This is a genomic window from Bacillus sp. FJAT-27445, from assembly GCF_001510665.1.
GTDB lineage: Bacteria > Bacillota > Bacilli > Bacillales > Cytobacillaceae > Bacillus_D.
The window spans coordinates 521,039-578,709 of sequence record NZ_LMTI01000003.1 but is presented as its reverse complement, the minus strand read 5'-3'; the positions used below and the strand labels follow the sequence as shown (position 1 = coordinate 578,709).

Genomic DNA, 57,671 nt, shown 5'->3' with positions numbered 1-57,671 from the left:
GTGGAAGCGCCGCTTGGAACGAGCGCGCGGCCAAATGCCCCGGATTCAGTGAAAACTTCTACCTCGATTGTTGGGTTGCCGCGGGAATCGAGTACTTCGCGCGCGTATACATCAGTAATAAATGGCATGCAGTTTCTCTCCTTCTAATTGGTATTGTTGGTGTTTAAGTGGCACGAAGGCCAAATGCATTTCTTGATAAAACTTGGCTTTATCTTTTCAACAGCGTCTTGCCTGTCATTTCCTTCGGCTGTTCGACACCGAGCAGGTCAAGGATGGTTGGGGCAAGGTCGCCGAGGATGCCGTCTTCCCTTAATTCTACCCCAGTCTTTGTCACAATGACAGGAACAGGGTTGGTTGTGTGGGCGGTCATCGGGTTGCCCTTAATCGTGACAACCTCATCAGCGTTGCCGTGGTCAGCTGTAATGATGGCCGTCGCGCCTTTTTGTACCAGCAGGTCAACGATTTTGCCCAAGCATTCATCGACCGTTTCAACAGCCTTAATGGTTGGTTCAAGCATTCCGGAATGGCCGACCATATCCGGATTTGCAAAGTTGAGCAGAATGCAGTCGAATTTGTCCGCTTCAATTTCTTTTAAAAGTGCGTCTGTTACTTCATAAGCGCTCATTTCCGGTTTAAGGTCATAGGTCGCGACCTTTGGAGAGTTGATCAAGATCCGCTCCTCCCCGGGGAATTTCGCCTCACGCCCACCGCTCATAAAGAAAGTTACGTGCGGATACTTCTCTGTCTCGGCAATCCTAAGCTGCTTCAAGCCGTTTTGCGCGAGCACTTCGCCAAGCGTATTGTCAAGGTTGCTCGGCTTAAAAGCCACATACCCGTCAACCGTTTCGCTGAAGTGGGTCAGGCAGACAAAATGCAAATGGTTTGGATGTCCGGGTCCGCGATCGAAATCCCGGAAATCCTCATTTGTAAATGTGTTCGAAATTTGGATGGCGCGGTCAGGGCGGAAATTATAGAAAATGACCGCGTCATTGTCCTTGATCGTTCCTACTGGCTGACCATCTTCATCAGTCAAAACAGAAGGCAGGACAAACTCGTCAAAAATCCCGTGCTGGTACGAGTCTTCAATAACCTGCATCGGTTCGTGATAGGAAGGGCCGTCACCATATACCATTGCCCGGTACGACTTTTCAACGCGATCCCACCGCTTATCGCGGTCCATTGAATAATACCGTCCAGATATGGTTGCGAATTGGCCGACACCAATCTCCTTAATTTTATCAAGGGCTTCCTGGATGTATGTCCCGGCCGACTGAGGGCTGACGTCTCGGCCGTCAAGGAAGGCATGGATATACACCTTCTCCACGCCTTTATCAGCCGCGAGTTTTAATAGTGAAAACATGTGATTGATATGGCTATGGACGCCGCCGTCGGAAAGGAGCCCGAACAAATGAAGCGCAGTACCATGTTTTTTCACATGCTCCATCGCTCCTATGAATGTTTCATTCTCTTGGAATTCACCTTCACGGATGGCGATATTCACCCTGGTCAGGCTCTGGTACACAATCCGGCCTGCTCCGATATTCAGGTGGCCGACTTCGGAATTGCCCATCTGCCCATCTGGGAGACCTACCGCTTCCCCGCATGCCCGCAGCTGTGCATGGGGAAATTCGTTCCAGTAGCGTTCAAAATTCGGTTTTTTGGCCTGAGCCACCGCATTTCCATATCGTTCACCCCGAAGGCCGAAGCCATCTAGGATGATTAGAGCTACAGGGGCTTTCTTCATTTTTTACCAGCCTCCAAAAGCTGAACGAACGATTGGGGCTCAAGGCTCGCACCACCGACAAGCGCGCCATCGATATCCGGCTGGGCCATGTATTCACCAATGTTTTCCGGCTTTACGCTGCCGCCGTACTGAATTCGGACCGCTTCAGCCGCATCCTGCGAAAACTGGTCTGCGACAACCTTGCGGATATGGGCGCACACTTCGTTCGCATCTTCTGCTGTTGATGATTTTCCTGTGCCAATTGCCCAGATTGGTTCATATGCAATGACTGTTTGCTTTACTTGTTCTTCTGTCAGGCCTTCAAGCGCCTTTCGGATTTGTCCGCCGACAAACTCATTCGTCTCCCCGTTCTCGCGCTGCTCAAGTGTTTCCCCGCAGCAAACGATTGGAACAAGGCCATGCTGGAATGCAGCCAAGGTTTTCTTGTTTACCGCCTCATCCGTTTCGCTGAACATTTCCCTACGCTCAGAATGCCCCAGGATTACATAGGTAACACCCAGGTCAGCTAGAGCCGCGGGGCTGATTTCTCCTGTAAAAGCTCCTTTGTCCTCAAAGTGCATGTTCTGCGCACCAATTTTAACAGGGTAGCCATCCGTTTCAGCAACCAACGCCTGCAAAAACAGCGCCGGGGCGCAAATGGCGGATTCAATTTCACCGCTGTCGGGTACGAGTCCTTTTACTTCTTCGACAAAGCCCTTCGCTTCAGATAACGTCTTGTGCATTTTCCAGTTTCCCGCAATAATCGGTTTCCGCATTCTGGCACGTCCTTTCTTTGCTCACGGGCATTCGCCCGCCTTGAAATCTATTGGCTTAATGGAGCTATGGTTGACTTCCGCTCCAAGCAGCCTATTGATCATTTACCAATGAGGTCTGCCGTTGCCTTTTTTAAAAGAGGTTTATTCCTTATCATTTAGAGCTGAAACACCTGGCAGGTCTTTGCCTTCCATAAACTCGAGGGAAGCGCCGCCGCCAGTTGAGATGTGGCTCATTTTATCCGCCAAGGCGAATTTTTCAACCGCTGCGGCAGAGTCGCCGCCGCCGATGACCGAATATGTACCCTCGGAGTCTGCAAGTGCCTTGGCAACTGCTTTTGTTCCATTTGCGAATTTATCGAATTCGAACACACCCATTGGGCCGTTCCAGATGACAAGCTTGGAGCTCTGGATGACGTCACGATAAAGCTCAGCCGTTTTCGGGCCGATATCGAGCGCCTCCCAATCAGCAGGAATTTCATCAATACCCACTACCTTAGAATTCGCATCCGGTGAAAAATCATCCGCGATGACGACATCGATTGGCATATGGAACGAAACGCCTTTTTCCTTCGCCTTTTCCATGAACGTTTTTGCCAGGTCAATTTTATCTTCTTCAAGGAGTGACTTGCCAACCTCATGGCCTTGAGCTTTCACGAATGTATAGGCAAGCCCGCCGCCAATGATTAGATGATCGACCTTTTCAAGAAGGTTTTCAATAACACCGATTTTGTCCTTGACCTTTGCGCCGCCGATGATCGCCGTGAATGGACGTTCAGGATTTGATAGCGCCTTGCCAAGCACCTCCAGCTCCTTTTCCATTAAAAAGCCTGCGACAGCCGGAAGATAGTGGGCAATCCCTTCAGTTGAAGCATGGGCTCTATGGGCTGCTCCAAACGCGTCATTGACATAAATGTCGGAAAGGGCGGCGAATTCCTTCGCAAGCTCCGGATCGTTCTTCTCCTCGCCAGGGTAAAAACGAACGTTTTCAAGAAGGAGTACATCGCCTTCGTTCATACCGCCAATTTGTGACTTGACTGCATCACCAAACGCTTCCTCCGCTTTCAGCACATCTTTGCCAAGCAGCTCGCCGAGGCGGTCCCCAACCGGTGCAAGGCGCATTTCCTCCACTACCTTGCCTTTCGGGCGCCCAAAATGGCTCGCGAGAATAACCTTTGCTCCCTGGTCCATTAAATACTGGATAGTCGGGAGAGCTGCGCGGATTCTTGTTTCATCGGTAATCTTTCCGTCCTGCATCGGGACGTTGAAATCGACTCGGCAGAAAACGCGTTTTCCTTTCACATCCACATCTTTCAACGACTTCTTGTTCATGGAATCCCTCCTGGAACATCGAATTTTTAGTGGTAATACTTTAGTTATTTCGCAATTAAAAAAGGAGGGGGAATCCTCCCCGCTCCCCGTCAAAAGCCATTATCATTATAGTTGTTTTTTAAAAGGATATCCAATTATATCCTGTGTCCCGGCGAATTATATTCCTTTTTCAGCGATGTATTCGCACAAGTCAACAACTCGGTTTGAATAAGCGTACTCATTGTCGTACCAGGAAAGGACTTTCACCATATTGCCTTCAAGGACCATTGTGGACAAGCCATCAACAATGGATGATTCAGTGCTGCCATTGTAGTCTGAAGAGACAAGCGGAAGTTCTGTGTACTTAAGAACACCCTTCAGCGGGCCTTCAGCCGCTTCTTTCAATGCCTGGTTCACTTCGTCAGCTGTTACGTTTTTCTCAAGCTCAGCTACTAGGTCAACAACGGATACGTTAGGAGTTGGAACACGCATAGCCATTCCGTTCAGCTTGCCTTTCAGCTCAGGAAGAACAAGGGCAACCGCTTTTGCAGCACCTGTTGTTGTAGGGATGATGTTTTCAGCTGCTGCACGCGCGCGGCGGTAATCTTTATGTGGCAAATCAAGGATTTGCTGGTCATTTGTATATGAGTGGACAGTTGTCATCATACCGCGCTTGATGCCGAAGCTGTCGTTAAGTACTTTTGCGAAAGGAGCAAGGCAGTTTGTTGTACAAGATGCATTAGAGATAACATGGTGGTTCGCTGCATCGTACTTTTCATGGTTAACGCCCATTACGATTGTGATATCTTCATCGGAGGCTGGAGCAGAAATAATTACTTTCTTGGCGCCTGCTTCAAGGTGTTTCGCAGCGTCAGCACGCTTTGTGAAACGGCCTGTCGATTCAACAACTACTTCAACGCCAAGGTCTCCCCATCCAAGAAGTGCCGGATCGCGCTCTGCAAGGACCTTAACTGTTTTGCCGCCAACAACAAGGTTGGAGCCATCTACTGTTACATCCTCGGATAGTGTTCCATGGATAGTGTCATATTTCAAAAGGTGCGCCAGCATGTTTGCATCCGTAAGGTCGTTTACAGCAACAATTTCAATGTTTGGGTTATCAAGGGCAGCACGAAAAACGTTGCGTCCAATACGTCCAAAACCATTAATACCAACTTTTAATGCCATGATTAGTTCCTCCTTTGATTCGGTAAAGCTTTTATTTTTTATATCAAAGGGTATAAACCCTTTTAATAACATTGGTTTTAATTCTTATGTTCTGTGTGATGATTTCCCTTTAGTAATAGTTTAGCAGCCCCTTCATCGGTTACGAGAATTGTTTGGGGCGGGGCCACTTTCAAATAGGATTGAATGGCTTTTGCCTTCGAACTGCCCCCAGCTACAGCAAGGACATTCGGTATGCCGGCCAGGTCGCCCATTTGCAATCCAATCGTCATTACCTTATGGACGATTTCACCCTGTTCGTTAAAATAGTAGCCAAATGCCTCGGAAACTGCGTGGCTGCCAATAATTTTTTCCATATCGGATTCTGTGGTTTTCCGCCGGGAGGCCATTGTGATAGCATCCCCAATTCCGTGAAGCACCATTCCAGCCGACTTAATCATGGCTAGCACTTCATGGACAGATGGTTCCCTGATGAACGATTCGTAAATATCCATGCTCACCTGTTCAGGCACATAAAAAACGCGATGGCGCGATTTTGTATTGGCCGCCATAATAGCGCAAATCGTATTCGCCTGGTTTTGCACATCCTCGCCAATCCCGCCGCGTGCGGGTACGAACATTAAATCTTCCCTGGCAAGGCTTGGCCCCAGTTCTTCCGCTACGGCTGCCATTGTTGAACCGCCTGTGACCGCAATGATATTTTTTCCATCGATGAGCTTTTTCATCCTGCCCGCCGTTGCCCTGCCGAGTTCTTTTTTTGCAAGGGGCGAATGATCGCTGTCCCCGGGCACGATAATGACATTACGGATGCCGAGCCGGTGCTTCAGCTCCATTTCCATTACATCTATACCCTTTAGCTCGCGCATTATGCCACCAAGGTCTTCCAGTAGGTTCTTGCCTTCATCGGAAAGAATTACCCCTAATGAATGTGAAATGATGAGGTTTTGGTCCTTAAGGAATTCAATTTCCCCACGAAGAACCCTCTCCGTATAGCCAAGATTTACGGCCAAGCTCCGTCTTCCGACTGGCTGCAAATAGCTAATTGAACGGAGGATGTAATATCTTTCCTGCATAACAGCGAGGAGGTCTGGCAATAATCTCTTTTGGATATCTAGTAACGAGTGCATGTTGGCAACTCCTTCTTGCATAAATAAAGGGACAAGCAAATCTTCCCGGAGAATAGACCGGGACTTTTTTTGTCCCGCTAAGACAAATTATGTCCCACTTCCTGCAAAAAAAAATCACCCTGTTCGAATACATTGTAACAGGAGTGATTTTTACATTCAACAAATATGCTTTGATTATCTTCCTTTTATAAAGGAATACAAATAGTCTTTGTCAATAATTCCGTAGCCGGCTTCCTCTCCGTCTACATGGATGACTGGTATCATCAGCCCGTATTCCTCGGTTAGCTCGTCACTTGATGCAATATCAATTTCCTCAAGCTCGAAGTCTTCCTCCCCGCGTATTTCCAGCAAATCCGCCTTGGCCTTATCACAAAGCGGACAGCGGCTGCGTGTATATAAAGTAACTTTCGTCTTCAATTTAACCATCCTTTTAAAATCTTTTCCTTTTTGACGATGAAGCAATCCCGAGCTGTTCCCGGTACTTGGCCACAGTCCTTCTTGAAATGACAAGCCCTTCGTTGTACTTCAGCATATCCGCGATTTCCTGGTCCGAGACCGGCCGCCTTTTATCTTCATGGCCGATAATCGCGGTGATCAATTTTTTTACCTGGGCTGAAGATGTACTGCTATCCGCAACCGATTGAATACCGGATGAAAAAAAGGATTTCAGTTCAAATGTGCCAAATGGGGTCCCGAGGTATTTTTCCCTTACTGCACGGCTGACGGTCGACTCGTGTATGTCAAGGCTATCGGCAATTTCCTTCATCGTAAGCGGCATTAGCTCCCCTTTTGCTTCAGAAAAAAACTGCGGCTGCTTCTCGATAATTTTTCCGGCAACCTTAAGAAGTGTATCATTCCTTTGCCTGATACTTTTCGCAAGCCACTGGTAGTCCTGATATTTATCCTGCAGGAACTTCTTCGCTAAATCATCGCCGCTTGCCGTAAGCGTATGAAACAATTGGTCGTTAAAGCCGATTGCAGGCAGATTCCCCTCAAGCAACTGAACGCGCCAGCTTCCATTGATGCAACTGGCTACCACATCGGGTACAAGATAGGCTGCCCTGTCATGATGGAATGCGGCCCCCGGCCTTGGGTTTAATGTTTGCAAAAGATCATGAATTTCCTGAATTTCTTGAGGGCTTGTTTTCAATTCCTTTGCCAGCTGCTTCCACTTCTTTTCAGCAAATTGCGGAAAATGGCCTATAACAATTGTATGTGCCAATGGCGCTTTATCCCCAATTGCGCCTAGCTGAAGGAGTAGGCACTCCTGTAAGTTTCGGGCTCCTATGCCAGGAGGATCCAACTGCTGGATTTCCCGGAGGCACTCCTCTACTTGGTAACGGGACGCATTTGAATTGACAGCGATTTCATTTATATCTCCGCGGAAATATCCATTTTCATCAATATTTAATATGATATGGCGAATGAGTTTTAGTTCTTCTTTTTGAAAACGTCCAGGCTTCAGTTGGGAAAGGAGGTGCTCCTCAAGCGTTGTGGCGGCCTCGGACGCAATACCATTAATATCATTATCGTTTTCTTTAAAGGCTGGTTTCCTCGAACGGCCTTTCGACTGCTCGGAAGGTACAATTTCAAGCAGGGGGTTTTCAAGCGCCCTTGCTTCCAAAAAGCTTGCGAGCTCCAAGGAACTGTATTGGAGCAAGGCAATCGCCTGGGACAATTCCTGGGTCATTGACAATTTAATCTGCTGCTGTTGCAATAGTCCAATCCTCATGTTCATCTGCATTTCCCCCCGCATCCTATTTTACATGAAAAAACGGGTTTTGGGTTAGCTGGAGAAAAAATTGGCAGATTTTCCGAGGAGAAAAGGGGCTTTTCTGGACGATTCTTTTGAAAACAAAAAAAATCAACGGCCCCTTAAAGGAAACCGTTGATTTTAATAAAAGTAGCGCCCTCGTCAGGACTCGAACCCGAATTTCAAGAACCGGAATCTTGCGTGCTATCCGTTGCACTACGAGGGCATGTATTTTGCATCACAATTTCATATTATAGTGGAAACCCCTCATCTTTGCAAGTACAGATTATGTTTAAAATGGGCAACGTTGGGTAAGATGGATGACATGGAAAAAAATTTCGAACAAAACCTTATCTATTGAGCGATTCGTTTGACCTTTATTGACCATCATTGTATGATACTTACATAAGGAATCTTTTAAAATGTTTCATAAGGAGGCACATTAATGAATTTGATCCCTACAGTTATTGAACAAACAAATCGGGGCGAGCGAGCATACGATATATATTCCCGCCTGTTAAAAGACCGGATTATTATGCTAGGAAGCGGGATTGACGACCATGTCGCCAACTCGATCGTTGCCCAGCTCCTGTTCTTAGAAGCTGAAAACCCTGAAAAGGACATCTCCATCTACATCAACTCCCCAGGCGGAAGCATTACTGCGGGGATGGCCATCTACGATACGATGCAATTCATTAAGCCTGATGTCCAGACAATCTGTATCGGTATGGCGGCATCCATGGGAGCATTCCTTCTTGCCGCAGGAACAAAAGGCAAGCGTTACGCCCTTCCGAATGCTGAAGTGATGATTCACCAGCCGCTTGGAGGCGCGCAAGGCCAAGCAACAGAAATTGAGATCGCCGCAAAACGGATCCTGTTCCTTCGCGAGAAGCTGAATGGCATTCTTTCCGAGCGCACAGGACAGCCGCTTGAAGTAATTTCAAGGGATACAGACCGCGACAACTTCATGACTGCTGAACGCGCGAAAGAATACGGCCTCGTCGACCATATCATCTCCCGTCATAACGTTGATGAGAACAAGGATAAGAAATAATATTTAGCGAGCCAGCCCGTTTCCGTATGGAGGCGGGCTGTTTTGGTGTGGCGAGGGTTTTGGAGCTGGGGAGAATTTGATTAAGACCGTTTCACCTGTGAAAACTACTTAAAACGGTCTTGAGGACCTCTGTCAAGACCGTTTCACCCATGAGAACAACCTAAAACGGTCTTGAGGACCTCTGTCAAGACCGTTTCACCCATGAAAACAACCCAAAACGGTCTTGAGAACCTCTGTTAAGACCGTTTCACCTATGAAAACAACCCAAAACGGTCTTGAGAACCCCTGTCAAGACCATTTCACCAACGATAACAAGTCAAAACGGTCTTGAGAACCTCGGTCCAGACGTTTCTCGGTATGTTCCCAATCCTATCGGTCTCTAAAAAACAAACACTGTCTGAAAATTTTCAAGTCTTCCTCACCAGACCTCCTGCAATCAGACTCTTTACCGCTTTGTTATCTCGATATTCAGTGCTTTAGCTTGTGCAGGTAGTGATGTATCGATTCCCCCATCTATCCAGACGACGACCTCCTGCCCTTCCCCGTAGCGCTTGATGTTCCCGTTTTCCGGCAATGTAACCCAAATAGGCCCAATCCTGTTGTCTTCAATCAACATCCTGTTCTCACGTACACTTATTTCACTAATAACGCCTTTTACATCAAATTCGCCTTTCACAGCTTCTCCATCTCCATTGCAGCCCACCAGCAAAAAACATGAAATAAAAACGGCAAGCAACCATTTTCTCAAGCAGATTCTCCCCCTTTCTAGGGCTTTACTAATTAGACGTTTAAAAAATTGATTCTATTGCACTCGCTATAACTTTCCAAAGTTACCCAAATAGGAAAAGCGGATCCGCTCCCTAGGAACGAATCCGCTTACAAACTAAAACAAATCAATCTTCTTTTACGACGTACTGCGCCAGCGCATCGACCGCTGCGTTTTCGTCAGGACCGTCCGCGGTAATCGTAATGACCGAGCCCGAGCCAACAGCCAGGCTCATGAGCCCCATAATGCTTTTTGCATTTACTTTCTTGCCATCCTTCAGCAAAAAGACATCCGCTGAAAAACGGTTTGCCTCCTGTACGAACTGGGCAGCCGGCCGCGCCTGGAGGCCGGTTTTTAATTTTACTTCTACTACTCTTTCCACCATCACATTCTTCCTCCTCTATTTCTCTTTTACGGCAGCTGCCTGTTGCTATTTTCCCTTTAAATCACTATTACGAAACACCCGTTTTACCCAGTGGCCCTATTTAGTGGCCATATCTCCTGCCCGAAGCTTTTCAGCAATTTCATCTATTTTGCGGAGGCGATGGTTGATGCCCGATTTGCTAATGGTGCCTCCGGAAACCATCTCGCCGAGTTCCTTTAAGGTGACATCCTGATACTCTACCCTCAACTCAGCGATTTCACGCAGCCTTCCTGGTAAAATCTGAAGGCCCACCGTCCGGTCAATATAGCGGATATTCTCTACCTGCCTGAGGGATGCGCCGATTGTTTTATTCAAATTGGCGGTCTCGCAATTTACAAGCCGGTTTACAGAGTTGCGCATGTCCCTTACAATCCTGACATCCTCAAAGCGGAGGAGCGCATTGTGCGCGCCGATAACGCTCAGGAATTCGGTAATTTTTTCAGCTTCCTTCAAATAGGTGATAAAACCTTTTTTACGTTCCAGCGTTTTGCTGTTCAACCCGAATGTATTCATCAATTCGCAAAGAGAATCGTTATGGTCCTTGTAAAGTGAAAAAATTTCAAGGTGATACGACGAAGTTTCCGGATTATTGACGGAGCCGCCTGCCTGAAATGCCCCACGTAAATACGAACGCTTGCAGCACTTCTTTTTTACCAAATCCGGCGAGATGTTATGGATGATTGTAAACCCCTCGCCCAGTATCTTCAAATCCTCAAGGATTTCTTTCGTGTCCTGGGCAAGGCGGACAATGTATACATTGTTTTTCTTCAATCTCATTTTTTTCCTGACGAGCAGTTCAACCTGGATGGGATAATTCTTTTTAATCAGTGTATAAATCCGCCTGGCAATTGCGGCATTCTCTGTCTGGATATCCACCATCAGCTTTCTGTTTGAATACGAAAGCGAACCGTTCATCCGGATCAGAGCGGAGAGCTCTGCCTTGCCGCAACAGGGCTTCCCTTCAATTGCCGTCAATTCCTTTTTCGTTTCTGATGCAAAAGACATTTGATCACCTCCAGAACGGTACTACATGATATTGTACGGGCCAGCCCCGGACTTGGTTTCAATTAACTGCATTTTTTAATACTAGCAAACGGAGTCAGAATATTAAGGCTGCAAACGATTGGCTGCTATTTCAGACATTCAGGATCGGCTATCGTTGCGTTTTTTCGTTTCCTCCACAAGCATCGAGTAAAGAATGGCGGATACCTTCTTTGTATCGTGGCGGAGGGCGGTCCCATCTTGGATTGCGATTTCCTCATGCACAACCTCGATTCCGAGCTCCTCCAGCCGTTCCGTATCGTATTTGACAGGGTGGGCCAGTTCTTCTTTATAGCGGAGCTGAATGTGCTCGTCAATTTCCTCATTGTTTACAAGGATTGTATCTATGAACGAACATTCCATATGGTTGTAGATTGATTTCACATGGTCGCTCGCCGTATATCCAAACGTTTCACCAGCCTGCGTCATCAGGTTGCATATATATACTTTGCGGGCTTTGGAGCGGCACAATTCCTTACCTAGCCTTTTGACAAGGAGGTTCGGAAGGATGCTTGTATAAAGGCTCCCCGGTCCAATGATAATCATATCCGCCTGCCGGATGGCTTGGATGGTTTCCGGCAATGGCTTTACATCCGGCGGAGTAAGATACACCCTTTTTATTTTTTTGCCCGAGTAAGGGATTTTTGATTCCCCGGAAACGACGGTGCCATCCTCCATCTCGGCGTGCAGAACGACACTTCGGGTTGCAGCAGGCAAAACCTTTCCTCTTACATTCAGGACCTTGCTCATTTCCTGTATCGCATGCGTGAAATTCCCTGTAATGGAAGCCATTGCGGCAAGGATCAAATTCCCTAGCGAATGGCCGGACAGCTCGTTGGAGGTGGTGAACCGATGCTGGAACATTTCCTCCACTAGCGGTTCGACGTCTGACAGCGCAGCAAGCACGTTCCGGACGTCGCCAGGTGGAGGGATATTAAGATCTTCCCGTAGCCTGCCTGAACTGCCCCCGTCATCCGCAACGGTGACGATGGCAGTAATATCAACAGGGTAGCGCTTCAGCCCTCTCAAAAGGACTGGTAACCCGGTTCCGCCGCCAATGATTACGACTCTTGGTTGCACAGCGCTGTTCATATTGTGTTTCCCTTCCGTTTCTCGATATCCCGGTGAGAAATGACAGTTTTATAATCATTTTCAAAATAATGGCCAATGTATTCGGCAAGCGTCACTGAACGGTGCTGGCCGCCTGTGCAGCCGATCGCAATGACAAGCTGCGATTTACCTTCCCTTTTATAATGGGGAAGCATGAAGCTAAGCAAATCCGTTACCTTAGCAATGAACTTTTGTGTTTCGCTCCACTTTAGCACATAGTCGGATACCTCTGATTCAAGCCCCGTTTTCGGCCGCATATGTTCGATATAATGAGGATTTGGAAGGAACCTTACATCAAAGACCAGATCCGCATCAATCGGGAGGCCGTGCTTAAAGCCAAAGGAAACGACATTAACGGTAAAAATCGTTTTATTATCCTTCGAAAATTCACTAAGAATCTTTTCGCGGAGCTCCCTTGGTTTCATATCGCTTGTATTGTAGATGACTTGGGCCCTTCCCTTCAACTCCTCAAGAAGCTCGCGCTCAAGCCTGATGCCCTCTAAAGGGAGTCCTGACCCGGCAAGCGGGTGGGACCTGCGTGTTTCTTTGTATCTCCTTACAAGCGCTGAGTCGTCCGCATTCAAGAAAAGGATTTTTGGCGTTACCCAATCCGTTTCCGCCAGCTCATCAAGCGCTTTAAATAAATGGTCAAAAAACTCCCTGCCCCGTAAATCCATTACAAGGGCAACCTTGTTCATTTTATTTCCAGATTCCTTCATTAATTCGAGGAATTTGGGCAAAAGAGTGGGCGGCAGGTTATCAACGCAGAAAAAACCGAGATCCTCGAAGCTTTGGATGGCGACCGTTTTGCCGGCACCCGACATGCCTGTGATGATAACCATTTGTGTCTCATTTACCGTACCCTTGCTCATTCGTATTCCCCCTTTTCTCAACCAGGATCTAACCGGTATCCAATCAAATCAAACTCTGGCGTATATGTGAATGTTCCATAGATTATATCGGTTCCGTGGATCATGTATTCGAGGATATGGTAATCTCCAGGGGCCATCGGAAGACCAGGAATCTCGTTAGTGGAATGCCATTGAAGAATACCTTCTTCGCAAAATTCGTTCAGTATTCCCTCATATTCATTCGCAAAAAAGGTGAACATCATCCACTCATTTACGGTCTGCCCATTTTCCTGGATGATTATTGTAAAAACACCCTTCAGCTTCGGATGTTTCAGGTATATGCCCGTTTCTTCCCTGTATTCGCGAATGCACGCGTCACGGACAGATTCACCCGGCTCCATTTTCCCTCCGGGTGCGGACCACCATCCCCGCCGCGGCTTTTGCAGGAGGAGTATTTCACTATCCTTCATCAATACGCAATTGGCGACCCTTTGCATGGCTTCCACCTCAATTATGGTGAAGCGGGAATGTGAATATTCATTCCAGCCCTGATTCTATACATTATACTATTTTTAAAATGCCCCCACAATGAAGGGGAAATAAGTTTTCATTTAAGCAAGAAAGGAAAAAATCACAAAAAAAGGGCACGGACCAAAGCCCGTGCAGAAGGGTATATAAAAAGGGGGTCAATTTCTAATTTTATGATACCCTACCATTATTTCACTATTGTTACAGTTAAATTAAAATAACGTTAATTTTTGAAGACAGGCTTCCGCATACTTCGACAGTCTGAAGGCCTCTGGATACCTTTAAGCTTGCTTCTGTTTCATGGATTCCTTCAGTTCTTCCACAAAATGCTGGGCTGACTGTGCGGCTATGCTTCCGTCCCCAGTTGCGGTGACAATCTGGCGAAGCGTTTTTTCACGGATGTCGCCAGCCGCAAAAATGCCCGGGACCCGCGTTTCCATGCGCTCATTCGTTTCAATGTAGCCATTTACATTCGTAATGCCGAGGCTTTCGAATGGCTTGGATAGCGGAACCATTCCGATGTAGATGAAGACGCCGTCCGCCGGGAATTCGGTTTCCTTTCCGTCAACCGTCGATACGAGCGTAACACCGCCAACCTTGCCATCCTTGGCGTTGATTTCCTTAATTGTGTGATTCCAGATGAAATCAATTTTTTCATTGGCAAACGCCCGGTCCTGAAGGATCTTCTGTGCGCGCAACTCATCGCGGCGGTGAACAATTGTCACCTTTGTCGCAAATCTGGTCAAATACACACCTTCCTCGACAGCCGAATCTCCGCCGCCGACAACGACAAGTTCCCTGTTCTTGAAAAAGGCGCCATCGCAGACAGCGCAATAGGAAACGCCGCGTCCGCCAAGCTCTTTCTCGCCTGGTACACCGATTTTTTTGTATTCCGCCCCCGCGGAAATAATAACGGAATGCGCTTTATATTCCTTGGATCCCGCCACGACAGTTTTGTAGTCCCCGTGGTCAATAACTTCCTTTATATCGCCATAGGCATACTCGGCGCCGAATTTTTTCGCATGTTCGAACATTTTCGTTGACAGATCAGGGCCAAGGATATGTTCAAATCCAGGATAGTTTTCCACTTCTTCCGTGTTTGCCATTTGTCCGCCAGGAATTCCGCGTTCAATCATCAATGTAGACAAGTTGGCCCTGGATGTGTAAACCGCTGCTGTCATACCGGCAGGCCCGGCCCCAGCAATGATGACATCATATATTTTCTCTTCCGACATGCCTGTCACTCCTTATACCGAACGGTAGTTACAATCTTAGAATAGTCTTTCCTTCTTACATCTATCCTATTAAATAACAGTCGGTCAGTCCAACCATCTGCTCAATTTGCGGTTTTTTTATACATAGCCAGACGAAGGTATTTTATTGCCTCCTGGCAGGTTGCTAGAGCAATTATCCCATGCTCTGTTTTATTGGACGTCGGAAAGCTATTCCCCGTCTCCTATTGCATGCAAGCCATAACCAGTTTGGCATATTTTCTGATTGTTCCTTCCGAAACGCCGTACTGGTCCACCAGCTGATGCATGGGAATCTTATCATTACGCAATTTGTGCCATACATACACGGAGGCTGCCGCCCAACCTGCGGAGTTCTTGAGGCTATGTCCCTGTCTGTAAGCTTCCTCGATTACAGAGAACCACATTAGGAACAGGCCCGCTTCCACCGCGCCAATCGGCTGATACGTTTGATAGAGCATTTCCGCCACATCATGCGCATTCGCTGAGGGCGATCGCTTTCCTTCCTTCAAATACGCAATATACTCCCGTTCATTGGCAGCAAGTTTATCATTCTCATAAAGCTCTTTTGATTGAAGGAGTTCCTTCTTATCTTTCGCCACCGACGCGAGGAAGATCGCAAACAGCCGCTCTTCCGGATAATCACTGCCAAGCTTTTGTAAAATCGACCGGGTTTGGTTTTCCATCCCGCCGGGTGCCCCATTGGCATTCCACGGCTCGGCGCCTTCCTTTTCCGGAGAAATCGAAAGTACCTTTTTCCAGAGGGAGTGTGCAAGCTCTTCCCTTCCCGTATAGTAGGCAGCATAGGAATACCAGTAATAAAATGGGCCGTCACCATCATACCCGCGCCTATGAAGCTTCCTTAGCCATTCGTAGGCGAGTGTGTACTCACCTGATAGAGCAAAGGTTGCACCAAGCTTGAACTGGTGCTCGGTCAACATCGGCTTAATTTTCTTCAGTATTTCTATAAGTCTCGCAGTCTCTTTTTTGTCCCTCCGGTAATGGGCAAAAACAAGCAAGTTGCAAAGCGCGTGGAGGTTCCCCGGATTCCGCTCAAGCACGTCGTATAGTACCGTATGAGCCTGTTCCGTTTCTCCCAGGTAAAAATGGGCCAAAGCGAGATTGTTATAGGCCGACCAATACTCGGGATATTCCTCCACAATTGAATGAAGCATCTCAATCGCTTTTGGAAAATAACCCGACTCCAGCAAATTGCGCGCTTCCTCCTGGCGCACCATCAAATCATCTTCTTCAAAAAGATCATCTTCATCCTCGACACCCTCAAAAACCAGCAATTCAAGCAGTTCTTCGGCGTCATCCGCAAACTCCCCATCCTCTTCAAGCTCGAGGTAAACCTTTGAATGATGGGTCGCATCTTTAAAGAAACCCAAATGGGCATAATTATTCGCTAAAAAATAATGGCATTCAGTCATTTCTGGATCTAGTTCATCCAGAATAAGGTGAAGCAGCCGGTTGGAGTTTTCATACCCGCCGATTTCTGTCCACACCAAAGCAAGCTGGCAGGCAATCATCGGTTCGCCCGGCTCCAGCTGAAATGCACGCTGCAAATAGCGTTTTGCTTTTTCGAAATCCCTGCGGTGGTAGGCCTTCAGCCCTTTTGTAAAATAATACTCACCTGTCGGGAAAAAGGAGAGAAGCTTCCCCTTGCCTTTAAATGCTTTTGAATCTTTCCCCATGAAGTCCTCCACTAATGTAATAACTTAAGTAGTATATCACAAATTCGGCGGCACGGGGATAAACTCTCAAACTTCCAAAGAATACGGAAAACTTTGGGAGAAAAGGACAACAGAATTGGAGAAATCCAAAAGTTTCGCGGACTAACGTGGTAAAGTTCCGGAGAAATCAAAAAGGTTCGTGGACTAACGCGGAAAACTTCTGAGTAATTTTGTGGACTAACGTGGAAAGTTCCGGGTAAACCAACTAAATTGACGGGAAAAACACAAATTTACGGCTAAAACTTCAAAACTGCAGGATAAATATTCTAAATCGCAGGATAAACCTTCAAAACTACCGGATAAACCAACAAAACTGAAGGGAATCGCTAGCATTTTGTTAGCTTAGTGCTAGCACGGTGAGGCGAATGATAAGGGACGGAGCAAGCGGGGAATAATTTTTTTGGCAGAGCGGCCGTTTGTAGGACGTGAGTCCAGGCTGCATACAAAAAGGCCGTGCCGGAAGCTGCGGTGAGCAGTTTCCGGCACGGCCTGAGCCGAACGGGGTTCTGGGTGGCCAAAATGGTTAGGTGTGCTTGCCTTGTTCCTTTTTCCAAAAGGAGGGTGCCGTTTATTCCCTTTTCCCGTATATCGGGTCGTCGGCCCAGCGCTGGGCGAGCTGGTCGGCGGTGTAGATGATTCTCATCGGGTTTCCGCCAACGAAGCTGCCGGCGGGGACGTCTTTGTGGACAAGTGTGCCAGCGGAAACGATAGCGCCGTCGCCGATGACGACTCCAGGCAGAATGGTTGAGTTGGCGCCAATCATGACTTCACTGCCGATTAGTACCTCACCGAGGCGGTATTCCTTGATCAGGTATTCGTGGGCAAGGATGGTTGTGTTGTAGCCGATAACGGTGTTATGCCCGACGCTTATTTTCTCGGGGAACATGGTGTCCGGCATTACCATGAGAGCGAAGGAGGTCTTGTCGCCGACTTTCATGCCGAGGTATGTCCGATAGAGCCAGTTTTTCATTCCGATGAATGGAGTGTAACGGGCGATCTGGATAATGATGAAGTTTCTGGCTACTTTCCAGAACGATACTGTTTTGTAAACCTGCCAGAGGGAGTTGGCGCCTTCGACGGGATAGCGCTGCGTCCTCCTCATTGCTGGCTTGCCTCGACGATATCAAGAATGTCGGCCATGCTTTCAAGCATGAAGTCCGGTTCAAATTTTTCGAGGTATTCACGGCCTTTCGCTGACCATGCGACCCCGGCTGTTTTCGTTCCGGCGTTTTTGCCGGCAAGGATGTCATGGTAGCTATCGCCGACCATAATGGCTGTTTCCGGCTTTGAGCCAAGCTGCTCGAGAGCGAGCATGATTGGTTCTGGATCAGGCTTGGCGTTCGTCACATGGTCGAGCGCGACGATAACATCAAAGTACTGATCAAGCTTTGAGAGCTTCAGTCCCTTTATGACGACATCATGCATTTTTGTTGTGACGATGCCAATTTTATAGCCGCTTTCTTTCAATGTTCTGACCGTTTCAAACACCCCATTGAATTCCTTGACGAGGAGGTCATGGTTGGCAAGATTGAAGGTTCGGTACGTACGGATCATTTCCTCCACGTTGTCCGGGTTGATTGATCCAAAAGTCTCGCGAAGTGTTGGGCCCATGAAAGGCAGTACATCGTCACGCTTGTATTTGTTCGGGTAGTAACGGTCAAACGTGTGCAGGAACGAGTTGATAATGAGGTCGTTCGTATCGATCAAGGTTCCATCGAGATCGAACAGGATTGTGTCTATGGCTTTGGTGGACTTCATAACTTAACTTCCTTTCTTTGCATAACGCCGGTTTGTTTCCAGATCGTACCGACAATCAATGTCAAAAGGACAGCCACGCCAATCCTGATGATGAGCAGCGGCCAAACCGGAATGCCGAGCGGGATAAAGATTAGTGTGTCCTCGACGACCGCGTGGCAGGAGACGAGAAAAATGAATGCGAGTGTCGCATCCTTTTTGCTGACCCCATCCTCCTTCACGGCCTGGATCATGACGCCTGCCCCGTAGGCAAGCCCGAATAGGAGACCGGCAGCCATCGTTGTCGATGTGTTTTCCTTCATGCCGAGCGTACGCGTCATCGGAGCCATTGTCTTTGAAAATTTGCCGAGCCATTGCAGGTCTTTAAGGATTTGGATTGCGGCCATTAACGGGATGACGATCAGGGCAAGCTGGACGATGCCGAGGCCTGCTTTTTCTATAGCTTCAAGAACGATGTTGAGAGCACCGGAAGCCGGCTCGGGTTTCGCCTGGATGAATCCGTAAACCGCCTGGCTTCCTCCTCCGTGCCAAACGAGATTGATGACAGCGGCGGACACGAATGCCAGTCCAAGCCTGACAGTCAGGACAATCCAGAGCTTAACTCCCGCTTTCAATGCAACGGTCGATTCGACGATCAGGTTATGCGAGAAACTCAGCATGACGGCAAGAATGAAAACTTCTTTGACGCTGAAATCCAGGGTCAGGATTGCCCCGATTGCGGCGTACAGGTTGAGCACATTACCAAGAACGAGCGGGATTGCAGCGTCGCCGGGCAAGCCAATCAATTTCATAAATGGGCCGATTGCTTTTATTAGCCAAGCCAAAAGAGGCGTATATTGCAGGATTGAAACGGCGAGAGTGACAGGAAAAATGACTTTGCCCAGCGACCAGGTTGTTTTTAAGCCAACGAGCAAGCCCTTTTTGATTGATTGGATCAGCATTGCTTCTCTTTTCCCCTTTGTTTGTATTGTCGTTTAATCTATATATGCGAAAAATAAATTAGAATAAATTTAAGCGAGCTTTTAAAAAATTTATCCCTATCGCATGACTCATATTCAGCGTTTCCGCCATTGCTACATTTGATGTAACGATCAAAAAGCTGATGCTTCCAGGGCAGGGCAGCAATGAAGACACTTTCAAGCCGGAAAAACTTCCCAAACTGTCTTCATAAACCCGATGAAGACACTTTCATGCTGGAATGACTTCCCAAACTGTTTTCATTAACCCGTTGAAGACACTTTCAAGCTGGAATGACTAATCAAACTGTCTTCATAACCTCGATGAAGGTTTTCTGGCTAAGTAATCCTTTTTCACCAATTATCAGAGAAGCTTGTATATCCTACTTTCCTTTCCCGTCATCATCAAGGTAGCGTGCATCGGCGTGGCCGGCTTTCCTGCGGTAAACTATCAGGATTCCCGCCAAAACAATCAAGCCTAGCGAAATAAGCTGTGCTATTCTTAAATCGCCGAGCATCAGGCTGTCAGTGCGCAGCCCTTCGATGAAGAAACGGCCGATAGAATACCAGATTACATACGCCAGGAAGCTTTCCCCTCGGCGGAGATTAACGCGGCGCAGCAATAAAAGCAGGGCGACTCCAGCAAAATTCCATAGCGATTCGTACAGGAAGGTTGGATGGTAGTAATGCCCTTGGATGTACATCTGGTTGATGATCCAATCCGGCAGGTATAAGCCTTCAAGAAATGATCTGCTAACCTCGCCGCCATGTGCTTCCTGGTTCATAAAGTTTCCCCAGCGGCCGATTGCCTGGCCAAGGATGATACTCGGCGCGGCGATATCGGCTACCTTCCAAAAGGAGATCCCGCGCGCCTTTGTAAAGAGGTATGCGGTCGCGACCGAACCTATCAGCGCCCCATGGATGGCGATTCCGCCGTTCCAGATTTTTATGATGTCGCCAGGGTGTTCGGCATAATAACCCCATTGGAAAATAACATAATAAATCCGCGCAGAAATGATGGCAATCGGAATCGCCCATATCAGCAAATCGGAAAAGGTTTCTTTCGGCAGGCCTCTCCGGTCACCTTCCCTCATTGCCAGCAACAAGGCAAGCGCGAGCCCGGTGCCGATGATAAGGCCGTACCAGTGAACCTGTAACGGGCCAAAATGGATTGCAACTGGATTTAGCGGTGTAATTGTTCCTTCCATTCTCATTCTCCTTTGGTCTGTCTGTCTTTTATAAAATTCCCCGGGGCCTTTTAAAATGAGAAGGCCTTGTTATATATACTGTTGTTTTCTGCTCCTATTAACGCAATTATTTCCCTTCTGGCCCGCCTTCTTCAATAACATCGTGGAGCCTTTCGGTGAACTGCTGGGCTGCGTTTACCCCCATCCGCTTCAGCCTAAAGTTCATTGCGGCAACCTCAAGGATGACGGCAAGGTTTCGTCCAGGACGGACAGGAACCGTCAGCTTTGTAACTTCAGAGTCAAGGATTTTCAGTTTTTCTTCGTCAAGGCCTAATCGGTCATATTGCTTGTCCTGGTCCCATATCTCGAGATGAATATTAAGCGTAATCTGCTTGTTGCTGCGGACAGCACCCGCCCCGAACAAGGTCATCACATTGATGATGCCAAGCCCACGGATTTCCAGGAGATGTTCAATCAGTTCCGGAGACGTGCCAAATAAAGCATCCTGGTCTTCCTGGCGGATTTCAACGCAATCATCGGCAACGAGCCGGTGTCCGCGTTTCACAAGTTCGAGCGCAGTTTCACTTTTACCAACGCCGCTTTTGCCGGTAATTAGGACACCCACACCATATACATCAACCAAAACGCCGTGTACAGCAGTAGTTGGCGCAAGCTTGCCTTCAAGAAAATTCGTCAAGTTTCCGGAGAAACGGGTTGTTTTGAATTTCGTCCTTAAGACTGGCACCGATTCACGTTCGGCAGCTTCTATCAATTCAGTCGGCACCTCAAGCCCGCGGGTAATGATGATTGCCGGGGTAATGTCCGTGCAAAGCTTATCCATCCTTGCGGTTCGCGCGCTTCCTTCAAGTTTTTCAAAAAAAGACAGCTCGGTCATCCCAAGAAGCTGGATCCGCTCGGCCGGATAATAATTGAAATAGCCAGCAAGTTCAATGCCCGGACGGGATAAATCACTCGTGGTTATCGGACGGTCAATCCCCTCTCCGCCACAAATGAGCTCAAGGTCAAACTTTTCATAAATATCCCTAGTACGTACTTTCAACAAAGCTGTTCCTCCTTTTCTCCTGGCACAGCCATTTAGTAATATTGTGTAGATTCTATCTATTTTAGCACTTTTTTTGCTGGAACAAAATCGAGGAAGCCATTTTCACGATAGGCCCCTTGGTGTGGTCTAGACAACTAAACCAGCAAATCGTATACTAAGAGAGGTGCGAGAGGTACGTATTTTAAGCTGATTGGAGCTGGTCAACTTGGCGATATTACTGGCAATTATAGGTAAGGTTGTTTTGGAAAATGAAGTAAAAACGAATCAATATATCTACATAAAAGATGGAAAGATAGCTGCCACGGGTCCATTGGAAGAAGCCGCTGGAAAATACCCGGATGCCAGGATTATTGACATCACCGAGTCCGAGACAGTTGTTCCAGGCTTTATCGACCTCCATATTCATGGCGCTGCCGGTGCGGATACGATGGACGCAACTCATGAGGCGCTTGAAACGATTGCCGAGGCGCTACCGGCTGAAGGAACAACGGCGTTCCTTGCAACAACGATAACCCAGGAACACCGAAATATTGATTTGGCTCTTAAAAACGCCGCGAGCTATGTTGAATCGCAAAATGGTCCGGGAAAGGCTGAAGTTGTCGGCGTCCATCTTGAGGGGCCTTTCATCAATGCAAAAAGAGCCGGCGCCCAGCCCAAGGAATATATTATCGACCCGGATATCGACCTGTTCAGGCAGTGGCAAACAAGTGCGGCTGGTTTAATCAAGCTCGTCACCACCGCGCCAGAGCTCGAGAACGGCACAAATTTCATTGAATATCTTTCTTCCAACGGCGTCGTAGCTTCAATCGGCCATTCAGACGCAGTTTACGAGGAAGTCGAGATTGCTGTTAAAGCAGGCGCAAAGCATGTGACCCATCTTTATAATGGCATGCGCGGCATGCACCACCGTGAGCCTGGAACTGCAGGGGCGGCGCTATTGTTCAAGGAGCTGCTTGTAGAAATGATTGTCGACGGCATCCATATCGCTCCTGAAATGGTCAAACTGTCCGTTTCCGCGAAAGGGCCGGAAGGATTCGTGCTCGTAACTGATTCAATGCGGGCTAAATGCCTGAACGCAGGCGTTTACGACCTTGGCGGACAGGATGTAACCGTTGGCGATGGCCGGGCGGTTTTAGCTGATGGAACGCTTGCAGGCAGTATTTTAAAAATGAATGAGGCGGTCAGGAATGTAGCCGAATTCTCGGGCCTTAGCCTCCAGGATGCCGTCCGGATGGCAAGCGTGAACCCTGCTAAGCAAATCGGCATTTTTGATAAAAAAGGCAGCATTGCTCCCGGCAAGGATGCAGATCTAGTCATCCTGGACTCAGGAATGGACATTGCAGCCACCTTCTGCCGCGGTGAACTTGCTTTTAAAAAAGGTCAATAGTCCAGTAGATTGGTTTGGAGTTATTATTTAGAATGTGTTTATCCATCCGTTTAATAATTGGATACATACAATTTTATGAAAAGAGGGAAGCAGAATGAAAATTATTAAAGTTTCAAATAGTACTGAAATGAGCAAAACCGCTGGGGAGATGATTGCGGAAAAAGTGAAGTCCAACCCGGAGATTGTTCTTGGGCTTGCAACAGGCGGGACTCCAGTTGGCACCTATCAGCACCTGATTGAGGACCACCAAAAAAACGGGACTTCCTACAGCAAGGCGTCTTCGGTAAACCTCGATGAATATATTGGGCTACCAAGGACAGATGTCAACAGCTACTATGCATTCATGAAAACAAATCTGTTCGACCATATTGACATCAAACCGGAAAGGACGTTCATACCGGATGGGTCCGCACCCGACCTTGAGGCCGAGTGCGCCAATTATGAAAAGAAGATTGCCGAATTGGGCGGCGTCGACCTTCAATTACTCGGAATTGGACGCAACGGCCATATTGCCTTTAACGAGCCAGGAACACCATTTTCGAGCCGTACCCATATCATTTCACTTACGGAAGAAACCATTGCCGATAACGCCCGCTTTTTCGCTTCGCCTGAAGAAGTTCCAACAAAAGCGATTACAATGGGGATTTCGACAATCCTTGAAAGCAAGGAAATTATCTTGCTTGCCAATGGGAAGTCAAAAGCAGAAGCAATCCGTAGCCTTGTGAAAGGGGAAATAACCGAGGACTTCCCGGCATCAGCCTTGCAACGCCATGGCAATGTTACAATTATCGCTGACGAAGAGGCCCTCAGCCTGATTTAAGGAGAATGTTCCATGATTGATAAAAAGTCGCGGATTCCAATTTACTTCCAGCTCGAGGAGTTGATTAAGGCGCAAATCGATTCTGGATCGCTCAAGCCTGGTGATGGAATCCCTTCTGAACGGGAATACGCGGAACAGCATGAAATCAGCCGAATGACGATCCGGCAGGCGATCAATAATCTTGTTTCGGCGGGTATTTTATTCAGGCAAAAAGGAAAAGGCACGTTTGTGGCCGCTCCAAAGGTCGAGCATGAGCTTTTGGGCCTGACCGGTTTTACCGAGGATATGATTTCGCGGGGAATGAAACCGGGGAACCAGCTTCTCTCTTTTAGGAAGGTGCAGGCAAGCAAGTCCATTGCCTTAAATTTGGCTGTCAAGGAGAATGAACCCATTTTTGAAATAAAGCGCATACGGCTTGCGGATGGCCTGCCGATGGCGCTTGAGACAACCTATATACCCGAACATCTCGGTCCAGGCCTCATAGAAAAACTGACTGTGGCTTCAATCTATAGTTATATAGAAGATGTGCTTGGGCTAACCATCCTTGATGCCACACAGGAAATTGAGGCAGCCGCCGCAGGAATCGAGGAAGCCTCCCATCTTGGCATTAAAGAAGGCGCGCCCATCCTCCTGATCGTGCGTACTTCAAGGCTTGCGGATGGCACCCCGTTCGAATACGTCAAATCCGCATTCAGGGCTGACCGTTATAAATTTATCCATAACCTGAGGCGGAGCGGGCTGTAAACCAAGTTAGTTGTAAGAAACCCGTAAAATTCACAAATTTTAAAGAGCCGTACTGGCTCTTTTTTTGTTTAACCCTCATTAACGTTTACAATAAAATATATGTACTGTACTTGATTGGAGGTCCATTATGATTTTAGCTATTTTTTTATTTGTCATTGCCGGTCTGGCGGAAATTGGCGGTGGTTATTTAGTTTGGCTCTGGCTAAGGGAAGGCCGCCCTCTCTTTTACGGTATTATCGGCGGCCTCATTCTTGTTGCATACGGCGTCATTCCCACATTTCAAAATTTCCCTTCATTTGGCCGTGTTTATGCTGCCTATGGGGGAGTATTTATCATCATTGCGGTGCTTTGGGGCTGGGCAATTGACCGGAAAACACCGGACCTATATGACTGGCTGGGGGCTGCGATTTGCCTAGTTGGTGTCTCCATCATGCTATGGGCACCTAGGAATTAAAAGCCCTATCAAAAAAAAAATCTGCTTGTCCCTATCCACTTTCGATGCTTTTTCATATGTTAATTAGTGAAAGAGTTAAGAAAGGGGGATAATTTGATGAAGATTATGCTAGATGCAGGCCATGGATATTCGACAGCCGGAAAGAGGAGCCCATCGGGAATGCGGGAATACGAATTTAATAGGCAGGTCGCGGCCTATGCAAAAAAAGAGCTCGATTCGTATCAGGATACAGTGGTTTATTTTGCCCACTCGGATGACCGGGATGTGCCGCTTCAGGAACGGACGAATAAGGCAAATACATTGAAGGTGGATGCCTATATAGCCATCCATGCGAATGCGTACCAGAATACATGGAACAGCGCAAACGGGGTAGATACCTTCGTCTATCTTACAAGGCCAAAGGATGCCTATGAACTTGCGCAAAAGGTACAGCGCCATTTGGTTGAGAAAACCGGGCGCCATGACCGGGGCGTCAAGACTGCAAATTTCCATGTTTTACGGGAAAATAAAACAGCCATCTTAATTGAGTGTGGTTTCATGACGAACCTCGAAGAAGAAGCCCTGCTGCGCTCCGACTCTTACAGAAGGACATGCGCAAAAGCGATTGCCGCTGGAATTGCCGAGCATTACGGATTGAAGAAAAAGCTTTCGCCATCACCCCCTGTTGGGAGTATGTACAAAGTGCAGGCCGGCGCATTCCGTGACAAAGCAAATGCTGATGCCGTGGCCGGGCAATTGGTCGCAAAGGGTTATCAGGCTTTGATAGTAAAGGAGAAAGATGGCCTTTATAAAGTACAAGCTGGGGCCTTTTCCAAAAAAGAAAACGCTGATGCTCTTGTAAAAAAATTGAATACAGACGGATTCGCCGCCTTCATTAATAAAGAATAGCCAACTTTGTAAAAAGGAGGGCCGTCTCAAAATGAGTTCTTACAAAGCGGGTTTCGCTCAGTAACACCGGAAAAGCTCCGGTCGCTGGCTAGTGAATTATAACTATATTCGCTTGTAAAAGTAGTAGGGGCCAGACCCCCACTAGTGAATTTCAGATTTTCTTCTCGGTTTACTAGTGAATTACCTAGTGAAGGTGCCTGTCGATGGCTAGTGAATTATAACTATAATCACTTTTAAAAGTAGTAGGGGCCAGACCCTCACTAGTGAATTTCTGAGTTTCATCTCGGTTCACTAGTGAACTACCCAGTTAAGGCGCAGATCCTGGCTAGAATATCATAGCTATAATTAATTTTAATAGTAGTCGGGTTTCGCTTATAAAAGCCAAAAAAAAGCGCGGCTGCCCGCGCTTTCTTCATTTCAAACTCTTATTTCTTCTTTTTATCCATGATAAATTTCTGAATGACGATATTCACAAGTGAAATGATGACCGCTGCTAAAAAAGCCATGCCGAAGCCAGATATATCGAATGCCGGTCCCATGAGCGCGTCTGTCAGCAGCAGCGTCACGGCGTTAATCACAAATAGGAATAAGCCAAGTGTCAGGATAGTAGCCGGCAGGGTGAGCAAAATAAGCACCGGCCTTACCAGTACATTCAAAATGGACAGCAGGAAACTTGCGGCGATCGCGGCTCCAAAGCCCGAAAGCCGAAATTCATCATCAAAGTACCCTGCAATCGCCATGAATAGCACTGCATTGATTCCTATCCCGATTAGCCATCTCATCATGTGCTCCACCTTTCTATTACAGCAACCCGATACTCTTTTTAAAATAATGCGGGCAAGCCCTTGCTTAAATCAGTATATGAATTTATGGCTGCCCTCTACCCATTAAATTTCATCTTTTTTCAATTCATCGGCCTTTTTGATGGCGATGCCGCCCGTCTTTGTTTCCGCTACGATTCGTGTTGTCCGTCCATCTTGCTGGATTGTTTTAAAACGGAGCATTTTTTGAATCATCTCGCTTTTTTCCTCAAGCAGTTGGATTCTGTCAAGATCCACCTGGAAGCCGCCCAAATTGGACCTGAGTTCGCCATCGACTGCCAGTCCATCAGGTACATAAATATCGATGCCCCCAGTTGCCGCTTTTGCGGAGATAAACTCACACGTACCCTGTACCTCACAGCTGATGCCGCCGGTGAACGTCCTGAGATCCGCGGTGTTAAACGAACCATCCAGCTTGATGCCTCCATTGACCGTTTCAGCCTCAACCTTTTCGATGGCGCAACCCTTTAGCTTTATATGGCCATTTCCGGTCTCGGCCTCCAGCTTTTTGCCAGTGACTCCTTTGAAAGAAATTTTCCCATTCCCTGTCTTTGCCTTTAAATCTCCAGCACGGAGATTCTCTCCCGATACCGGCCCATTGAACAGCTTGGCTCGGACTTTCTCATATTCTGCATTAGGGACGTAAAGGACTGTATCTATCTTCATCCATTTATTGCTTGTAAAAAATCTTAGCCTGCTCCCTTCTACATCGAAAACAACCGACTCGAGCAATGTTTTCCTGGCTTCATCCTGATTGTCAACCCGATACACCCGTGCCTGGACCTCTGCCCGTACATTCAGCTGCTCCCAAGGAACAACTTTTAGCGACCCGTTCGCGATACTTACATCAATGTCCGTTAAGTTGACAGCATTTTGATGGAAGATATGTGAAATCTCAAACGACTGCCCAAAGTTCAAATCCAAATCCAATTCTTTAATCTTTTTAATGGCCGTTTCAAGTAGATCAAACAGCTTATCCTTTGCCGTATGCGACCTATACGGCTCTTCGCTAGTCTTCTTATCCCCGGCATCCTCATTTACGACAACTGAAAGCTCGTTAATTAGTTCCTGCTCCTTCTGCCCGGCAGACTGTGATGACTTCTCCAATTCCTCAAGCAAGGTTATCGCTTCAACTGCCGATAAGCTTCCCCGCTCAACCATCTCAAGAATCCTTCTCCGCTCATCCTTCATAAAAAAACTCCCCTTCCTTCAAACTCTTTCACTTCAACCGAAATTCCTAACATAGATACTTATTTTAAAAACTTGCCCTTAATGCACCATTTACATGCTCTAGAGGTAAGGAGTGTGCCACAAGGGTTTTTTCGCATTCATGCCCACTTGTTCCCGGAACTACACATTACAGTTCTTGAATCACTTTAATTCCCTTAATAACATTCCAGATAATCACGATTAACGATAGAATTCCGTATACCGCCATTCCAAGCATGGCGAAACCAAATCCCGCCCCCGGATCGAAACCCATGCCCATTACAGCACCAAGTAAAGCAAACGGAATTGCTGCAAACGGAATAAGGTGGGACAATAACGCTTTTTTGGCATGTTCCTTCGTAATGCTGTCCTCTGCTACGAAATAGACGACTATCGGGAACAGGAATGGGGCAAAAAAGATGCTGAAATAACATAAACCCGACAGAATTTTTTTAGTATCCATGACACCAACCTCCTTCCTGTTTTTACGGGCATTCACCCAAAAAGTTTCACGCTGTGGTCTTTTTTCATCATAAATCAAATCTGGCCATACGATGTTTGCCCTCAAAATAACGCTGAAGTCCTCCGGCAAACAGATTGAGGAATAGAAGGGTAAGGCCAATCGCGCCAATACCGGCAAACGGGATCCATTTGTAGATACGGACATCTTTAAGAATGCTCTCGAAGATCATCGGCCATGACGGCGAGGTGTTGACAACTTCGTAAGCCGCCCCCCATTCATTCATCATAAATTTCTGGCTGATAAAAATAAAAATGATGCCCAGCTGGGAAAGGAGGAAAAGTACCCTGCCAATATCATTTACAACCATTACAATAATATTTGGTATGACAACAGGCAGATAATAATTCCTGAATAATGTGAGGGGCGAGCAGCCGGAAACGATTCCAGCCTCGATATATGGCCGTTTTTCGGTATCCCGTAAATGGGTATAAATGATTTCCGCCACTCGCCCCGTTTCAAGTAAAGCAAGAACGAGTATCATCCAAATTGGCCTCAGGCTTGAAAAAAAGATGAACGGCAGGCCCGAAAAAAACGATACGAAGAAAATGGGCGGCATGAATGAAAATAGCTGCTGCCAGCCATTCATGACCCCTTCCATAAATTTCAAATAAAAGCCTGCGACTGCGAGAGGAATCGCAAATATGTATCTAAGAGCGACAACACTTACGACAATTTTCAGCGTTTCCCCCGCCCCCATGATAAGGAGACTGAGAATGTCGACCCCTTTATGGGTACTTCCTAGCGGGTATCCTTCCATTGGCGGGAAAGGGACCAGGATAATTTTACCCTCATCCGTCCTCAGTGCTCCGATTTCTTTCAGTTCGCTATCTACAAAAGGCAAATGCGGGCCACCAACAGCGATAAGCAACAACAGTGCCAGGAAAAAAGCGCCTGTCCACAGCCTCCAGTTTTTCTTAATCATCCTTCATTCCTTTCAAGCGGGTAAACAATATTTTTCCCAATCTGGCTGGCTATTTTGGACAGGAATATGACCGATGTGAACAGAAAGATATACCCGGCCGCGCTATACAAATTGATTGGATAGTGGAGCTGGCCAACGGCAAATGCAAAGGGCGAACGAACAGATTGATAGAAAAAATAGGCGGCCCCCCGGTAATTCGTCAAATATTCAACGATGAACAGATTCGAAAGAGTATAAAGAGTTATCGTATTTGTATGGCTGAGGATTTTCGGGTAGCAATTTTTCAGGACATGCTTGTACAGAACCCTTAAGGAAGAAGTACCTTTTGAAAAAGCGGTCTTGATATAATCCATTGCCTGCTCATCTCGGATGCTCGAATAGGTAATATTCGCAATATAAAAAACAGGATATATAGACAAATAGATAATGCCAAGTAGAGTTGTACTAAGAGTGTCACTTCCATACACCTTCATGTAAGGAAGCAGGCCCCAGCTATAAGCAGTCATGATGGCAATCTGAATCATAATAATCAGGAACAGGTCCGGTATCGACATAAAAAACCTTGTCAGTGTTTCCCCGAATACCCTTGTTTTCCTGTTCCTGATCCGGTAATCGAACACCCCTTTGGCCACCCCTCCAAAGAGGCCGATAAGCAAGGCCGGTACTGCTATTTTCATACTTTTAAAAAATGTCCTCCAAATGGTGTCAATCCTCGAGTAGCCTTCCATTACATCGCCCAGGCCCTTGTTTTCCTTTAGATATGTAAAAAACTTTCTAAACTGTTCAATATGGTTCCCGATGCTATATTCGTATTTTGCATCTATATTTGATCCTTTCGATTCCAGATAAACTATTTCCCTTGGCAAAAACAGCAATGCCAAGAACAGGGTCATCACTATAACCCATATTGCCGCCTGCTGAATAAAAAATTTCAACATCTTTCTCACGTCCCCCTTTTGCTGGAAAACTCCCCCGGATTCGAGCTTTTCGATTCAATTCTAAATTTACTAGGCCTCTTACTTTATAATTATTTTACACAAATTTCAGAATTGTTACAATTTTGGAAGAAAGATGCAACAACAGAGGGGCGTGTTTAGTCCAGTCGGGGTAGCTTCTTTGTAAGCTTTACTATGGCAGAAACAGAGAATTTAAAAAACGGGACCGCTCCATTTGGATGCGATCCCGTTTTCATTATTTCGCAGTTTGCTTTTCTTTTCCTTCGACTTGCTTGAGCATTCTGGCGCGGTCGCGTTCGAGAATTGGCTTCAGGTAGTAGCCTGTATGGGATTCCGGTACTTCAGCCACATGTTCCGGTGTTCCGGTTGCGACGATTGTACCTCCCTTGTCCCCGCCTTCGGGACCCAAGTCAACAATATAATCCGCTGCCTTGATGACATCAAGATTATGCTCGATGACCAGGACTGTATCCCCGTTATCGACCAGGCGCTGCAGAACGGCGAGCAGGCGCGATATATCATCTACATGGAGGCCGGTTGTCGGCTCATCCAAAATATACAATGAACGGCCATTCGAACGGCGGTGAAGCTCGGATGCGAGCTTCACGCGCTGCGCTTCCCCTCCGGACAGAGTCGTTGCCGGCTGGCCGAGTGTTATATAACCGAGACCGACATCGGTTATCGTCTGAAGCTTACGGCTAATCTTCGGTATATTGACGAAAAATTCAAGCGCATCGTCAACGGTCATCTCAAGGATATCCGATATATTCTTGCCTTTGTACTTTACCTCTAGCGTTTCGCGATTGTAGCGTTTGCCGTGGCATACCTCGCACGGGACATAGACGTCCGGCAGGAAGTGCATCTCGATCTTGATAATTCCATCCCCGCGGCAAGCCTCACAGCGTCCCCCTTTGATGTTGAAAGAGAACCGCCCCTTCTTGTATCCGCGGACCTTTGCCTCGTTCGTTGAGGCAAACACGTCACGGATATCATCGAATACACCGGTATACGTCGCAGGGTTGGAGCGAGGCGTCCGGCCGATTGGTGATTGGTCGATGTCAATGACTTTTTCCAATTGTTCAATGCCTTTGATGCTTTTATGCTCGCCTGGCTTGGCTTTTGCCCTATGAAGCTTTTGTGCGAGCGATTTATGGAGAATTTCATTGATTAATGTACTTTTTCCGGATCCGGAAACTCCGGTGACCGCCATGAACACGCCGAGCGGGAACTTAACGGAAACATTTTTCAAATTGTTTTCATTTGCTCCTTTGATCTCAAGGTAGCGACCATCCTGCTTCCGGCGCTCGAGCGGAAGCGGTATGAATTTCTTCCCGGAAAGATACTGGCCTGTCAGCGATGCTGGGTCGTTCATGACCTCTTCAGGTGTCCCGGCTGAAACGATTTCCCCGCCGTGGACCCCGGCACCAGGTCCGACATCAATCAAATAATCGGCGGCAAGCATTGTGTCTTCGTCATGTTCGACAACGATAAGCGTGTTGCCAATGTCCCGCATGTTTTTCAACGTGCCAATCAGCCGGTCGTTATCCCGCTGGTGAAGCCCGATTGACGGTTCATCCAGGATATAAAGGACGCCCGTTAACCGCGAACCAATCTGTGTCGCCAGCCTGATTCGCTGGGCCTCTCCTCCGGACAAAGTGCCAGCCGCACGGCTTAATGTAAGGTAATCAAGGCCGACGTTGACTAAAAAGCCAAGGCGTTCGCCGATTTCACGCAGGACAAGCCTTGCAATCTTCATTTCTTTTTCGTTCAAATCAAGTGAATCAAAGAAATTGTGCGCTTCCTGGACGGACAGGGAGGTCACTTCCCCAACATGCCTGCCGTTAATAAGGACGGACAGGCTTTCGCGCTTTAGCCTGTAGCCATTACATGTCGGGCAAGGATGCTGGGCCATGTATTTTTCCATTTGCTCCCGGATGTAGTCGGAGCTCGTTTCCTTGAACCGGCGCTCGATATTCCGCAGCACCCCCTCGAAAACGATATATCCTTCCTTTACCTGGCCGAAATCGTTCCTGTAGCGGAAGTAGATCTTTTTCCCTTCCGAACCATGCAGTATCCGATCCATCTGGCTTTTCGGCAAATCCTTTACAGGGACATCCATATCGATGCCGTAGTGATCGCAAACCGCTTTTAAAAGCTGTGGATAATATTGCGAAGACACCGATTCCCAGGCCGCAATTGCATTTTTATTCAGCGTCAGGTCCTTGTTCGGGATGACGAGGTCAGGGTCGACTTCAAGCTTGGAGCCGAGTCCGTCGCACTCCGGGCAGGCACCGAACGGGCTGTTAAAGGAAAACATCCGTGGTTCCAGCTCGCCGATTGAAAAGCCGCAGAGAGGACAGGCGTGGTGCTCGCTGAACAGCAGTTCCTCTTCGCCAATGACGTCAATGACAACCTTCCCATCACCGAGGCCAAGGGCAGTTTCAAGAGAATCCGCAAGCCTGGCCGCGACTCCTTCCTTTATAACGACACGGTCGATTACCACATCTATTGAATGTTTTTTATTTTTTTCCAAAGAAATTTCGTCACTCAGGTCGAGCATTTCCCCGTCAACGCGCACGCGGACAAAACCCTGCTTCTTGATGTCCTCCAATACTTGGACATGAGTCCCCTTCCGCCCTGATACAGCCGGCGCAAGAATCTGCAGCCTTGTCCGTTCAGGGTATTCGAGGATTCGGTCCACCATTTGCTCGATTGTCTGTGAGGATATTTCTATTCCGTGGTTCGGGCATACTGGGCGGCCAATCCTGGCAAAAAGAAGCCTTAGATAATCATAGATTTCAGTAACCGTTCCAACCGTTGAGCGTGGGTTGCGGCTCGTAGTTTTCTGGTCGATCGATATCGCCGGCGAAAGGCCCTCGATTGCGTCGACATCCGGCTTGTCCATTTGCCCAAGGAACTGGCGGGCATAGGCGGACAGCGACTCAACATAGCGCCGCTGCCCTTCAGCGTAAATGGTATCGAATGCAAGCGAGGACTTTCCGGATCCGGAAAGCCCTGTCAAAACGACGAGTTTGTCTCTCGGAATGGTGACATCGATATTTTTGAGATTGTGGGCTCTGGCGCCTTTTACGACAAGTTTATCCATAGCCATGAGGCAGTCATCCTTCCGCTTTCAACTCTAGTATTAGGTCACGAAGCTCGGCGGCGCGTTCAAAGTTAAGCGCTTTTGCGGCTTCCTTCATTTCTTTTTCCATTTCGGAAATTACGCGCTCACGGTCCTTCTTAGCCAGCTTGCCGAGAGATTTTTTCGGTGAATAATCTTCCCCTTCCTCGGCGGCCTGTGTGGCACGGATTGCAGCGCGAATGTCTTTTTGGATCGTCATCGGCGTAATTCCATGCTTTTTGTTGTATTCTTCCTGGATGGCGCGGCGGCGTTTTGTTTCTTCAATCGCCACGGTCATCGAGTTGGTCATCTTATCGGCATACATGATGACTTGTCCCCGCTCGTTCCGGGCGGCGCGGCCGATTGTCTGGATCAGCGAGCGCTCGGAACGGAGGAATCCTTCCTTATCGGCATCGAGGATGGCGACAAGCGAGACTTCCGGAATATCAAGGCCTTCCCGAAGAAGGTTGATTCCAATGAGAACATCATACTTGCCAAGACGCAACTCGCGGATAATTTCAATCCGTTCCAGTGTCTTGACCTCGGAGTGCAGATATTGCACCTTGATGCCAATTTCCTTCAGGTAGTCGGTCAGATCCTCGGACATTTTCTTTGTCAACGTTGTCACGAGGACACGTTCATTCCGCTTGGTCCGTTCATTTATTTCACCAATCAGGTCGTCAATTTGCCCTTCAATCGGCCGGACATCAATTGTTGGATCTAAAAGGCCGGTCGGACGGATGATTTGCTCGACCATTTCAGGTGTACGTTCAATCTCATAAGGTCCAGGTGTCGCCGAAACGGCAATCAGCTGGTTAATATGCTGTTCGAACTCCTCAAATCTCAGAGGGCGGTTATCCAGGGCGGACGGCAGGCGAAAACCGTGATCAACGAGCACCTGCTTTCGTGCCTTGTCTCCATTAAACATACCCCGGATTTGAGGCAGCGTAACATGCGACTCATCGGCGACAATCATAAAATCGTCCGGAAAATAATCCAGAAGCGTGTACGGCGTCGATCCTGGCGGCCTAAGTGTTAAATGCCGAGAATAGTTTTCGATCCCTGAGCAAAAGCCCATTTCCCGCATCATTTCAAGGTCATAGCGGGTCCGCTGCTCCAACCTCTGAGCTTCCAGCAATTTTTCATCGGCGCGGAGTTCCTCTAGGCGCTCCTCAAGTTCCTTTTCAATATTCTCTATCGCAACCCTGAGCTTCGCTTCCCTCGTTACGAAGTGGGAAGCCGGAAAAATCGCAACATGGCTTCGTTCACCAATAATCTCGCCTGTCAGGGCATCGACCTCGCGGATCCGTTCAATTTCATCGCCAAAAAATTCGACCCTGACGCAATGCTCATCCTTCGAAACCGGAAAAATCTCGACTACATCCCCGCGCACCCTGAAGGTCCCGCGCTTGAAGTCGATGTCATTCCGCGCATATTGGATGTCGACGAGCTTATGAAGGAGTTTGTTCCTCTCAATCTCCATGCCGGTCCTTAGGCTGAGCACCATTTCTTTATATTCCTCAGGAGAACCGAGGCCATATATACATGAGACAGAAGCAATGATAATGACATCACGGCGCTCAAATAAAGCGGAAGTCGCCGAGTGGCGAAGTTTGTCAATCTCATCGTTAATACTCGCGTCTTTTTCAATGAAGGTATCGGTATGTGGCACATAAGCTTCCGGCTGGTAATAATCGTAGTAGCTGACGAAGTATTCAACGGCGTTGTTCGGAAAAAATTCCTTGAACTCGCTGTACAGCTGGCCCGCCAGTGTCTTGTTGTGGGCAATGACGAGCGTAGGCTTATTTACTTCCTTGATCACATTGGAGACGGTAAACGTCTTTCCCGTACCTGTCGCGCCAAGAAGCGTTTGGATGCGCTTCTCCTTATATATGCCATCAACTAGCTTTTTAATGGCTTCCGGCTGGTCTCCCGCGGGCTTGTATTTAGATACTAATTCAAATTGGTTCTTCACAGTCCGAACCTCCAATACTAAAATAAAGCTTTTTATCGGCAATCAAGGATGTGTTTGTGATGTTTTTTAGGGTTGGGCAGCCGCATTCCCGCCGGCCAATCATATATTAATCAGTATGCCCGGCAACAGGCCGGGCTCAAACTTGCATTTGGGGCGGAAACGAGAATACGAGTGCTCGAAAAACTGAAAGGATGCCGAAATTCTCAATTCCGGCATTGCAAAAATCTTATAAAAACATTCTACCACAAAGGTGTATTGTCAAACCAACTTTATACGAACAAATATTCGATTTTTTTGTTGGTTTTTCCTCCTGTTTTTTCATCTTTCTTAATTGTAAAGCTGGTAAAAGGAGCTGAAATTGGAGATGGGTCCAGTTTTATATATAAAAAAAGAGGCCAGGATTGATTCGTAATGAAGAAAACCCGCCAAAATAGGCGGGTAATCAGGCGTTTTTTTCGGTTGGCTTTGGCTTGAGCAATGATGCGGCCCAGAAGCCTGCTGTGAGAGAGAAGGCATCGACGATGATGAGCCCCCAGCTATCGGTGTAGCCCTTGTAGACAGATGCGGCAATGAGGCCGACTGTCAGGGCAAGTCCAACGACACGGTTATAGGTGACCCTGGCAAACAGCATAACAGCCAGACCGGGCAGGAAGAATGCTGATAGATATTGAATCACCTTTTAACACCCCTTTTTCAATTTCGGCAATTAATTTTGCCAGTACAGTTTTGACAATGCTGCTGCAAGATCCAGTTCGAATTCCGTGTTATTGAAGTTGATGCCCTTTGCAACTGCGGCCTGGGCGACCTCTGGACGGATGCCCGAAAGGATTGCGCGGATGCCAATGAGGTTCAATCCCTTGATTAATTTTGACAGCTCACATGCGACGGCGGAGTCCATTTCAGGTACTCCCGACATATCAATAACTAGCCGATTGATGCGCATTGCGGCGCATTGATTCAGGACGGATTCCAATATGGCAGTTGCCCGGTCGATGTCGATAACGCCGATGAGCGGCAGGGCGCCTGTTCCTTTTGTAACCGGGATAACCGGTGAGCTTAGTTCGTTGATAATCTTTTCTTTTTCAGAAATCAGCTTATTGTAGATTTCGTAATAATGCTTTGAAAATAAATCAATGACCTTGTCAAATGCGAAATTTATTTGCCTCGTCCAGCGGAAAATGTCATCGAAACTCAGTTTTTCCTGGCGTTCTCTGGAAAAGTTTTCAACAAACAGGAGGATGACGCTCCTGAAAACTCCAAATTGTTCAAGAACGTAGTGAAGCGGAACACCGGCGTTCACCCTGTCTTCCGAAACGGTCTTCGTCCAGGGGGTGATTCCCTTTTTAAATTCTTCTTCTTCCTCTATGAGCACTTTTATTATCTGTTCGTTAAACATCCTATTTTGGCCACGGAGTTTCTGGACGAGCTCAGGGGATGCAACGCTAGAGTACAGCGAACCGGCTTGTTCATTCCTGCGGCTAAGCCATTCCTCCGTCATATTAGATGAATTGGAAAGTAAATATTGATATAAATCATAATCTAATTCTTTCATATTTCCCCCAGCCAGAATGTAATTTATTTATTCTATCATACCTGATTTTGCTTAAAATTGCATAAAAGCGGTTCTATTTCCCAATTTTTTGGCTGGACTGGCTGGTGGTGCAGGAATTTGGGCAAGGATAAAGGAGGTGCAGTTTGAAAGGTGGTTTTTTAAGTGGACGAGTTGCCCTGCCATGGGATGTATCGGTTGCCGAGGCAGCCGTTTTCGTCAATACGATGAGCCCGGTACCTTTAGCAGGTGAGCCTATGCTTCAGTACTGTGAATCGAAGAAGGTGCTCATGCTTCCATTTGTCGAGGACTAATCGCAATTTGTGAGGCAAGTTGCTTTTTAAAATAGATCAAAGTGGGGGTTTTCAGGACAAAAGAATTAGGGAACAGCCCCTAAATGCTGTTCCCTTTTCTTTACCTGTCGGGATCCTTTGGATCAAGAACTCTTGGGCGCTGATGTTTTAGCGGAATGGGCGACCTGAACAGCACGTCGCGCATTGCCCGGATATCAAAGGGGATAAACGGCCAAAGATAAGGAACGCCAAAGCTTTTCATCCGTGCCAAATAAATGATGACGAGTGTGGACCCGACGACGAGCCCAAATGTATGGAACAAGGCTGTTACAATCAGCAAAAACAGCCGGACAAGCCGGTTCGCAAGACTTAATTCATAGCTGGGCGTCGCGAATGTGCCAATCGCGGCAAGCGCCAAATACAGGATGACCTCATTCGTCAAAAGGCCGACTTCAACGGCGACCTGCCCGATCATCAATGCGGCGACAAGCCCAAGAGCCGTCGCAAGCGATGTCGGTGTATGGATTGCCGCCATACGCAGCATGTCGATCCCAAGTTCAATAATAAAAAATTGCAGGAACAAAGGTATTCTACCAGGGTCATTCGGGCCTATGAATTTCATACTTTTAGGCACCAGGCTCGGGTCGATCGTAAGCAAGTACCAGAGCGGAAGCAAAAATAGCGAAGCCCATACAGCTAAAAACCGAACAATTCGCAAATAAGCGCCGACAAGCGGCTTGTTCCGGTATTCCTCGGCGTGCTGAAGATGGTGCCAATACGTTGTCGGTGTAATCAATACACTTGGAGACCCATCGACCAGGACACATACATGCCCTTCAAACAGGTGAACCGCAGCCGTATCGGGCCTTTCTGTGTACCTGACCGCCGGGAATGGATTCAAATGGCTGCCGGTAATGAATTCCTCAATGGTTTTCTCGGCCATTGGCAGCCCGTCCGTGTCGATGTTGGAGAGCTTATCCTTAATCTTTTCGACCAGTTCCCCATCGGCAATGTCCTCGATATAGCAGACGATCATGTCAGTTTTCGAGCGACGCCCAGCCTGGATGTATTCCATCCTGAGCGTCCGGTCGCGCACCCTCCTTCTGATCAGCGCCGTATTGAATACAATCGTCTCAACAAAGCCATCGCGCGCGCCTCTTACGACACGTTCAGTATCCGGCTCCTCTGGCCCTCTTACAGGATAGGTTCTTGCATCAATCATGATGAGCTCGGATTCCCCGTCAACAACAAGCGCCGTCGGACCGGCAAGTACCGTGTCAGCAGCCTTATCCAGGTCATCGGTCGATTCAAGCTCAATATACGGGAGATACGACTTCATCAATTGCTTTATTGTTGCGCTTTGGAGCTGATCCTCCTTTAAATTCGCCATAAATTTGAGCAGGAGGTGAAGCATATCGTCTTTTACGAGCCCATCAACCATGAACAGGGCCATTTTCCGCCCTGCGTATTCCACTTCCAGGTGGATGACATCAAAATTTTTATCAACCCCGAGCTCTTTTTTAAAAAAATCCACATTCGCCTCAAGGCTTGTGCTAACTTTATTTTTCACGTCCGCTGTCATTTTTCACCTCGGCACTGCATGCCCACTCTTCCATACTTTACCTTCCATCTTAGCCATCGAACAGGGCGTTCATACTTAGGTGCAGCGAACGTTATTTTTTATAAAAAAAGACCGATCCGGCGCCTTATTCAGGCTCCGAATCGGTCTTTTTCTTTTGGACTTCAGACTCAAGATTATCACGGAAAGCTTTCTCGGCATTTTTGTCAAAACTGCCCAAGTAAATATTTTTCCCGTAAAAAATCTCATCCATTTCCCATTTAATGCTTTCCTCGATTTCCTGGCGCTGCTCCTCTGTGAGCTTGTCCTTTGTGTAACCGAACAAATAATTGTTCAAATCAAAATCGCTTAGTTTACATTTCGTATGGAAAATATGTTCCTGGTATACGTTCACGTCAATCATTTGGTAGCGGTCAATTATTTCGTCGGGGATGTAGTTCTGGATAGAAGAAATTTCATGATCGATGAACAGCTTGTATCCTTCCTTGTCGCGCGTGAATCCGCGAACTCGGTAATCCATCGTCATCACATCCGTCTCGAACGAATGAATCAAATAATTGAGCGCCTTCAGCGGCGAAATTTCCCCGCAAGTCGATACATCAATATCCGCTCGGAACGTGCTAATCCCCTCGTCCGGATGGTACTCGGGATACGTATGGACGGTGATATGGCTCTTGTCAAGCGCAATCGTAACGGTAGATGGCAGTGGCCCGGGCGATTCCTCAAAAACCTCGGTCGGCACCTCGACAACCGGCCCCTCGGAAACAAGCATTGTCACGCTCGCCCCCTGTGGCACGTAATCCTGCTTCGCCACATTCAACACATTGGCTCCAATAATGTCAGCAACATGCTTCAGAATTTTAGTCAGGCGATCAGCATTATATCTCTCATCAATATAATCAAGATATGCTTCCCGCTCCTCCTTCGTCTGGGTATAACAAATATCGTACATATTAAAACTCAAACTCTTCGTCAAATTATTAAAACCATGCAGCTCCACCCGCTGCTGCGGCGTCAAATCCATGATGAAATCCCCCTCCACAAACAGTAAATATTGTTATAATACCCAACCTCATGATCAAAAAAACAGAACCTGTCCCATTCCCTATGATGCGCTAGTATGAGGCATCCCATCTGGGGTATTTTTTATACAGCTGGTGCCAGGCACCAATAAGTGTTGCTCTCAAATAGCGGTGTCACAAAATGTTTGAAAAAGGTAAGGTTTCCAACGTGGATTCCTTGTTAAAATAGATTTATAAATGATATCGGGAGGGGAGGGAGAAGGCTATGAGGAATTTTAAATATTTGCTGTTGATGATTGCAATCCTCACAATTGGCATCATTTCAGCCTGCAGTTCGGACTCCGCAAAGAGTGATGAGCTAAAGCTGGATTCAAAGCATGCTGCGCTTCCTGACTTTGTCCTGGCAACCCCGGAGAAAGTCCAGGAAACCTATGTAATGGCCGGGGAATATCCAGAAGTACTTGCATCTGTACCTTGCTACTGCAGCTGCGGAGCCGGTTCTGGCCATAAGAGCAACCTTGACTGTTTTGTAAAAGGCATGGGTGACAAAAACGCTGTAACTGAATGGGATAACCACGGCACCGCTTGAGACATTTGTGTCAATATCGCCCGGGAGGCGGTACAAATGAAGCAAAACGGTAAAGGCATGAAGGAAATCCATGAAAAAATCGTTGATAAATACTCATCCTATGGGGAAGGAACACCAACCCCCATTCCATCTAATTAAATTCAAATGAAAGCCACTCCAACTGGGGTGGTTTTTGATTTGTCAAAAGTGCGGATGGAAAGCAACACCTTTTGGCTGTAACGAAAAAAGGTCCATTCCATGAATTCGGACACATTGTTCGAAATTACTTAACGGTTTCTCGATAATTTCTGCATACTTTTCCTTCATTCTATTAGTAAGACAAGTATTTCAAATGGGTTTCCGTGATGAAGCAAGCAGGAGAAGAGTCATCTCCGAAAATCCCTCTTTTGATCTACTTGCTAAATAAAAAAGGAGATGCGTATGAAACAATCAAGATTCTTGCTGCTCATAATCGCAATTCTTTCTATTGGCATCATTTCTGCCTGTACCTCTTTGGATACTTCAAATCTAGAGCTAGATGAGAAGCATTTAGCCCTTCCAGATTATGTAAAGAAATCCCCAAAGAAAGTTGAAGAGGTTTATCTTTTGGCGGCCAAATACCCTGAAGTACTTGAATCAGTTCCATGCTATTGCGGATGCGGCGCTGAATCCGGCCATGAAAACAACCTTGACTGCTTTGTTGTTAATATGGACGGAGATCAAGCTGTAACTGAATGGACACCACACGGGACTGCCTGAGACGTTTGTGTCAATATCGCCCGGGAGGCGGTAATGTTGAAACAAGACGGTAAGGACCTGAAGAAAATCCATGAAACCATTGTAGACCACTACAAACATTTTGGGGAAGGAACACCGACCCCTGTACCGGCAGATTAATTTTGCCAAAAAACCAAAAATCTAATTTGTTTTTTCACACAGGCCGCTCATTCATTGAGTGGCCTTTTCATTTTTGCCCACCTCTCTATTTGTCCGAAATCGTTAAATCTACGATTCTTAAAGCGCTGCCCTGATTATGTTCTGAAACCTTCGAAAAAGGTTCAGGAAACCTGCTTATAAAATGCGGAGGCATGTCTTGCCAGCTGGTTTCATATGTATAAACAAGGTGGTGAAAGACGTGTCCATATATCAATATTTCGCCTTGTTCTCCCTTGGTATTGCCGCAATCACAGCTGCAATCCTTTGCTGGAAGCTTAGGGCCCGGCTCGGGCATTCTGAGGGTATGGCCATTTCCATGCTGTTTGGAATGCTTACGGGGTTGGCTGGTGGGACAGCCTTAGGGACTTCATTCCACGGAAACCTTTATGCTTCCACATTATTTGCCATGTTTTTCGGAGCTTCGGTGGGTATGGCAAGCGTTTTGCCGTTAGGAATAATGGCTTCACTTGAAGGCTTTGCGGGTGGTCTGATGGGAGGAATGATGGGTGCGATGCTTGGGGAAATGGTGAGTACTTCCCAGTCGATGAAACTTGTTAACATTCTCATTATGCTCACCTTCAGTTCATTGCTTTTGTTTGGAGTCCTTTCTTCAAGGCCTGACAATGGAAATTTCCTTCCTTCAAAGAGATGGATTTTAAAGCCTATCAGCATATTTGTATTAATCTGCGGATTTTTGGTTGCTGGCAGTGAACTGGCCAAACAATTTGATCCAGAAACGAAAGGTAATTATCCGGAGGAGCATAACCATTAATTAAATGCTTGTCTATTAAAAATGGTTTTTTTGCAAGCGCAGTAATTGGAACAATTAGCGGGTAAAATAAAGAAACTAGCGGGAATTTAATTAAAATTAGCGGGTAAATGATGAAAACTTCCGGATAAATGATCAAAATTGACGGGGATCGCTAGCAATCTGCTAGCAACGACAACTCACATAACCACTATGCCTGACAAAATAAGCAGGTTCCCGGCGAGGAACCTGCTTTTTTGTTCACTTATTAATTCTTTAGCCTGACTCTCTGCAGCCTTAAAGCGTTCAGAACAACGGATACGGAACTGAATGCCATTGCCGCCCCGGCGAGCCATGGGGCAAGGAACCCTAGTGCCGCGACCGGAATGCCTAGCGTATTGTACCCAAACGCCCAGAATAGGTTCTGCCTAATGTTGCGGATCGTCAGCTTGCTCATGAAGATTGCATCGGCAATGCTGTTCAGGTCACCGCGAATCAGCGTGATGTCCGCCGCTTCCATCGCAACATCGGTTCCAGTACCAATCGCCATGCCGATATCCGCAACTGCTAAGGCAGGCGCATCATTGATTCCATCGCCGACCATAGCGACTTTTTTGCCGGCAGCCTGAAGCTTTTTCACTTCGTTGGCCTTGCCCTCAGGAAGGACCTCCGCGATAACAGTGTCGATGCCCGCTTCCGAAGCGATTGCCAGAGCGGTCTGCCTGTTGTCGCCAGTGATCATGATGACCTCCAGCCCCATGTCCTTCAGGCGCTTAACCGCCGCTTTCGATGTTTCCTTGATTGTATCGGCAACTGCCACAATGCCGGCATACTTTCCATCGACAGCAACCAGCATAGCTGTTTTTCCTTCCCGTTCAAGCTCCTCCATTTTTGAAAAAGCGGACAACGCGTCAACGTTGTATTTAGCCATCAGCTTCCGTGTGCCCGCCAGGATTTCGCGGCCATCTACATTGGCTTTGATTCCATAGCCAGGTACTGCCTCAAATAATTCCACAGGCTGCAACGCAATCCCTTTTTCCTGAATACCCTGGACAATCGCCTGGGCAAGCGGATGCTCGGACTGCTTTTCCGCTGAGCCAACAAGTGTAAGCAGATCCGCCTCTTCAATCCCTCCAGAAAGGATGACGTCCGTCAGAACCGGCTCACCGTTCGTAACTGTCCCTGTTTTATCCAGAATGACCGTGGAGATGCGGTGGGTCATTTCAAGATGCTCCCCGCCCTTAAAGAGGATGCCATTTTCCGCAGCCCGGCCCGAACCAGCCATAATCGACGTCGGAGTCGCCAGGCCAAGTGCACATGGGCAGGCAATGACTAGAACGGCAATCATTTTCTCAAGCGCTCCTGCAAAATCTCCAGGTGAGGCCCAGAAATACCAGATAAGGAAAGTAACTACCGCAATTCCGACGACGATCGGAACAAAAATGCCGGAAATTTGATCTGCAAGCCGCTGGATTGGCGCCTTTGAGCCCTGGGCTTCCTCGACTACTTTTATAATTTGCGCGAGAGCGGTATCCTTACCGACCTTAGTAGCCTCTATTTTTATAAAGCCGTTTTTGTTAATTGTCGCACCAATCACGCTGTCGCCTACCGCTTTATCAACCGGAATACTTTCTCCGGTCAGCATCGATTCATCAATTGCGGATTGGCCCTCGACAATTTTACCATCGACCGGAATTTTGTCGCCTGGTTTTACGTGAATGATGTCACCGACAAGCACATCCTCAAGTGCAACTTCCACTTCTGCCCCATTCCGCTCGACAATGGCCGTCTTCGCCTGAAGCCCCATCAATTTTTTTATTGCTTCTGAGGAGCGGCCCTTCGCCTTCGCTTCAAAGAGTTTGCCAAGGATAATCAGCGTAATTAGCACCGCGCTCGTTTCGAAATATAGTTCAATGGTATGTGCATTATTCCCAAGTGATATGAGGGAAAGATAAACGCTGTAAAAATATGCTGCCGATGTACCAAGCGCAACAAGCACATCCATGTTCGCACTTCCGTTTTTTAAAGCTTTGTAGGCTCCAATGTAAAATTGACCTCCGATGTAAAACTGAACCGGTGTTGCCAATGCCATTTGAACCCATGGATTCATAAAGATCTCAGGCACATAAATAAATGAGGTAAACGAAAAGTGTCCAACCATAGACCAAAGGAGTGGCAGAGAAAGAATCAATGAGAAGATAAACTTCTTCGTCTGCCTTTTGATTTCCTGCTGGCGGTGGTCAGCGGTTTCCCGATCGCTCTTTTCTTCTTTCAAAATTGCTCCATATCCGAGCGCTTCCACCTTTTTAATAATGTCTTGGTGTGTCACGACAGATGGATTGTATTCAACAGTAGCTTTTTCGAGCGCCAAGTTAACTGACGCTTTCGAAACGCCCGCAACTTTATTCAATCCCTTTTCAATCCGGGTGGAACAGGCCGCACATGTCATCCCGCTGATATTGAATTCTTTTTTCTCGGCGACAACATCATAACCGAGGTCACGGACCTTCTTTTCGATTGTTTCAACATTTGTGACAGAAGGATCGAATTTGATAGCCGCGCGTTCAAGGGCAAGATTGACGTTTGCCTCTCCGACTCCGTCCATTCGCTTCAGTCCTTTTTCAATCCGGACTGCACATGCGGCACACGTCATACCAGTTATTTGCATAGTAGTTTCTTTTTGAGCAGTTCCCACTGCTGATACTTGACCCATTTCAGTCAACTCCTTATACCTAATAGGGGTATATTTCGGTGAAAAAAGAACGTGCCGGTCTTATCCGGACACGTGCCTATTAAGCGGGAAACACATTGCAAGCGAGTTTCCCGTATTATTTCATTTAAACTACATCGTAGCCTTGGTCTTCGATTGTTTCCTTAATTTTATCAAGAGAAACTGCATCGCCTTTATACTCGATCGCAACTGTCTTTTCCTTCAGATCGACAAGTACGCGCTCAACGCCTTCGAGAGCGCCGACGCTTCCTTCGACTGCTTTTACGCAATGGCCGCAAGACATACCTTCTACATTTAAAAGTGTTTTTTCCATGAAATTTTCTCCTCTCAAAAAACAATTTATTTTTTCATTAGCCTTTGAATCGTAACAAGTAGCTCATCGACAACCTCATGATCGCCTTCCTGAATCCGTTCAACCACGCAGCTTTTCATATGGCCTTCCAAAAGGAGTTTCGCGACAGAATTGAGGGCAGCCTGTGTTGCCGAAATCTGCGTAATCACATCATCGCAATAAGTATCCTTTTCAATCAGGCCTTTAATGCCACGAATCTGGCCCTCTATACGGTTAAGCCTCGCCACCAAATTACGCTTCGTTTTTTCAGAGTGGTGGCTTTTTCGGACCGAGCCTTCAGAATCGCAATGATTATCGCATTCAGGAACAAGTTCTCCTATGCTTCCGAATGCATTACTTTCCTTTTCAGGAGCTATTTCGTCAGGATTTATATGATTCATTCCATCGCCTCCTATCATTAATATACAATACCCCCTTATGGTATGCAAGTGGTTTTTAAGTCTTTTTTATGAAGTTTTCAGAAAAACCTTTAGGTATAACTGTGGGTATTCCAAAACAAATTCTTACCTGGCAACGGCAAAACTAATTTCATGAGGTGTTTTGCCTAGGCGTATCTTTTTAACTATTTTTAAGCTTTCAGCATCAACAACCGCCAAATCATTTGAATCCTTATTTGTTACATATAATTTGTTTGAGTTTGGAACAAAGGAAACATGATTCGCCGTTTTCCCGACGATTGTTTTTCCTATAATTTGATTATTGCTCAAATCGACTTTAACGATGTCATTTGATACCCTATTCGATGCAAATAAAAATTTCCCATCCGGTGAAAGAGCAAGGCCATGTGTTCCTTCACCAGTACGAATAGTTTTGATTTGTTTCCTCTTCGTAATATCCACAATAGATACCGTTCCGTCTATAACATTTGCTACATACAAAAATTTATCATCCTTCGAAGGTTCAACTTCATTCGGAATCGTACCAACAGGAATAGTTGCTATAATTTGCAGCGACTGTGTATCAATAAGTGTAATATCGTTTGACATAACATTGGCTACGTAAGCCAAGCTTCCATCACGGCTAAAATCAATATGGGCAGGGCTTTTTGATTTTGTTTGTATCTGCTTTGCTATCTCATTTCTCTTTGTGTCAATCACTGTAATATAATTAAATTCGATTCCTTCTTTTAAATCCCCGCTTGCCAAAAATAAATAGTTACCATCAGGAGTTATATCAATCCCATGCAGGTTTTTACCGGTTTTAATCTTTTTCATAACCTTCCCATTCTTCGCATCGATTACAAATAGTTCACCTTTCGTATAGTTTCCGGCATATACCCAATTCCCATCCTTGCTTGCCTCAATCCCATCCGATAGTGTCTCCTCAACTTTCATTGTTGTTATGACTTTGTCCTTTTGGGTATCAATCACAGATATTGTTCCGTCATCTACATTGGGAATATAGGCTAGCGGAATTTCTTTTACACTTCTATTAAGAACCATGAACAAAAGCAATCCGGCCGTAACTGCTGTGACGAAGAATATTATTTTTCTATTCATCAATACCATCCTTTAAATTAGTAATGTTCATTTCACCTAGATTCCAAATGAAGCGTCTTTCAGGGATATCACCGATATTTTTCACCACAAGTGTGACGTCTCTGTCCACAACTGCTTGCCCAGTCCAGATAAGCATTCCCTTCATATGGTGTGAATCCTGCCCATCTGTTCTCCATTCAAAGTTTGAAGGGAGCTCTTTACCCCCTGTACTGATTGTGGCTAATTCAGCCAAATTATATTGCGATAAATCTTCAGAGTGGGTGTTCATTAAAATTTCAAAGGTGAGTTTTGCACCGTCACTTTCTTCAGGCAAAACTGAAGCTTTAATTGTAACTGCACCCTGATTATCTGTTTTTGACAACGGGCTTTCTGTTCCCTGGACATCCGGTCTGTTTTCATTTGTTTCCTGTACCTTCTGAGCAATTGTCGTGTCCGGTCCCTCCTGCCCTTTGTTGTTACCAAGTAACATATTCCCGAGGACTATGGCAGCAATAGCTGTTATTACCAATGCAGTCACTTTCAAATTACCCACTAATATTCCTCCTATGGTTTTTGTTTTTATAATTCTTATGGTAAAAAGTAAAAGTGGAGAAATCATCGAGAAAGTGTTACAACAATGTGCCAATATTGAAATGAGGAATATTTTAAGAAATTGTTGGTAAATAAAATAACCCGCTACCATTAATAAATGAAATATCGAAAATTCCGGATGAAACCGTCATTTCCTATATTCCTACTACCGGCGGGAAAAGGGTATCAGGCCTAAGATATTGATAATCCGGAGAGGACCAGGTACAGCCAGGCAACCAGGCTAGAATTAATACCGATCATATGAAAGGTATTGCGGACGCAACAGCTACGATTGATTCGGCAGAAAAAACGACTGTGAATATGATTGATTTCACCCCAACAACGGGCGGAGAAAAACCACTAACCATAAATGGTTAACCGAAAAAGAACTATCACCTTTAAAATAATGCCATCCTTTAATAGCAAAACCCTGGCTGACTTAAGCTGGGTTTTGTTTGCGTTTTCGATTATGATTCCCTTCTTCTTTCTCCATACTTTCTCAATGTTTTAAGATTATAATATAACTATGGATATATCATAAGCTGCCTTTGAAGGTCTTTACGGGTATCTAGATGAGTAAAGTTGAAACTAGTTATAGGAGCGAACAATAATCGTGATTATAAAATCCAAAAGTATTTCCGTTAAACTTGGTATTATCTTCAGTGCTATTTTCATACCCCTCTTCTTAATTCTCGGCTTCGTTTTATATGGAGTTTTCACTAATATTTTTGTTGATTACATCGAACAGGATTTGCTGGCCAGGACTAATAATCATGCCAGGATTTTAGAAAAAAGCTTTACTGAATCAACGATTGCCCATGTGATGGAGATGGAACAAGGGGTTGCCTCAGAAGTGTTGATTACCGATCCATCCAATAAAGTACTGAATTCCTCAATACCTTGGACTAGGAATTTAACTAGGAATCTAACCTCACAAAAAGTCAAAAGCGAAGGGAAAATATTGGATAATAACTGGAAAGAACATGAGTATATCATTGCAGTTTCTCCAATTGGAACTACTCTAGGGTTTATATATATGTACTATCCTTCCTCCATTTTGAGGGAAATAGTTTTCGTGATAAACATTTTATTCGCAGCAACCAGTACTGGAATACTCCTAATGGCATTTGGGCTAATCGGGATTTTATCCAGAGGCATCACAAAACCCCTCCTCGCCATGAAGGAGGCAACGACGAAAATGGCTAAGGGGAAATACAAGCAGACTATACCCGTTAAAGGCCAGGATGAAATTGCCCAACTGGGAATATCAATTCAGGAACTGGGGGAGCAACTGAAAAGTTATGAAGACAACCGAAATGATTTCCTTGCTGCTGTTTCCCATGAACTTCGCACACCTTTGACCTATATCAAGGGGTACAGCGACGTGTTGAAAAAGGGGCTAATTAAGGATAAGCAGGAACAGGAAGATTATTTAAAGATTATTAATAAGGAAGCGCACCGTGTTGCTTATATGGTTAATGATTTATTTGAAATGAGCAAGCTGCAGACTGGAAATTTCCTTTTGGAAAAAGTAGCGGCTAATATCAATATCCCTATTGAAAAAGTGCTTGTGAACCTTGGACCGGTTGCCATGAAAAAAGGATTGGAGTTGAAAAAGGAAATTCAACCCGATTTGCCAGACATTTTGATTGACCTCGGTCGAATGGAACAGGTGTTTTATAACCTTATTGAAAATAGTATAAAATTTACGTCTCAAGGATCCATTACTGTCAGAACGTTTGTTAAAAATGAATATGTTGCTTCTGAAATTAGGGATACCGGTAAGGGAATTCCTTTTAATGATATACCGAAAATTTTCGATCAGTTTTACCGGGTCGACCAATCACGGACTAGGAAAACAGGTGGTACGGGGCTTGGTTTATATGTTGTTAAACAAATAGTTGAGGCTCATCATGGAGAAATTCATGTATCAAGTAATGAATATGGGACTGTTTTTACGTTGTTTTTCAAATTCAAATTGTAAATAGGAGATTGCCATGAAAAGTATTTTAATTGTTGATGATGAACCTGAAATGCGCCAATTACTTCGTATTTATTTACATCTGGAAAGTTACAGGACTGATGAGGCGGGAAACGGCCAGGAAGCGTATGAAAAGGTTAAAATGAATGATTATGATTTGATTCTCCTTGATGTTATGATGCCTGTGATGGACGGCTGGCAAACGATTGAACAAATCAGAAAAATTTCCGATATACCAATCATTATGCTGACAGCGAAGGGATCTACCAGGGACAAGGTAACAGGGCTGACATTTGGCGCGGACGACTATATCGTGAAGCCCTTTGATGAAGAGGAGTTGCTTGCAAGGGTTAAGGCATTGCTCCGGAGGTCGCATGGTCCCGGAATGGAAGAGAAGGTACTGAAATATAGGGGAATCATACTGTATCTCTCTTCTAGGGAAGCTATTTACCTTGGCAAAAAGCTGAATTTGACTCAGACCGAATTTAACCTTCTATCCACTTTCATTCAGCATAAAGGTAATGTTTTATCAAGAGATCAGCTTGTGAATATAATCTGGGGGATTGATTTTATGGGGGAGGACAGGACTGTCGATTCTCATATTAAAAATCTCAGAGAAAAGCTGAGAACTTCCGGAATGGAAAAGCAAATGATTCAAACAATTTGGGGTATAGGATATAAAATAGAATAAGGTGAGCCTATGAAACGTTTGATACCGACAATTTTATTGAGTTTCTTAATAGTAACAGGTATTATTTTCCTAATTTTTGTCACTCGAATGATTCTGTTTCCCCCAAATCATATGGGAATGATGATGAATAAACAAATGATGTTCCACCATATGAATTTCTGGTTTGGCCAGATTTTTTTAGGTTTTCTAATTTTATCGGGAGCTGGACTGTTACTAATTTTAATTATTGGCTTTTTAAGAAGGAAATAAAAATTTATATTTGCATTTACAAAAAGAGGAGAATACTCGAGGCATTAAGTATTTTGTAATGATAGTAGGTTCCTTCCTTCTAATGGGATGGGCATAGTAAAATATTTTTTATTATTTTTGGATCGGCTTCCATTGGCAGCAGTCACCTTTTCCACTTTATTATTCAATGGACTGCTCATGGTTTCATTGATACTCTCACTTTATAATTATGCAGGTCTCCAGGCGAGAGGGAGCCCTGCGTAATTTTAGATACAGATGTTTTTTGTAGTAAACGAATTCTTCCAAGAACTGGTCGTTCCACCTATCATGTGGCCGCATTGAACCTGACATTCTCAACTCGTCTTTCTAGTCTTTTTACCTTTACTCTATATACCCCATTGGGTAAAATGGAATAACTGAGTTCCTGGAGGCATCATATGAATTTTATTACAATAGGCAATGTTACTCTGCCTGGCAACATCGCAGCCGCTGTAGTCGCTATCTTTCTTGCGCCGCTTTTCCTGAAAGCTGCCACGAAAAACAAAACGGGTGACTGGTACTGGAATGTGTTCTTCCTATTTTTTTTAATTGCAAAACTAAGCTATGCCCTTTTTAATTGGACGACATTTATCAAATCGCCGGTTGCTCTGCTATATTTTGATGGCGGTAGCAGAGGAGTGGTGTTAGGTCTGATTGCAGTTCTAAGTTATCTTTTCTGGCTAGCAAAAAAAGGGCAATTCAATTCGTACTCCGAAGGGTTTCCACTTTTTCATTTTTTTTGCCTAGCTTTTTTAGCGGCAGATTCCGCGATAGCAAAATCATGGCCTGCATCAGCTGTGTATTTTCTTTTACTGGTGGGAACCCTATTTCTTATTTACCGACAAAAGAAACTGGATATTCAGTTGTTTCTTTTGCTGGTAATTACAGAAGTATTAGGTTTGAGTGTCTTTGGCGCTCTTTTTGATTTGGAAAGCCTGGCGATTCTCTCTGGAGGACTTTTCGTTGTTTGGATTGGATACTTATTTAGGGAGGATGTTTCTTTTGAATAAGAAGTTTTTTATAGGAGGGGCTACCTTTCTAATTCTGGCTGTTATCATCGTTAACATCTGGAAGCCAGGGTATTTTCTAGACAGTAAAGGACAGAAGGACAAAAAAGCGGTTCAGGCTGCGGCTGTAACCGGAATTGCGGAAGGTAATAAAGCACCAGACTTTGAACTCTCACTGGCATCAGGAGAAAAAGCCAAGCTTTCCGACTACCGCGGGCAAAAGGTAATTCTTAATTTCTGGGCAACATGGTGCCCGCCATGCAAGGCTGAAATGCCCCACATGCAAAATTATTATGAGAAAAATAAAGACAAAGGCATGACTATTTTTGCCGTTAATCTGACCGCCTTGGACAAAGGGCGTGATGTGATCGATCGGTTTATAAAGGACTACGGCCTGACATTCCCGATTGCGCTCGATGAGAAAAACAAAGTGGGTACAGAGTATCAGACACTGACCATTCCAACGAGCTATATTATAAGCCCGGATGGAATTATTACTAAGAAATACATTGGGCCAATGGACGAGGAGACAATGGAAAAGCTTTTGAAAGAAGCGGAATAATTCTAAACAAGAAACGGCCTGAGACTTTGTCCAGGCTGTTTTATATTTACCCTCATTTTACATGTCTTTCCAAACAAATCGAAAAATTGATCAAACTTAAAAAGTAACACTTAAGGGCGGCTCAATCGGACCTTAAGGGTTACTGATTACATTAGTTGCATGCAGGGAAAATACTTCCTCCTTTCCATTTTCGCTCGTTATAATAAGCTGACTTGATGTGATGGAAGCTGATTTTGCAGTTAGGACTCCCATGTTGTACCTCTTCACCGTTTCTTTGATGTCAGTTGGTTCATTTTGGCTTGCCGGATTTCCTTGCGAAGTATTTTCATTCTTGCCCGGTTTCCCCACTGCAGGCAGCCAAGCTCCCATTAGTACGTATAGCTATAATAATAGTACATATTTGACTCTGTTATTTTATAAATGCCTAACCCTCTCCTTACTTTCTCCATTTATTAAATTTAATATAGAAGTAGGAAGGAGGTGAGCAATAAGTGAAAAAATTAGCAATTGTGGTTATGAGTACAGTTTTCATTTTAGGTATGGGTACCTTTGCTCTAGCTCAAACTAACGGAAGTGGGAATGCAATTCAAAGTTTTAAAGAGATGCTTCCTTTCATGCAGGAAATGCATCCTGATTCCACAGATAAAGAGTTACAAGAAATGTATAATGCATGTCACAAAAATGATCAAGAGGCGTCTCCTAGTGCAGAAAAAACAAAAAATACAGATAGCTTTTGATTATTTTAATTAGGATTCTTTTTCTTAATCCTTTCCCATTTATCGGAAATACTCTTCAGTAAAAGCCAAAACAAGTAAATCCCAACCAAGTGGTTAGGATTTCGAGTTTTTGTAACTGGCGCTTCAATGAGAGGAAAGTAAAAAGGTAGTCCCAAAAGAATCGTTATTCTGCGACTTTGGGACTGCCACCTAAGAGGAATATCTGCCGCTTCCATCGCATTTGTCCGTCCCATTTCCAATTTACAACTCCAACATCGGCAAGAGCACGTGTATCCTTAATTCGGTCTCCAGCGGTAAATGAAAAACGGATATTGGCTAACAGCCGCCTCGAAATCCTTTTCCTTATAAGGCTAGTTAAATAAATAGCCAAAAATAACAGCTATTCCAACAATCAAAGTCCACAAAACTAAAAGGTATGAAAGGGGAATCTTCTTTCTGTCCTTCACTTGATTTTTACTCTGGCAGCACCCCATTACCTCACCCTCCTTCATTCATTTGTACTAATTCCGGTTTTAGCACCAATCTTCGCATAATGCTTCCCATCAGCAGCAGTTCTTTTCCACTTTTAAAACCGCCTTTTTTGTATGCTCCATTGTTCGGCGGTTGATGTTGGCGTCCCATAATCTGACGGTAAGGGGGTTAAATACAACCCACCGAGTTGTTTTCGCTACGCATGTGCTCCAGCATAACAATTTTTCCTTCTGGTTTGCAGACCCGACTTACCTTTAATTGGGTCTGGAACAGAACAAAACACATATGTTGATACAATGAGATCAAATGTATGATCTAGAAAGGGCAGATTTTGAATGTCGGCTTCGATTAGCTTGAATTTAAAATTTTGATGCTTTAAAGCAGATTTAACTCTACCAAGGCTGGCTCTTAACTCGAAATTACTACTCTATCCTTGTACTAAATAATAGATAAGTAATGAAACTACAGCTAATACCAATACAATTAAAATTGTTTTCCAATAATCACTCTTTTTAATTTCGAATCTTTGTCCAATCGGCTGACGACTTTTTTGGATACTTATCAGGATAAGTCCTATAATAATCCCGATTAAACTTAAAATATGACTAATACTAAAAGGACCAAAGACCATGGGGTTCAGCCTGGTAAATTCTACGACTCCCCGAATTGCCATAAACCCAATTAAATAATGAATAAAAACTTGTCCCGTATAGGAAGGTTTCTTCAGGCGCAAGTACAGATATCCAAATAATATATAATCCAATAAGAATTCATATGCCTGGGCTGGGTGAAAATACTTCCCGCTATTCTCTATTCCCCATGGTAAGGAATCGGAAATCGGACCCCCGAATACATCACACCCTATCCTGCTTATACCTTGGGCAAGTATTAATGCTGGCGCAGCTATATCCAAGGTTTTCCAAATGGGAAGCTTATTCCTTCTCAAAAACCAATAACCAACAACTAATCCACCTAATATCCCGCCATGTATAGACAGTCCACCCTCATGAACAGTAAAGATTTTAACCGGATTAAGAAAGTAATAAGAAGGATTATAAAATAAAATATAAATAATACGGGCGCCTATGATACCTCCAATTAATGAATACATAGCTCCATCCATTAATAATTTATGATTTAATCCTTGCCTTTTTGCTTCCCTCGTAAATAGGATAATCCCCGCCAATGCACCCACCGCAATCATAAAGCCGAACAAATAAAATGAAAGCGGGCCAATACTAAAAATAGGTTTCATAAAAGTTTGCCTCTTTTCTATTCTCTTGTCTAGCAGATTCTCACTGTACAAATACCCTTACTAAAAATTACACTTCGTTTAATGGATTAAATCTGAAAATCGGATAAGAATTAAGGTTTAATTTAAAACTATAATAAATTTTAACTTTGATACGGTTGCCTACTTCATTTTTATATTAAATTAGGAACATGCAGTTTCTATCGAGAAAACTTGTATAATTTTCAACTTCCCTAATTTTCAAGGGGCTTTAATAACATAAAATATACATTGTTCCTCCATCAAAAATGCAAACAATTCAATTAATATTAACGTTGCCTGATTTCATCTTTCATTAAAGGAGAGGATAAAGTGTCAACCCATTATTTCGAGAGATTAATAGGACAATATCGCCTAGACAGTGAGGCAGTATATCAAAATTGGTTTATTAATAATGATGAACGCTTAAAAGCTTTTCGAACAATACGAAGCGGAATTATGAAGGTTGTTGAAGAAATTGAATTAAATAAATTTGGTAACGATTTTAAAGGTTCATCACTGGAATTCGTCGTAAATGCCATTGCAGAGCAAAAACAGGTTTTTGAAGGCGCTGCTCATGCATTCTACTGGAAACCGAAGCTACGGATTCCGGATATTTATGAAAATGAATTAAACAAAAAGATCTTTGGCAGATTTCTTAAAAGCTGCCTGAAGGAAAAAAACGAAAAGCAATTGATTGAGGAAATCATCAAACTTGATGAAGAGAAAATCAAGGGTTTGGGACCAGCTGTGGCTAACATTTTATACTTCCTACACCCTACTATTTTCCCTCCATTTAACACAGCAATTGTGAAGGGCTTTAATGCCATTTTTAACAAAAACATTAAACTGGGGTCATGGATGGAATATATTCGATTAAGGGAAGAAATATTGGACTTTAATTCAAAACACCTCTTACTCCTTTCAAAAGACCTTGGTGCAGTTGGCGGACTATTATTTGAAATAGGAATTGGAAGATTGGTTGTCGAGGAAAATCATGAGATGGTCCTAATGAATTTGGAGAAGAGAGAAAAAACAAATCGCAAAAGACATTTGGATACTATTAGTGATGTAAAAGAAAACAATGACCATTCAGAAATGCAATATCAACTGGCCAAACTAGGAAGATCACTTGGGTATCAAGTATGGATTGCAAGAAATGACCACAAACGCGAATGGAATGGGCGAAAACTCGGTGAATGGTCCGTTGATCAGCTAGCCCTTGATGGCTTTCCCTTACAAGTACAAGATACGGTCTCTTTAATCGATGTTTTGTGGCTTGACCAGAACAGTCATATTATCTGCGCTTTTGAAGTAGAAAAAAGCACTTCCATTTACTCGGGAATTTTAAGGCTTTATGATTTAGCACTTACAATGAATGACCAGAAATGCAAATTTTATCTGCTTGCTCCGGATAAAAGAGAAAAAGAAGTAAAAGCCCAACTTTTTAGACCTTCGTTTCGTCATAATCAAATGTGCAGTATTTCGTATATACTCTTTTCTAGTCTTCGGTGCGATTGTGATGCGATGTGCAAATTTGGTACGAACACAAGTGTACTTGATAAGATTTCAGTTCATATTTAGTAATTAGATACAGCCGCGCTCAGGGCACGGCTGCTTAGTCTTACTATTCTTTTTTTACCATTGATGTAAGAGTGTTAATTTCTCTGCGAAGGATATCGTTTTCCTGCTCCAACCTTGCTATTTTCGAATCGATATCCTTAGGTAAATCCATTTTCTTGTTTTGATGACATCCACCATGGCTTCCGTGGTTCTTCATCATAAAAATCATCATTAAGGGACATATTAATAACATTAAAAGCAATAACCAATTCATCTTTTTCACTCCTGGCGTTTTATATTAAAATTAAATCCTTTTCTATTTATCCTCTTTTTAAGACTAAGACCGCAATGTAAACATCCGCATCTTGCGTCCAAAGGCCTAGGTGGTAGGCCCCCAATATTGAAACCGTAGTTGTCATATTTTCCGCCATGGCAAGGACAATAGTATTGGATACCTTTTTTCTTTTCTAATTCAGCTTTTCCAGCTATACAACGCTATACCTCTAGGTAAAATTGAAACGGTGAATAATCCGATTGTTCCTTTTTAAAAATGGGTCAAAAAATCCCTTCGGGTCCGCATTAGTACTCCTTCCTTTATATTTAAACATAGCAGTAAATTATGCAGAAAGTTAGAATTTCATTTGATTTATAAATCAATATTTTAACTATGAATGTTTCCCCACCAATTTATATATGGCATGTTTAAATTAACAGCGTAATAACATCATCAATGCGGTTATTTCATCTGGATATATTGTTGATATTTTATCGTTAAACTTAGAAAGGAGTTTATAATATTATTCTTGGAAGCTTTCCTCGTGCTAACGCTTTTTATTGTGTATGGCTTATGCTACCGAAAATTATTCAGGTGAAGCTAGATTACAACAACTTATTTTCAGTTATCCATAATTTAACAGTTTCCTTAGCAAAAAAAACAGCCTGGACCGAAAGAATCACTGGTCCAGGCTGTTTTTTACTTTTCCGTCAGGAGCTGCCCGGCTTGCTTTGGCAGGGTTAATCCCGTGACACCATATAAGATGGTCAGCAATGGCGAAAACAGGCAAAAGAATGCAAAGAGGAAATAGTCCGTTACCGGCACACCGAGAACGGAGGCGATAAAGACACCGCACACACTCCAGGGTACGAGCGGATTAACGACTGTTCCCGCATCTTCAAGCACACGTGAAAGGTGCTTTGGCTGCAGGCCTGCCTTTTTAAAATGCTCTTTAAACGCATTCCCAGGCAAAAGGATGGACAGGTATTGCTCGCCAAGCATGAAATTCACCGCAATTGCCATGCCTGCTGTTGCGCTAATCAGCATGGAAACCTTTGTAAGGAAGCGTTGGATGGCAGACAGCAACGCAGGGATGATGCCAAGCTTGAATAGCAAGCCTCCCATGCTGAGCGCGAGCAGAATAACAGATATGCTGAACATCATGCTTTCGATTCCGCCACGGGACAGCATGGAATCTATTTCATTGATCGTACTTCCGGACTTGTAACCTGAGTAGAGCAGATCAAGAAATCCTTTTCCGTCCACCCCGCCGTTAATGACGAAGGAAACCAGCAGCGCCGAAAGTGTTCCAGCCGATAGGGTTGCAATAGCGGTTACCTTTTTTGCCGCCAAAACAGCAAGAATGGCAAATGGTACGAGCGAGTACCAGTGTACAAGGTTCAGCTCAAGCAATTCAGCTTTTATGGTATCCATTTGCTTGATGCTTTGATGGGTATCCGACGGTGAAATCACGACATAAACGATGAACGACAGGATGAATGCCGGAATCGTTGTCCAGGCCATATTCTTTATATGTTCAAATAAATCAGCACCGGCAACGCTTGATGCCAGGTTGGTTGTATCGGAC

General features: G+C 45.3%; 58 protein-coding genes and 1 tRNA gene (1 of these 59 cut by a window edge). 17 read left to right on the top strand and 42 right to left on the bottom strand.

Annotated elements, in window-relative coordinates; genetic code table 11:
- The 9 genes from eno to AR337_RS11160 all read right to left on the bottom strand — a co-directional run.
- A protein-coding gene (gene eno, locus AR337_RS11200) for a phosphopyruvate hydratase (RefSeq protein WP_059172082.1) crosses the window boundary here: on the bottom strand, positions 1-128 show its 5' end (the start). Its footprint begins 1,168 nt before the window's first position; only the first 128 of its 1,296 coding nucleotides appear in the window; it begins with the start codon at positions 126-128; its stop codon lies beyond the left edge, outside the window.
- A gap of 80 nt (positions 129-208) precedes the next feature.
- Positions 209-1,744, bottom strand: coding sequence for a 2,3-bisphosphoglycerate-independent phosphoglycerate mutase (gene gpmI / locus AR337_RS11195; RefSeq protein WP_059172081.1), 1,536 nt, complete (start codon positions 1,742-1,744; stop codon positions 209-211).
- A complete protein-coding gene (tpiA, locus tag AR337_RS11190) occupies positions 1,741-2,499 on the bottom strand; it encodes a triose-phosphate isomerase (protein WP_059172080.1) in 759 nt (252 codons plus the stop codon). The genes gpmI and tpiA overlap by 4 nt, the downstream gene beginning before the upstream one ends.
- A 141-nt stretch (positions 2,500-2,640) precedes the next feature.
- Positions 2,641-3,828: a phosphoglycerate kinase gene (pgk, locus tag AR337_RS11185; protein WP_059172079.1), complete on the bottom strand. Its 1,188-nt coding sequence runs from the start codon at positions 3,826-3,828 to the stop codon at positions 2,641-2,643.
- Between the two features lie 156 nt (positions 3,829-3,984).
- Positions 3,985-4,992 (bottom strand): type I glyceraldehyde-3-phosphate dehydrogenase, encoded by a 1,008-nt coding sequence (gap, locus tag AR337_RS11180; RefSeq protein WP_059172078.1) that lies wholly within the window; start codon positions 4,990-4,992, stop codon positions 3,985-3,987.
- 77 nt (positions 4,993-5,069) lie between these two features.
- Positions 5,070-6,116 carry a sugar-binding transcriptional regulator gene (locus tag AR337_RS11175; protein ID WP_059172077.1) on the bottom strand — a complete coding sequence of 349 codons (1,047 nt, stop codon included), beginning with the start codon at positions 6,114-6,116 and terminating at the stop codon, positions 5,070-5,072.
- Positions 6,117-6,290: 174 nt separating this feature from the next.
- Entirely contained in the window at positions 6,291-6,542 is a 252-nt protein-coding gene (locus AR337_RS11170; protein ID WP_059172076.1) for a glutaredoxin family protein, read from the bottom strand.
- Between the two features lie 4 nt (positions 6,543-6,546).
- Entirely contained in the window at positions 6,547-7,854 is a 1,308-nt protein-coding gene (rpoN, locus tag AR337_RS11165) for an RNA polymerase factor sigma-54 (RefSeq protein WP_059172075.1), read from the bottom strand.
- 169 nt (positions 7,855-8,023) lie between these two features.
- Positions 8,024-8,095 (bottom strand) — tRNA-Arg (locus tag AR337_RS11160).
- A 219-nt stretch (positions 8,096-8,314) separates the two neighbouring features.
- Between AR337_RS11160 and clpP the strand changes: the two genes are divergently transcribed.
- Positions 8,315-8,923, top strand: a complete 609-nt coding sequence (gene clpP, locus AR337_RS11155) for an ATP-dependent Clp endopeptidase proteolytic subunit ClpP (RefSeq protein WP_059172074.1) — start codon at positions 8,315-8,317, stop codon at positions 8,921-8,923.
- A 445-nt stretch (positions 8,924-9,368) separates the two neighbouring features.
- Here the strand turns inward: clpP and AR337_RS11150 are convergent, their stop codons facing one another.
- From AR337_RS11150 to hprK, 13 genes are all read right to left on the bottom strand, one after another.
- Positions 9,369-9,671, bottom strand: coding sequence for a DUF3221 domain-containing protein (locus AR337_RS11150; RefSeq protein WP_059172073.1), 303 nt, complete (start codon positions 9,669-9,671; stop codon positions 9,369-9,371).
- A gap of 145 nt (positions 9,672-9,816) precedes the next feature.
- Positions 9,817-10,074 (bottom strand): HPr family phosphocarrier protein, encoded by a 258-nt coding sequence (locus AR337_RS11145; RefSeq protein WP_059172072.1) that lies wholly within the window; start codon positions 10,072-10,074, stop codon positions 9,817-9,819.
- Positions 10,075-10,170: 96 nt separating this feature from the next.
- Positions 10,171-11,118: a DNA-binding protein WhiA gene (gene whiA / locus AR337_RS11140; RefSeq protein ID WP_059172071.1), complete on the bottom strand. Its 948-nt coding sequence runs from the start codon at positions 11,116-11,118 to the stop codon at positions 10,171-10,173.
- A gap of 138 nt (positions 11,119-11,256) precedes the next feature.
- The gene (gene yvcK / locus AR337_RS11135) at positions 11,257-12,246 is read right to left on the bottom strand and encodes a YvcK family protein (RefSeq protein WP_059172070.1); all 990 of its coding nucleotides are present in this window, start codon (positions 12,244-12,246) and stop codon (positions 11,257-11,259) included.
- The gene (gene rapZ, locus AR337_RS11130) at positions 12,243-13,136 is read right to left on the bottom strand and encodes an RNase adapter RapZ (RefSeq protein ID WP_059172069.1); all 894 of its coding nucleotides are present in this window, start codon (positions 13,134-13,136) and stop codon (positions 12,243-12,245) included. The genes yvcK and rapZ overlap by 4 nt, the downstream gene beginning before the upstream one ends.
- A gap of 17 nt (positions 13,137-13,153) precedes the next feature.
- The gene (locus AR337_RS11125; protein ID WP_059172068.1) at positions 13,154-13,612 is read right to left on the bottom strand and encodes an 8-oxo-dGTP diphosphatase; all 459 of its coding nucleotides are present in this window, start codon (positions 13,610-13,612) and stop codon (positions 13,154-13,156) included.
- A 312-nt stretch (positions 13,613-13,924) separates the two neighbouring features.
- The gene (gene trxB, locus AR337_RS11120) at positions 13,925-14,878 is read right to left on the bottom strand and encodes a thioredoxin-disulfide reductase (RefSeq protein ID WP_059172067.1); all 954 of its coding nucleotides are present in this window, start codon (positions 14,876-14,878) and stop codon (positions 13,925-13,927) included.
- Positions 14,879-15,099: 221 nt separating this feature from the next.
- The gene (locus tag AR337_RS11115; RefSeq protein ID WP_059172066.1) at positions 15,100-16,590 is read right to left on the bottom strand and encodes a lipopolysaccharide assembly protein LapB; all 1,491 of its coding nucleotides are present in this window, start codon (positions 16,588-16,590) and stop codon (positions 15,100-15,102) included.
- Between the two features lie 607 nt (positions 16,591-17,197).
- Positions 17,198-17,731 (bottom strand): DapH/DapD/GlmU-related protein, encoded by a 534-nt coding sequence (locus AR337_RS11110; protein ID WP_059172065.1) that lies wholly within the window; start codon positions 17,729-17,731, stop codon positions 17,198-17,200.
- Positions 17,728-18,387, bottom strand: a complete 660-nt coding sequence (gene ppaX, locus AR337_RS11105; RefSeq protein ID WP_059172064.1) for a pyrophosphatase PpaX — start codon at positions 18,385-18,387, stop codon at positions 17,728-17,730. The genes AR337_RS11110 and ppaX overlap by 4 nt, the downstream gene beginning before the upstream one ends.
- Complete coding sequence (locus AR337_RS11100) at positions 18,384-19,325, bottom strand: nucleoside recognition domain-containing protein (protein ID WP_059172063.1); 942 nt, start codon at positions 19,323-19,325, stop codon at positions 18,384-18,386. Before AR337_RS11100 ends, ppaX begins: the two co-directional genes overlap by 4 nt.
- Positions 19,326-19,723: 398 nt before the next feature.
- Positions 19,724-20,548: a prolipoprotein diacylglyceryl transferase gene (lgt, locus tag AR337_RS11095; protein WP_059172062.1), complete on the bottom strand. Its 825-nt coding sequence runs from the start codon at positions 20,546-20,548 to the stop codon at positions 19,724-19,726.
- 106 nt (positions 20,549-20,654) lie between these two features.
- Positions 20,655-21,590 (bottom strand): HPr(Ser) kinase/phosphatase, encoded by a 936-nt coding sequence (hprK, locus tag AR337_RS11090; RefSeq protein WP_059172061.1) that lies wholly within the window; start codon positions 21,588-21,590, stop codon positions 20,655-20,657.
- A gap of 205 nt (positions 21,591-21,795) precedes the next feature.
- On the opposite strand from hprK, the gene nagA reads away from it, so the two are divergent.
- The 5 genes from nagA (at position 21,796) to AR337_RS11065 (ending at position 25,883) form a co-directional block, all read left to right on the top strand.
- Positions 21,796-22,977 (top strand): N-acetylglucosamine-6-phosphate deacetylase, encoded by a 1,182-nt coding sequence (nagA, locus tag AR337_RS11085; protein WP_059172060.1) that lies wholly within the window; start codon positions 21,796-21,798, stop codon positions 22,975-22,977.
- 94 nt (positions 22,978-23,071) lie between these two features.
- Positions 23,072-23,797, top strand: a complete 726-nt coding sequence (nagB, locus tag AR337_RS11080; RefSeq protein ID WP_059172059.1) for a glucosamine-6-phosphate deaminase — start codon at positions 23,072-23,074, stop codon at positions 23,795-23,797.
- 12 nt (positions 23,798-23,809) lie between these two features.
- Complete coding sequence (locus AR337_RS11075; protein WP_059172058.1) at positions 23,810-24,541, top strand: GntR family transcriptional regulator; 732 nt, start codon at positions 23,810-23,812, stop codon at positions 24,539-24,541.
- Between the two features lie 127 nt (positions 24,542-24,668).
- Positions 24,669-24,995 carry a YnfA family protein gene (locus tag AR337_RS11070; protein ID WP_059172057.1) on the top strand — a complete coding sequence of 109 codons (327 nt, stop codon included), beginning with the start codon at positions 24,669-24,671 and terminating at the stop codon, positions 24,993-24,995.
- Positions 24,996-25,091: 96 nt separating this feature from the next.
- Positions 25,092-25,883 (top strand): N-acetylmuramoyl-L-alanine amidase, encoded by a 792-nt coding sequence (locus tag AR337_RS11065; RefSeq protein WP_059172056.1) that lies wholly within the window; start codon positions 25,092-25,094, stop codon positions 25,881-25,883.
- A 425-nt stretch (positions 25,884-26,308) separates the two neighbouring features.
- Here AR337_RS11065 and AR337_RS11060 read toward each other — a convergent pair whose 3' ends face one another.
- From AR337_RS11060 to AR337_RS11015, 9 genes are all read right to left on the bottom strand, one after another.
- Positions 26,309-26,665, bottom strand: a complete 357-nt coding sequence (locus AR337_RS11060) for a phage holin family protein (RefSeq protein ID WP_059172055.1) — start codon at positions 26,663-26,665, stop codon at positions 26,309-26,311.
- A 105-nt stretch (positions 26,666-26,770) separates the two neighbouring features.
- Positions 26,771-27,895, bottom strand: coding sequence for a DUF4097 domain-containing protein (locus tag AR337_RS11055; protein WP_059172054.1), 1,125 nt, complete (start codon positions 27,893-27,895; stop codon positions 26,771-26,773).
- 166 nt (positions 27,896-28,061) lie between these two features.
- A complete protein-coding gene (locus AR337_RS11050) occupies positions 28,062-28,376 on the bottom strand; it encodes a DUF4870 domain-containing protein (RefSeq protein WP_059172053.1) in 315 nt (104 codons plus the stop codon).
- A gap of 67 nt (positions 28,377-28,443) precedes the next feature.
- Positions 28,444-29,358, bottom strand: coding sequence for an ABC transporter permease subunit (locus AR337_RS11045; protein ID WP_059172052.1), 915 nt, complete (start codon positions 29,356-29,358; stop codon positions 28,444-28,446).
- Positions 29,355-30,296, bottom strand: a complete 942-nt coding sequence (locus AR337_RS11040) for an ABC transporter permease subunit (RefSeq protein WP_059172051.1) — start codon at positions 30,294-30,296, stop codon at positions 29,355-29,357. Before AR337_RS11040 ends, AR337_RS11045 begins: the two co-directional genes overlap by 4 nt.
- Positions 30,297-30,549: 253 nt before the next feature.
- Positions 30,550-33,426 (bottom strand): excinuclease ABC subunit UvrA, encoded by a 2,877-nt coding sequence (uvrA, locus tag AR337_RS11035; RefSeq protein ID WP_059172050.1) that lies wholly within the window; start codon positions 33,424-33,426, stop codon positions 30,550-30,552.
- Between the two features lie 7 nt (positions 33,427-33,433).
- Positions 33,434-35,413: an excinuclease ABC subunit UvrB gene (gene uvrB / locus AR337_RS11030; RefSeq protein WP_059172049.1), complete on the bottom strand. Its 1,980-nt coding sequence runs from the start codon at positions 35,411-35,413 to the stop codon at positions 33,434-33,436.
- Between the two features lie 442 nt (positions 35,414-35,855).
- Positions 35,856-36,089, bottom strand: a complete 234-nt coding sequence (locus AR337_RS11020) for a CsbA family protein (protein WP_082686935.1) — start codon at positions 36,087-36,089, stop codon at positions 35,856-35,858.
- 30 nt (positions 36,090-36,119) lie between these two features.
- Positions 36,120-36,965, bottom strand: a complete 846-nt coding sequence (locus AR337_RS11015) for an STAS domain-containing protein (RefSeq protein WP_059172047.1) — start codon at positions 36,963-36,965, stop codon at positions 36,120-36,122.
- A gap of 143 nt (positions 36,966-37,108) precedes the next feature.
- On the opposite strand from AR337_RS11015, the gene AR337_RS23160 reads away from it, so the two are divergent.
- A complete protein-coding gene (locus AR337_RS23160) occupies positions 37,109-37,276 on the top strand; it encodes a hypothetical protein (protein WP_156424373.1) in 168 nt (55 codons plus the stop codon).
- Positions 37,277-37,376: 100 nt separating this feature from the next.
- Here AR337_RS23160 and AR337_RS11010 read toward each other — a convergent pair whose 3' ends face one another.
- Both AR337_RS11010 and speD read right to left on the bottom strand, forming a co-directional pair.
- A complete protein-coding gene (locus tag AR337_RS11010; RefSeq protein ID WP_059172046.1) occupies positions 37,377-38,837 on the bottom strand; it encodes a spore germination protein in 1,461 nt (486 codons plus the stop codon).
- 124 nt (positions 38,838-38,961) lie between these two features.
- Positions 38,962-39,858 carry an adenosylmethionine decarboxylase gene (gene speD, locus AR337_RS11005; protein WP_082686934.1) on the bottom strand — a complete coding sequence of 299 codons (897 nt, stop codon included), beginning with the start codon at positions 39,856-39,858 and terminating at the stop codon, positions 38,962-38,964.
- A 263-nt stretch (positions 39,859-40,121) separates the two neighbouring features.
- Here speD and AR337_RS11000 point away from each other — a divergent pair, with 263 nt between their 5' ends.
- From AR337_RS11000 to AR337_RS10990, 3 genes are all read left to right on the top strand, one after another.
- Positions 40,122-40,583: a PCYCGC motif-containing (lipo)protein gene (locus tag AR337_RS11000; protein ID WP_367576255.1), complete on the top strand. Its 462-nt coding sequence runs from the start codon at positions 40,122-40,124 to the stop codon at positions 40,581-40,583.
- Positions 40,584-40,865: 282 nt separating this feature from the next.
- Positions 40,866-41,321 (top strand): PCYCGC motif-containing (lipo)protein, encoded by a 456-nt coding sequence (locus AR337_RS10995; protein WP_301335718.1) that lies wholly within the window; start codon positions 40,866-40,868, stop codon positions 41,319-41,321.
- 238 nt (positions 41,322-41,559) lie between these two features.
- Complete coding sequence (locus AR337_RS10990) at positions 41,560-42,132, top strand: hypothetical protein (RefSeq protein WP_059172043.1); 573 nt, start codon at positions 41,560-41,562, stop codon at positions 42,130-42,132.
- Positions 42,133-42,376: 244 nt separating this feature from the next.
- On the opposite strand, the gene AR337_RS10985 is transcribed toward AR337_RS10990, so the two are convergent.
- From AR337_RS10985 to AR337_RS10965, 5 genes are all read right to left on the bottom strand, one after another.
- On the bottom strand, positions 42,377-44,821 hold the full coding sequence (locus AR337_RS10985; protein WP_059172042.1) for a heavy metal translocating P-type ATPase: 2,445 nt from the start codon (positions 44,819-44,821) through the stop codon (positions 42,377-42,379).
- Between the two features lie 124 nt (positions 44,822-44,945).
- Positions 44,946-45,152, bottom strand: coding sequence for a copper chaperone CopZ (gene copZ / locus AR337_RS10980; RefSeq protein ID WP_059172041.1), 207 nt, complete (start codon positions 45,150-45,152; stop codon positions 44,946-44,948).
- Between the two features lie 26 nt (positions 45,153-45,178).
- On the bottom strand, positions 45,179-45,571 hold the full coding sequence (locus AR337_RS10975) for a metal-sensitive transcriptional regulator (RefSeq protein ID WP_082686931.1): 393 nt from the start codon (positions 45,569-45,571) through the stop codon (positions 45,179-45,181).
- Positions 45,572-45,694: 123 nt separating this feature from the next.
- Positions 45,695-46,690, bottom strand: a complete 996-nt coding sequence (locus tag AR337_RS10970; RefSeq protein ID WP_059172040.1) for a cytochrome D1 domain-containing protein — start codon at positions 46,688-46,690, stop codon at positions 45,695-45,697.
- Positions 46,683-47,222, bottom strand: coding sequence for a hypothetical protein (locus AR337_RS10965; RefSeq protein WP_059172039.1), 540 nt, complete (start codon positions 47,220-47,222; stop codon positions 46,683-46,685). Before AR337_RS10965 ends, AR337_RS10970 begins: the two co-directional genes overlap by 8 nt.
- Positions 47,223-47,521: 299 nt before the next feature.
- Here AR337_RS10965 and AR337_RS23150 point away from each other — a divergent pair, with 299 nt between their 5' ends.
- The 6 genes from AR337_RS23150 (at position 47,522) to AR337_RS10930 (ending at position 52,505) form a co-directional block, all read left to right on the top strand.
- Positions 47,522-47,638, top strand: coding sequence for a DUF1541 domain-containing protein (locus tag AR337_RS23150; protein ID WP_253701620.1), 117 nt, complete (start codon positions 47,522-47,524; stop codon positions 47,636-47,638).
- Between the two features lie 235 nt (positions 47,639-47,873).
- Complete coding sequence (locus AR337_RS10960; protein WP_059172038.1) at positions 47,874-49,244, top strand: cell wall metabolism sensor histidine kinase WalK; 1,371 nt, start codon at positions 47,874-47,876, stop codon at positions 49,242-49,244.
- A gap of 13 nt (positions 49,245-49,257) precedes the next feature.
- Positions 49,258-49,932 carry a response regulator transcription factor gene (locus tag AR337_RS10955; RefSeq protein ID WP_059172037.1) on the top strand — a complete coding sequence of 225 codons (675 nt, stop codon included), beginning with the start codon at positions 49,258-49,260 and terminating at the stop codon, positions 49,930-49,932.
- A gap of 665 nt (positions 49,933-50,597) precedes the next feature.
- Complete coding sequence (locus AR337_RS10945) at positions 50,598-51,209, top strand: hypothetical protein (RefSeq protein WP_059172035.1); 612 nt, start codon at positions 50,598-50,600, stop codon at positions 51,207-51,209.
- Complete coding sequence (locus AR337_RS10940) at positions 51,202-51,768, top strand: redoxin domain-containing protein (protein ID WP_059172034.1); 567 nt, start codon at positions 51,202-51,204, stop codon at positions 51,766-51,768. The genes AR337_RS10945 and AR337_RS10940 overlap by 8 nt, the downstream gene beginning before the upstream one ends.
- 491 nt (positions 51,769-52,259) lie before the next feature.
- Positions 52,260-52,505, top strand: coding sequence for a hypothetical protein (locus tag AR337_RS10930; protein WP_059172032.1), 246 nt, complete (start codon positions 52,260-52,262; stop codon positions 52,503-52,505).
- A 667-nt stretch (positions 52,506-53,172) separates the two neighbouring features.
- On the opposite strand, the gene AR337_RS23750 is transcribed toward AR337_RS10930, so the two are convergent.
- Both AR337_RS23750 and lgt (AR337_RS10920) read right to left on the bottom strand, forming a co-directional pair.
- Positions 53,173-53,325, bottom strand: coding sequence for a class I SAM-dependent methyltransferase (locus tag AR337_RS23750; RefSeq protein ID WP_253701644.1), 153 nt, complete (start codon positions 53,323-53,325; stop codon positions 53,173-53,175).
- Positions 53,326-53,403: 78 nt separating this feature from the next.
- The gene (lgt, locus tag AR337_RS10920) at positions 53,404-54,282 is read right to left on the bottom strand and encodes a prolipoprotein diacylglyceryl transferase (protein ID WP_301335717.1); all 879 of its coding nucleotides are present in this window, start codon (positions 54,280-54,282) and stop codon (positions 53,404-53,406) included.
- A 297-nt stretch (positions 54,283-54,579) separates the two neighbouring features.
- Between lgt (AR337_RS10920) and AR337_RS10915 the strand changes: the two genes are divergently transcribed.
- Complete coding sequence (locus AR337_RS10915) at positions 54,580-55,830, top strand: hypothetical protein (protein WP_059172029.1); 1,251 nt, start codon at positions 54,580-54,582, stop codon at positions 55,828-55,830.
- A gap of 43 nt (positions 55,831-55,873) precedes the next feature.
- On the opposite strand, the gene AR337_RS10910 is transcribed toward AR337_RS10915, so the two are convergent.
- Positions 55,874-56,083 carry a DUF2933 domain-containing protein gene (locus AR337_RS10910; protein ID WP_059172028.1) on the bottom strand — a complete coding sequence of 70 codons (210 nt, stop codon included), beginning with the start codon at positions 56,081-56,083 and terminating at the stop codon, positions 55,874-55,876.
- Positions 56,084-56,782: 699 nt separating this feature from the next.
- Positions 56,783-57,671 (bottom strand): Na+/H+ antiporter NhaC family protein (locus AR337_RS10905; RefSeq protein WP_301335716.1); only part of this gene is annotated, 889 nt, incomplete at its 5' end.

Excerpts from the sequence above, each read along its gene's own strand:
- gpmI (WP_059172081.1), bottom strand. The coding sequence starts at position 1,744 with ATGAAGAAAGCCCCTGTAGCTCTAATCATCCTAGATGGCTTCGGCCTT.
- tpiA (WP_059172080.1), bottom strand. The coding sequence starts at position 2,499 with ATGCGGAAACCGATTATTGCGGGAAACTGGAAAATGCACAAGACGTTA.
- pgk (WP_059172079.1), bottom strand. The coding sequence starts at position 3,828 with ATGAACAAGAAGTCGTTGAAAGATGTGGATGTGAAAGGAAAACGCGTT.
- gap (WP_059172078.1), bottom strand. The coding sequence starts at position 4,992 with ATGGCATTAAAAGTTGGTATTAATGGTTTTGGACGTATTGGACGCAAC.
- AR337_RS11175 (WP_059172077.1), bottom strand. The coding sequence starts at position 6,116 with ATGCACTCGTTACTAGATATCCAAAAGAGATTATTGCCAGACCTCCTC.
- AR337_RS11170 (WP_059172076.1), bottom strand. The coding sequence starts at position 6,542 with ATGGTTAAATTGAAGACGAAAGTTACTTTATATACACGCAGCCGCTGT.
- rpoN (WP_059172075.1), bottom strand. The coding sequence starts at position 7,854 with ATGAACATGAGGATTGGACTATTGCAACAGCAGCAGATTAAATTGTCA.
- clpP (WP_059172074.1), top strand. The coding sequence starts at position 8,315 with ATGAATTTGATCCCTACAGTTATTGAACAAACAAATCGGGGCGAGCGA.
- AR337_RS11145 (WP_059172072.1), bottom strand. The coding sequence starts at position 10,074 with ATGGTGGAAAGAGTAGTAGAAGTAAAATTAAAAACCGGCCTCCAGGCG.
- whiA (WP_059172071.1), bottom strand. The coding sequence starts at position 11,118 with ATGTCTTTTGCATCAGAAACGAAAAAGGAATTGACGGCAATTGAAGGG.
- yvcK (WP_059172070.1), bottom strand. The coding sequence starts at position 12,246 with ATGAACAGCGCTGTGCAACCAAGAGTCGTAATCATTGGCGGCGGAACC.
- rapZ (WP_059172069.1), bottom strand. The coding sequence starts at position 13,136 with ATGAGCAAGGGTACGGTAAATGAGACACAAATGGTTATCATCACAGGC.
- AR337_RS11125 (WP_059172068.1), bottom strand. The coding sequence starts at position 13,612 with ATGCAAAGGGTCGCCAATTGCGTATTGATGAAGGATAGTGAAATACTC.
- trxB (WP_059172067.1), bottom strand. The coding sequence starts at position 14,878 with ATGTCGGAAGAGAAAATATATGATGTCATCATTGCTGGGGCCGGGCCT.
- AR337_RS11115 (WP_059172066.1), bottom strand. The coding sequence starts at position 16,590 with ATGGGGAAAGATTCAAAAGCATTTAAAGGCAAGGGGAAGCTTCTCTCC.
- AR337_RS11110 (WP_059172065.1), bottom strand. The coding sequence starts at position 17,731 with ATGAGGAGGACGCAGCGCTATCCCGTCGAAGGCGCCAACTCCCTCTGG.
- ppaX (WP_059172064.1), bottom strand. The coding sequence starts at position 18,387 with ATGAAGTCCACCAAAGCCATAGACACAATCCTGTTCGATCTCGATGGA.
- AR337_RS11100 (WP_059172063.1), bottom strand. The coding sequence starts at position 19,325 with ATGCTGATCCAATCAATCAAAAAGGGCTTGCTCGTTGGCTTAAAAACA.
- lgt (WP_059172062.1), bottom strand. The coding sequence starts at position 20,548 with ATGGAAGGAACAATTACACCGCTAAATCCAGTTGCAATCCATTTTGGC.
- nagB (WP_059172059.1), top strand. The coding sequence starts at position 23,072 with ATGAAAATTATTAAAGTTTCAAATAGTACTGAAATGAGCAAAACCGCT.
- AR337_RS11075 (WP_059172058.1), top strand. The coding sequence starts at position 23,810 with ATGATTGATAAAAAGTCGCGGATTCCAATTTACTTCCAGCTCGAGGAG.
- AR337_RS11070 (WP_059172057.1), top strand. The coding sequence starts at position 24,669 with ATGATTTTAGCTATTTTTTTATTTGTCATTGCCGGTCTGGCGGAAATT.
- AR337_RS11065 (WP_059172056.1), top strand. The coding sequence starts at position 25,092 with ATGAAGATTATGCTAGATGCAGGCCATGGATATTCGACAGCCGGAAAG.
- AR337_RS11060 (WP_059172055.1), bottom strand. The coding sequence starts at position 26,665 with ATGAGATGGCTAATCGGGATAGGAATCAATGCAGTGCTATTCATGGCG.
- AR337_RS11055 (WP_059172054.1), bottom strand. The coding sequence starts at position 27,895 with ATGAAGGATGAGCGGAGAAGGATTCTTGAGATGGTTGAGCGGGGAAGC.
- AR337_RS11050 (WP_059172053.1), bottom strand. The coding sequence starts at position 28,376 with ATGGATACTAAAAAAATTCTGTCGGGTTTATGTTATTTCAGCATCTTT.
- AR337_RS11045 (WP_059172052.1), bottom strand. The coding sequence starts at position 29,358 with ATGATTAAGAAAAACTGGAGGCTGTGGACAGGCGCTTTTTTCCTGGCA.
- AR337_RS11040 (WP_059172051.1), bottom strand. The coding sequence starts at position 30,296 with ATGTTGAAATTTTTTATTCAGCAGGCGGCAATATGGGTTATAGTGATG.
- uvrA (WP_059172050.1), bottom strand. The coding sequence starts at position 33,426 with ATGGCTATGGATAAACTTGTCGTAAAAGGCGCCAGAGCCCACAATCTC.
- AR337_RS11015 (WP_059172047.1), bottom strand. The coding sequence starts at position 36,965 with ATGAAAGAATTAGATTATGATTTATATCAATATTTACTTTCCAATTCA.
- AR337_RS11010 (WP_059172046.1), bottom strand. The coding sequence starts at position 38,837 with ATGACAGCGGACGTGAAAAATAAAGTTAGCACAAGCCTTGAGGCGAAT.
- speD (WP_082686934.1), bottom strand. The coding sequence starts at position 39,858 with ATGGATTTGACGCCGCAGCAGCGGGTGGAGCTGCATGGTTTTAATAAT.
- AR337_RS10985 (WP_059172042.1), bottom strand. The coding sequence starts at position 44,821 with ATGGGTCAAGTATCAGCAGTGGGAACTGCTCAAAAAGAAACTACTATG.
- copZ (WP_059172041.1), bottom strand. The coding sequence starts at position 45,152 with ATGGAAAAAACACTTTTAAATGTAGAAGGTATGTCTTGCGGCCATTGC.
- AR337_RS10975 (WP_082686931.1), bottom strand. The coding sequence starts at position 45,571 with ATGAATCATATAAATCCTGACGAAATAGCTCCTGAAAAGGAAAGTAAT.
- AR337_RS10970 (WP_059172040.1), bottom strand. The coding sequence starts at position 46,690 with ATGAATAGAAAAATAATATTCTTCGTCACAGCAGTTACGGCCGGATTG.
- AR337_RS23150 (WP_253701620.1), top strand. The coding sequence starts at position 47,522 with ATGAAAGGTATTGCGGACGCAACAGCTACGATTGATTCGGCAGAAAAA.
- AR337_RS10955 (WP_059172037.1), top strand. The coding sequence starts at position 49,258 with ATGAAAAGTATTTTAATTGTTGATGATGAACCTGAAATGCGCCAATTA.
- AR337_RS10945 (WP_059172035.1), top strand. The coding sequence starts at position 50,598 with ATGAATTTTATTACAATAGGCAATGTTACTCTGCCTGGCAACATCGCA.
- AR337_RS10910 (WP_059172028.1), bottom strand. The coding sequence starts at position 56,083 with ATGAATTGGTTATTGCTTTTAATGTTATTAATATGTCCCTTAATGATG.